This window comes from Janthinobacterium sp. MP5059B (assembly GCF_001758645.1).
Taxonomy (GTDB): domain Bacteria; phylum Pseudomonadota; class Gammaproteobacteria; order Burkholderiales; family Burkholderiaceae_D; genus Janthinobacterium; species Janthinobacterium lividum.
Map to the genome: position 1 here is coordinate 281,471 of NZ_LRHX01000006.1, position 57,671 is coordinate 339,141.

Annotated in this window: 43 protein-coding genes and 2 pseudogenes (1 of these 45 cut by a window edge); 30 read left to right on the forward strand and 15 right to left on the reverse strand. The window is 64.3% G+C overall.

Annotation, left to right across the window (positions count from 1 at the left end; genetic code table 11):
• Nucleotides 1-37: 37 nt before the first annotated feature.
• The 4 genes from JAB1_RS06020 (at nucleotide 38) to ugpC (JAB1_RS06035) (ending at nucleotide 4,276) form a co-directional block, all read left to right on the forward strand.
• On the forward strand, nucleotides 38-1,291 hold the full coding sequence (locus JAB1_RS06020; protein WP_034777937.1) for an ABC transporter substrate-binding protein: 1,254 nt from the start codon (nucleotides 38-40) through the stop codon (nucleotides 1,289-1,291).
• 115 nt (nucleotides 1,292-1,406) lie between these two features.
• Complete coding sequence (locus JAB1_RS06025; RefSeq protein ID WP_034777935.1) at nucleotides 1,407-2,291, forward strand: sugar ABC transporter permease; 885 nt, start codon at nucleotides 1,407-1,409, stop codon at nucleotides 2,289-2,291.
• Nucleotides 2,288-3,157 (forward strand): carbohydrate ABC transporter permease, encoded by an 870-nt coding sequence (locus JAB1_RS06030; RefSeq protein WP_034777933.1) that lies wholly within the window; start codon nucleotides 2,288-2,290, stop codon nucleotides 3,155-3,157. Before JAB1_RS06025 ends, JAB1_RS06030 begins: the two co-directional genes overlap by 4 nt.
• A 9-nt stretch (nucleotides 3,158-3,166) precedes the next feature.
• Nucleotides 3,167-4,276, forward strand: a complete 1,110-nt coding sequence (gene ugpC, locus JAB1_RS06035; protein ID WP_070279178.1) for a sn-glycerol-3-phosphate ABC transporter ATP-binding protein UgpC — start codon at nucleotides 3,167-3,169, stop codon at nucleotides 4,274-4,276.
• Between the two features lie 70 nt (nucleotides 4,277-4,346).
• Here the strand turns inward: ugpC (JAB1_RS06035) and JAB1_RS06040 are convergent, their stop codons facing one another.
• The 7 genes from JAB1_RS06040 to JAB1_RS06070 form a co-directional block, all read right to left on the reverse strand.
• Nucleotides 4,347-6,014: a ParB-like protein gene (locus JAB1_RS06040; protein WP_070279179.1), complete on the reverse strand. Its 1,668-nt coding sequence runs from the start codon at nucleotides 6,012-6,014 to the stop codon at nucleotides 4,347-4,349.
• 77 nt (nucleotides 6,015-6,091) lie between these two features.
• The gene (locus tag JAB1_RS06045) at nucleotides 6,092-7,123 is read right to left on the reverse strand and encodes a ParB/Srx family N-terminal domain-containing protein (protein WP_175445025.1); all 1,032 of its coding nucleotides are present in this window, start codon (nucleotides 7,121-7,123) and stop codon (nucleotides 6,092-6,094) included.
• A 112-nt stretch (nucleotides 7,124-7,235) separates the two neighbouring features.
• Entirely contained in the window at nucleotides 7,236-8,471 is a 1,236-nt protein-coding gene (locus JAB1_RS06050; RefSeq protein WP_070279180.1) for a carbohydrate porin, read from the reverse strand.
• A 90-nt stretch (nucleotides 8,472-8,561) separates the two neighbouring features.
• On the reverse strand, nucleotides 8,562-9,695 hold the full coding sequence (gene ugpC, locus JAB1_RS06055; RefSeq protein ID WP_070279181.1) for a sn-glycerol-3-phosphate ABC transporter ATP-binding protein UgpC: 1,134 nt from the start codon (nucleotides 9,693-9,695) through the stop codon (nucleotides 8,562-8,564).
• A 10-nt stretch (nucleotides 9,696-9,705) separates the two neighbouring features.
• Complete coding sequence (locus tag JAB1_RS06060) at nucleotides 9,706-10,545, reverse strand: carbohydrate ABC transporter permease (protein ID WP_034777925.1); 840 nt, start codon at nucleotides 10,543-10,545, stop codon at nucleotides 9,706-9,708.
• Nucleotides 10,546-10,553: 8 nt separating this feature from the next.
• A complete protein-coding gene (locus tag JAB1_RS06065) occupies nucleotides 10,554-11,468 on the reverse strand; it encodes a sugar ABC transporter permease (protein ID WP_070279812.1) in 915 nt (304 codons plus the stop codon).
• A 111-nt stretch (nucleotides 11,469-11,579) separates the two neighbouring features.
• Nucleotides 11,580-12,845 carry an ABC transporter substrate-binding protein gene (locus JAB1_RS06070; protein WP_034777923.1) on the reverse strand — a complete coding sequence of 422 codons (1,266 nt, stop codon included), beginning with the start codon at nucleotides 12,843-12,845 and terminating at the stop codon, nucleotides 11,580-11,582.
• Nucleotides 12,846-13,200: 355 nt separating this feature from the next.
• On the opposite strand from JAB1_RS06070, the gene JAB1_RS06075 reads away from it, so the two are divergent.
• From JAB1_RS06075 to JAB1_RS06085, 3 genes are read left to right on the forward strand one after another with little or no spacing between them, the layout of a single operon-like run.
• Nucleotides 13,201-14,529: an ABC transporter substrate-binding protein gene (locus JAB1_RS06075; RefSeq protein ID WP_254671988.1), complete on the forward strand. Its 1,329-nt coding sequence runs from the start codon at nucleotides 13,201-13,203 to the stop codon at nucleotides 14,527-14,529.
• Entirely contained in the window at nucleotides 14,504-15,217 is a 714-nt protein-coding gene (locus JAB1_RS06080) for a response regulator transcription factor (protein WP_034777921.1), read from the forward strand. The genes JAB1_RS06075 and JAB1_RS06080 overlap by 26 nt, the downstream gene beginning before the upstream one ends.
• Nucleotides 15,210-16,673 carry an ATP-binding protein gene (locus JAB1_RS06085; protein ID WP_034777919.1) on the forward strand — a complete coding sequence of 488 codons (1,464 nt, stop codon included), beginning with the start codon at nucleotides 15,210-15,212 and terminating at the stop codon, nucleotides 16,671-16,673. The genes JAB1_RS06080 and JAB1_RS06085 overlap by 8 nt, the downstream gene beginning before the upstream one ends.
• Before the next feature lie 21 nt (nucleotides 16,674-16,694).
• Here the strand turns inward: JAB1_RS06085 and JAB1_RS06090 are convergent, their stop codons facing one another.
• A complete protein-coding gene (locus JAB1_RS06090) occupies nucleotides 16,695-17,345 on the reverse strand; it encodes a TetR/AcrR family transcriptional regulator (protein WP_254671989.1) in 651 nt (216 codons plus the stop codon).
• 122 nt (nucleotides 17,346-17,467) lie between these two features.
• On the opposite strand from JAB1_RS06090, the gene JAB1_RS06095 reads away from it, so the two are divergent.
• A complete protein-coding gene (locus JAB1_RS06095) occupies nucleotides 17,468-18,847 on the forward strand; it encodes an MFS transporter (RefSeq protein ID WP_070279183.1) in 1,380 nt (459 codons plus the stop codon).
• 3 nt (nucleotides 18,848-18,850) lie between these two features.
• On the opposite strand, the gene JAB1_RS06100 is transcribed toward JAB1_RS06095, so the two are convergent.
• Nucleotides 18,851-20,068: a hypothetical protein gene (locus JAB1_RS06100; protein WP_070279184.1), complete on the reverse strand. Its 1,218-nt coding sequence runs from the start codon at nucleotides 20,066-20,068 to the stop codon at nucleotides 18,851-18,853.
• Nucleotides 20,069-20,305: 237 nt separating this feature from the next.
• On the opposite strand from JAB1_RS06100, the pseudogene JAB1_RS06105 reads away from it, so the two are divergent.
• Together JAB1_RS06105 and JAB1_RS06110 are read left to right on the forward strand one after the other, a co-directional pair.
• Nucleotides 20,306-20,696 (forward strand): annotated as a pseudogene (locus JAB1_RS06105) (type II toxin-antitoxin system RelE/ParE family toxin).
• Nucleotides 20,641-21,000 carry an addiction module antidote protein gene (locus JAB1_RS06110; RefSeq protein WP_254671990.1) on the forward strand — a complete coding sequence of 120 codons (360 nt, stop codon included), beginning with the start codon at nucleotides 20,641-20,643 and terminating at the stop codon, nucleotides 20,998-21,000. Before JAB1_RS06105 ends, JAB1_RS06110 begins: the two are co-directional and overlap by 56 nt.
• A gap of 13 nt (nucleotides 21,001-21,013) precedes the next feature.
• Here the strand turns inward: JAB1_RS06110 and JAB1_RS06115 are convergent, their stop codons facing one another.
• The 3 genes and pseudogenes from JAB1_RS06115 to JAB1_RS06125 all read right to left on the reverse strand — a co-directional run bounded on the left by JAB1_RS06115 (nucleotide 21,014) and on the right by JAB1_RS06125 (nucleotide 23,911).
• Entirely contained in the window at nucleotides 21,014-22,036 is a 1,023-nt protein-coding gene (locus tag JAB1_RS06115) for a Gfo/Idh/MocA family oxidoreductase (RefSeq protein ID WP_070279185.1), read from the reverse strand.
• 28 nt (nucleotides 22,037-22,064) lie between these two features.
• Nucleotides 22,065-23,052 (reverse strand): annotated as a pseudogene (gene iolG, locus JAB1_RS06120) (inositol 2-dehydrogenase).
• Nucleotides 23,045-23,911, reverse strand: coding sequence for a MurR/RpiR family transcriptional regulator (locus JAB1_RS06125; RefSeq protein WP_034757651.1), 867 nt, complete (start codon nucleotides 23,909-23,911; stop codon nucleotides 23,045-23,047). Before JAB1_RS06125 ends, iolG begins: the two are co-directional and overlap by 8 nt.
• Nucleotides 23,912-24,185: 274 nt before the next feature.
• Between JAB1_RS06125 and JAB1_RS06130 the strand changes: the two genes are divergently transcribed.
• The 11 genes from JAB1_RS06130 to cobA all read left to right on the forward strand — a co-directional run bounded on the left by JAB1_RS06130 (nucleotide 24,186) and on the right by cobA (nucleotide 37,153).
• A complete protein-coding gene (locus JAB1_RS06130) occupies nucleotides 24,186-25,208 on the forward strand; it encodes a sugar ABC transporter substrate-binding protein (RefSeq protein ID WP_223279159.1) in 1,023 nt (340 codons plus the stop codon).
• A 139-nt stretch (nucleotides 25,209-25,347) separates the two neighbouring features.
• Nucleotides 25,348-26,517, forward strand: coding sequence for an ABC transporter permease (locus JAB1_RS06135; RefSeq protein ID WP_034777904.1), 1,170 nt, complete (start codon nucleotides 25,348-25,350; stop codon nucleotides 26,515-26,517).
• Nucleotides 26,518-26,520: 3 nt separating this feature from the next.
• Nucleotides 26,521-27,306, forward strand: a complete 786-nt coding sequence (locus JAB1_RS06140) for an ATP-binding cassette domain-containing protein (RefSeq protein ID WP_070279186.1) — start codon at nucleotides 26,521-26,523, stop codon at nucleotides 27,304-27,306.
• Between the two features lie 8 nt (nucleotides 27,307-27,314).
• On the forward strand, nucleotides 27,315-29,261 hold the full coding sequence (gene iolC, locus JAB1_RS06145; RefSeq protein WP_070279187.1) for a 5-dehydro-2-deoxygluconokinase: 1,947 nt from the start codon (nucleotides 27,315-27,317) through the stop codon (nucleotides 29,259-29,261).
• On the forward strand, nucleotides 29,258-31,087 hold the full coding sequence (iolD, locus tag JAB1_RS06150) for a 3D-(3,5/4)-trihydroxycyclohexane-1,2-dione acylhydrolase (decyclizing) (RefSeq protein ID WP_070279188.1): 1,830 nt from the start codon (nucleotides 29,258-29,260) through the stop codon (nucleotides 31,085-31,087). The genes iolC and iolD overlap by 4 nt, the downstream gene beginning before the upstream one ends.
• Complete coding sequence (iolE, locus tag JAB1_RS06155) at nucleotides 31,084-32,004, forward strand: myo-inosose-2 dehydratase (protein WP_070279189.1); 921 nt, start codon at nucleotides 31,084-31,086, stop codon at nucleotides 32,002-32,004. Before iolD ends, iolE begins: the two co-directional genes overlap by 4 nt.
• Nucleotides 32,001-32,798, forward strand: coding sequence for a 5-deoxy-glucuronate isomerase (iolB, locus tag JAB1_RS06160; RefSeq protein ID WP_070253652.1), 798 nt, complete (start codon nucleotides 32,001-32,003; stop codon nucleotides 32,796-32,798). Before iolE ends, iolB begins: the two co-directional genes overlap by 4 nt.
• 10 nt (nucleotides 32,799-32,808) lie before the next feature.
• Nucleotides 32,809-34,308 carry a CoA-acylating methylmalonate-semialdehyde dehydrogenase gene (locus JAB1_RS06165; protein ID WP_070279190.1) on the forward strand — a complete coding sequence of 500 codons (1,500 nt, stop codon included), beginning with the start codon at nucleotides 32,809-32,811 and terminating at the stop codon, nucleotides 34,306-34,308.
• A gap of 73 nt (nucleotides 34,309-34,381) precedes the next feature.
• Nucleotides 34,382-35,020 carry an ANTAR domain-containing protein gene (locus JAB1_RS06170; protein ID WP_034777888.1) on the forward strand — a complete coding sequence of 213 codons (639 nt, stop codon included), beginning with the start codon at nucleotides 34,382-34,384 and terminating at the stop codon, nucleotides 35,018-35,020.
• A gap of 157 nt (nucleotides 35,021-35,177) precedes the next feature.
• Entirely contained in the window at nucleotides 35,178-36,368 is a 1,191-nt protein-coding gene (locus JAB1_RS06175; protein WP_070279191.1) for a CmpA/NrtA family ABC transporter substrate-binding protein, read from the forward strand.
• Between the two features lie 14 nt (nucleotides 36,369-36,382).
• Nucleotides 36,383-37,153 (forward strand): uroporphyrinogen-III C-methyltransferase, encoded by a 771-nt coding sequence (gene cobA, locus JAB1_RS06180; RefSeq protein ID WP_070279814.1) that lies wholly within the window; start codon nucleotides 36,383-36,385, stop codon nucleotides 37,151-37,153.
• 1 nt (nucleotide 37,154) lies between these two features.
• On the opposite strand, the gene JAB1_RS06185 is transcribed toward cobA, so the two are convergent.
• Entirely contained in the window at nucleotides 37,155-38,147 is a 993-nt protein-coding gene (locus tag JAB1_RS06185; protein WP_070279192.1) for a cyclase family protein, read from the reverse strand.
• A 108-nt stretch (nucleotides 38,148-38,255) separates the two neighbouring features.
• Here JAB1_RS06185 and JAB1_RS06190 point away from each other — a divergent pair, with 108 nt between their 5' ends.
• From JAB1_RS06190 to JAB1_RS06215, 7 genes are all read left to right on the forward strand, one after another.
• On the forward strand, nucleotides 38,256-39,146 hold the full coding sequence (locus tag JAB1_RS06190; protein WP_070279193.1) for a LysR family transcriptional regulator: 891 nt from the start codon (nucleotides 38,256-38,258) through the stop codon (nucleotides 39,144-39,146).
• A 142-nt stretch (nucleotides 39,147-39,288) separates the two neighbouring features.
• A complete protein-coding gene (locus tag JAB1_RS06195; RefSeq protein WP_070279194.1) occupies nucleotides 39,289-42,327 on the forward strand; it encodes a CHASE domain-containing protein in 3,039 nt (1,012 codons plus the stop codon).
• 75 nt (nucleotides 42,328-42,402) lie between these two features.
• Nucleotides 42,403-45,822, forward strand: a complete 3,420-nt coding sequence (gene recC / locus JAB1_RS06200) for an exodeoxyribonuclease V subunit gamma (protein WP_070279195.1) — start codon at nucleotides 42,403-42,405, stop codon at nucleotides 45,820-45,822.
• Nucleotides 45,819-49,490, forward strand: coding sequence for an exodeoxyribonuclease V subunit beta (gene recB / locus JAB1_RS06205; protein ID WP_070279196.1), 3,672 nt, complete (start codon nucleotides 45,819-45,821; stop codon nucleotides 49,488-49,490). The genes recC and recB overlap by 4 nt, the downstream gene beginning before the upstream one ends.
• Nucleotides 49,480-50,406: an AAA family ATPase gene (locus JAB1_RS30205; protein WP_254671991.1), complete on the forward strand. Its 927-nt coding sequence runs from the start codon at nucleotides 49,480-49,482 to the stop codon at nucleotides 50,404-50,406. The genes recB and JAB1_RS30205 overlap by 11 nt, the downstream gene beginning before the upstream one ends.
• Nucleotides 50,321-51,451: an exodeoxyribonuclease V subunit alpha gene (recD, locus tag JAB1_RS30210; protein WP_254671993.1), complete on the forward strand. Its 1,131-nt coding sequence runs from the start codon at nucleotides 50,321-50,323 to the stop codon at nucleotides 51,449-51,451. Before JAB1_RS30205 ends, recD begins: the two co-directional genes overlap by 86 nt.
• A 159-nt stretch (nucleotides 51,452-51,610) precedes the next feature.
• Complete coding sequence (locus JAB1_RS06215) at nucleotides 51,611-53,542, forward strand: methyl-accepting chemotaxis protein (protein ID WP_071653304.1); 1,932 nt, start codon at nucleotides 51,611-51,613, stop codon at nucleotides 53,540-53,542.
• Here the strand turns inward: JAB1_RS06215 and JAB1_RS06220 are convergent.
• A complete protein-coding gene (locus tag JAB1_RS06220) occupies nucleotides 53,539-54,438 on the reverse strand; it encodes a LysR substrate-binding domain-containing protein (protein ID WP_070279197.1) in 900 nt (299 codons plus the stop codon). The two genes, JAB1_RS06215 and JAB1_RS06220, sit on opposite strands and share 4 nt — an antisense overlap.
• 109 nt (nucleotides 54,439-54,547) lie before the next feature.
• On the opposite strand from JAB1_RS06220, the gene JAB1_RS06225 reads away from it, so the two are divergent.
• Nucleotides 54,548-55,480, forward strand: coding sequence for a DMT family transporter (locus JAB1_RS06225; protein WP_070279198.1), 933 nt, complete (start codon nucleotides 54,548-54,550; stop codon nucleotides 55,478-55,480).
• Nucleotides 55,481-55,600: 120 nt separating this feature from the next.
• Here JAB1_RS06225 and JAB1_RS06230 read toward each other — a convergent pair whose 3' ends face one another.
• Entirely contained in the window at nucleotides 55,601-56,479 is an 879-nt protein-coding gene (locus JAB1_RS06230; RefSeq protein WP_034778183.1) for a serine hydrolase, read from the reverse strand.
• 416 nt (nucleotides 56,480-56,895) lie between these two features.
• Here JAB1_RS06230 and JAB1_RS06235 point away from each other — a divergent pair, with 416 nt between their 5' ends.
• Nucleotides 56,896-57,671 carry the 5' portion of a histidine kinase gene (locus tag JAB1_RS06235; protein WP_070279199.1) on the forward strand. It continues 484 nt past the right edge of the window, so the window shows 776 of its 1,260 coding nt (coding positions 1-776); it begins with the start codon at nucleotides 56,896-56,898; its stop codon lies beyond the right edge, outside the window.

The window sequence follows — 57,671 nt, forward strand, 5'->3', positions numbered from 1 at the left end:
AGCCCCCTAAAAGCTTGATCAAAAAAGGAATGTGGAGATGAAACTGAAATTCAAGATTACCCAACTGGCCGCATTGACCACCCTGGCATTCGCTGGCAGCGCCTTTGCGACCGACGTGGAAGTGTTGCACTACTGGACCTCCGGCGGCGAAGCGAAGTCCGTGGGCCAGTTGCAGCAAATCGTGAAAGAAAGCGGCTTTGGCTGGAAAGACTTCGCCGTGGCCGGTGGCGCTGGCGAAAACGCCGCGACCGCGCTGAAAACCCGCGTCATTTCCGGCAACCCGCCAACGGCTGCCCAGCTCAAGGGCCCATCGATCCAGGAATGGGGCGCAGAAGGCGTGCTGGCGAATATCGATGATGCCGCCATTCCAGGCAAATGGGATGCCGTGCTGCCGAAAGTCGTCGCCGACATCATGAAATACAAGGGCCACTACGTCGCCGCTCCCGTCAACGTCCACCGCGTCAACTGGATGTGGGTCAACCCGGAAGTGCTGAAAAAAGCCGGCGTGGCCACCACCCCGACCACCTGGGATGCGTTCTTCGACGCGGCCGAGAAAATCAAGAAATCGGGCGGCATCGCGATCGCCCACGGCGGCCAGCCATGGCAGGATGCCACCGTGTTTGAATCCGTCGCGCTGGGCGTGGGCGGCACGGAATTCTACAAAAAGGCCATCCTCAAGCTGGACCAGAAGGAATTGACCGGCCCGACCATGCTCAAGGTGTTCGACACCCTGGGCAAGGTGAAGACCTACATCGACAAGGATGCGGCAGGCCGCGACTGGAACCTGGCCACCGCCATGGTCATCAACAACAAGGCCGGCTTCCAATTCATGGGCGACTGGGCCAAGGGCGAGTTCACGGCCGCAGGCAAGGTGCCGGGCAAGGACTACCTGTGCGTGGCAGCTCCTGGCACGGACAAGGCCTACACCTTCAATATCGATTCGTTTGCCATGTTCACGCAAAAGGATGCGAATGCGAAGAAGGGGCAGATCGCCCTGGCCAACGCCATCATGAATCCGAAGTTCCAGTCGATCTTCAACCTGAACAAGGGTTCCATCCCTGTGCGTTCCGGCGTTTCCAAGGACAAGTTTGACGCTTGCGCCCTGAAATCGATGGAAGACATGGACGCCACCAACAAGACCGGCGGCCTGGTGCCATCGTTCGCCCACGGCATGGCGCTGCCATCGGCCACGCAAGGCGCCGTGACCGACGTCATCGCCAAGTTCATGAACACCAACATGAGCTCGAAAGACGCGGTTGCAGCATTGGCCAAAGCGGCAAAAGTGAAGTAATCACGACGGCGCCGGCACTCCCGCCGGCGCCCGCTGCATCGCATGCATCGCAGGCGTCCGCCCTGGCGCTCGACCAGGCCGGCGCCACACGCAGTTCTACTTCTACGGCTGTCCTATGTCCATACGCAAGCAATTCGACCGATGGATACCGCAGATGGTGTTGGGCCCCACGCTCATCGCCAGCTTGGTATTCGTCTATGGTTTTATCTTTTTGACCGGTTGGCTGTCGCTGACCGAATCGCGGCTGATGCCGAACTACGAGTTCGCCGGCCTGGTGCAATACTACGAGCTGTTCGATAATGAGCGCTGGTGGACCTCGCTCAAGAACCTCGGCATCTTTGGTGTCCTGTTCATCGGTTGCAGCATCGCCATCGGCCTGTTCCTGGCCATCCTGCTGGACCAGAAAATCCGCGCCGAAGGCGCGCTGCGCGCCATCTACCTGTATCCGATGGCGCTGTCCTTCATCGTCACCGGTACGGCCTGGAAATGGATGCTCAATCCCAGCCTGGGCCTGGAAAAGGTCATGCACGACTGGGGCTGGACCTCATTTACCTTCGACTGGCTGGTGAACTCCGACATGGCCATCTACACGGTGGTGATCGCCGGCGTGTGGCAGTCGTCGGGCTTTGTCATGGCCCTGTTCCTGGCCGGCCTGCGCGGCATCGATGATGAAATCATCAAGGCGGCGCAAGTCGATGGCGCATCCCTGCCGACGATCTACTGGCGCATCGTGATTCCCGCCATGCGTCCCGTGTTCTTCAGCGTGCTGCTGATCCTCGCGCATATCGCGATCAAGAGCTTCGACCTGGTCATCGCATTGACGGCTGGCGGACCTGGCAACTCGTCGTCCGTGCCGGCCATCTTCATGTACCAGTTTTCCTTCACCCGCGGCCAGCTGGGCCTGGGCTCGGCATCGGCAATGATGATGCTGGCCACCATCGTGGCCGTGCTCGTGCCGCTGATGTACCTGGAAACGCGCAGCGCAAAGGCGATGAGATGACACCTACCCGCAATAATCGCCTCACCCTCGGACGGGTGGTCGTATACCTGCTGCTGATTCTGTTTGCGGTGTACTACATCGTGCCCCTGTACGTGACCCTGTCGACGTCGTTCAAGTCGCTCGACGAGATCCGCAGCGGCAACCTGCTGGCCTTGCCGCACGTGTGGCAGTTCGATTCCTGGTCCAAGGCCTGGTCATCGGCCTGCACGGGCGTCACCTGCGACGGCATGCAGCCGTTCTTCTGGAACTCGATCAAGATGGTGATTCCCGCCGTGCTGATCTCGACCTTCCTGGGCGCCTTCAACGGCTATGTGTTCGCACACTGGCGCTTCCGCGGTTCGGAAATCCTGTTTGCCGCCTTGCTGGTGGGCTGCTTCATTCCGTTCCAGGTGGTGATCCTGCCGATGGCGCGCCTGCTGGGCGAATTCGGCCTGGCCAATACGACTACCGGCCTGGTCTTCGTCCACGTGGTGTATGGCACGGCGTTCACGACCCTGTTCTTCCGTAACTACTATATCGGCGTGCCGGAAGAATTGATCAAGGCGGCGCGCATCGACGGCGCCGGCTTCTTCCTGATCTTCCGCAAGATCGTGCTGCCGATTTCGGGTCCGATTTTCGTCGTCTGCATCATCTGGCAATTCACGCAGATCTGGAACGACTTCCTGTTCGGCATCGTCTTCGCCAGCGGCGATTCGCAGCCGATCACGGTGGGCTTGAACAACCTGGTCAACACGTCCACGGGCGTGAAGGAATACAACGTCAACATGGCGGCCGCGGTGATTGCCGCGCTGCCGACCCTGCTGGTCTATCTGGTCGCAGGCCGTTATTTTGTGCGCGGTCTGACCGCAGGCGCAGTCAAAGGTTAAGGAAAGAATATGTCCAGTTTATCGATACGCAGCATCCGCAAGGTGTACACGAATGGCGTCGAAGTCCTCAAGGGTATCGACATCGAGATCAAGGATGGCCAGTTCCTGATCCTCGTCGGCGGCTCCGGCTCCGGCAAGTCGACCTTGCTCAACATGGTGGCCGGCCTGGAAAGCGTCACGTCGGGCGAAATCCTCATCGACGGCAAGGTCGTCAACGACCTGCCGCCGAAGGACCGCGACATCGCCATGGTGTTCCAGTCCTACGCGCTGTACCCGTCGATGACGGTGCGCGAAAACATCGCGTTTGGCTTGAACGTGAAAAAAGTGCCGAAGGCGGAGCAGGAAGAAATCGTCGCCCGCGTCGCCGAAACCCTGCAGATCACGCATTTGCTCGACCGTCGTCCGGCGCAGCTGTCGGGCGGACAGCGCCAGAGGGTCGCCATGGGCCGCGCCATTTCGCGCAAGCCGTCGCTGTTCCTGTTCGACGAACCGCTGTCGAACCTGGACGCCAAGCTGCGCGTGGAAATGCGCGCCGAGATCAAGCTGCTGCACCAGCGCCTGAAGGCCACCATCGTCTACGTCACGCATGACCAGATCGAGGCGATGACCATGGGCGACCTGATCGCCGTCATGAAGGATGGGGTGGTGCAGCAGCTGGGCACGCCGCAGGAAATCTACGACAACCCGGCCAACCTGTTCGTGGCCGGCTTCATCGGTTCGCCATCGATGAACTTCATCACCGTCAAGCCTGTCATCGAAGGCAACGAGGTGTTTGTCGCCATCGAGAACGCGGGCAAGAGCATGCGCCTGGCCTTGCCGTTCGCGGCCGACAAGCTGCGCAGCTATGCGGGCCGCGACGTGATCCTGGGCGTGCGCCCGGAGCAGATCACGGACATGAGCAGCGCGCACGGCGACGTGGGCCAGGAACTCGGTTGCCTGATCGATCTGGTCGAGCCGACCGGCCCGGATACCTTGCTGACGACGCGCCTGAACGGCGCCGCCGTGACTTGCCGCACGCACCCGCGCGAAGCCGTGCTGCCGGGGCAGACCATGCAGCTGTCGTTCAACCTGTCGAAAGCGGCCCTGTTCGATCCGGAGAATGGTGAACGCATCGCGTAAGCGTCGTTACCCATGAAAACGGCCCGCCTGTCAGCTGACAGGCGGGCCGTTGTTGTTTACGCCGGTGCGCTTACTTTGCCAGCGATTTCTTGTAGGTGATGGAGTAGGTCAATTTGCCCGTTGGCGTGACCAGGTCGTCCAGCGCCGCCTGGCTGAAGACGCCCGTCCAGCCCAGGGTTTGCGCCGTCACGCCGCGGCTGACGATATCGTTCGCCTTCAGGCCGGCCATCGCCGTCGATGCGCTCTTGATGGTGGCCATGTAGCTGGCGGCGTCGCGTGTATCCGTCTTGGCCAGGTCGATGCCGGCCTGTGTGCGCAGCCAGTCGGCCCAGTAGAATTCGAGGAATTCCGTGGCCGTCGACGGCACCACGTAGCCGGCGTCGCGCGTGAAGTAGACGAGCGAGCGGTACGGGTCGTTGCCCAGCGACTTCAAGCCGATGGACGCGGGCAGCTGGCTGGTGGCGATCGCCTTGTTGCCGCCGTCTTTCAGCCAGACCTTGTTGACCTTTTTCATCTGCGCCCAGAAATCGTATTCATTGAGCTTGCTGAAATTGTCCGTCACCTTGACCCAGACCTTCAGCTGATGGTTCTGGCCATTGTCGGCGTCGCGGAAGGCGGAAAACGTGTGGTGGCCGTCCGTCAGGTACAGGGTGCCGTTCGGGCCGATGACGACGGTCTTCATGTCGCCCGGCTTGGTGCCCACGGCGGCCTTGCACTGGAACGTCGCCGGTGGATTGGTCAGGGTGGCGCCGGCCACGTTGGCCGTCTTGCTCACCACGTCGTCCTGGCCGTTGGCTTCGCACAGTTCGGCGAATTTCTTCGGCTTGTTGGTCTTGGCCATGACCAGGTCTTCCGCGCCATAGCGGCCCAGCTTGTAGTACACCTGGTCGTAGCCGATGGCCGGTTGCGTGGGGTGCAGTTCGTCGAGCGACACTTGCAGGAAGACGGGCGCCACATCGGTGCCGGCAGCCGTGGCTGCCAGGACTTGCTGGCGCGCGCTGAGCACGGGCGGCGTTTCCAGCACGCTCTTGCCGGTGGCGAGCGGCGCGCCGCCGTCGATGATCTGCGCGACGATGCTGCCGCTGGCATTGACGATGTCGATATCCGTGCCGTTCTGTTTTACCTGCAGGTTGTCGAGCAGGACGTCGGCAGGGTCCTTGCTGTTCGGCGTCAGGGGGCCATTGACGAAATCATAGCTGGCCGCCATGCCCAGGGTTTGCAGGGGCGCCGCCAGGGCCGTGCCCAGCTGCGTCTGCGCCGTTTGCAGGCGTGCCGCATCGATGGCGGCCAGGCTGGCGGGGGATGCGCTCGACGGGATGCTGCCCAGCAGTTGCATGGCGATGACGGAGGTGAGCGGCGTCAGGTTGACGGCGCTTTCCTTCAGCGACAGTGCGTACAGCGTGGTGCCGCCTGCCGGCGTGACGGAGACGAGGAAGGGCGCCTTCGCCGCGGCAGCCAGGGTGATGGCCACTTTGCCTGTCGCGTCCGTGGTGCCGCTGCCGACGACATTCTTGCCGGCGTCGAGCACGGTGACGGAGGCATTCGCCACGGCCTTGCCGGTGGCCGCTACCACGTTCAGGATGCGTGCGGGGGCGACGGGCTCCACTGGGGCGACGGGCGCCGTGCTGGTGTCGCGATAGTCGTTGCCGCCACAGGCGGCCAGGCTGGCGCCCAGTGCGAGGGCGATGGCAATGGCCAAGGTGCTGCGGGTGCTGCGGCGGATATTGTGCTTGTACATGGTGTCCCGTGATGTCGGCCTGAAAAGTGCCGACATGCTAGCGGGCGCAGATGTCAGGATGATGACACGCCGGGAGGTTACTGGCGCGGCAGCGACTTGCGGTAGCCGATGGCGTAGCCCAGCTTGCCCTTGTCTTCGGTCAGTTCGTCGAATGCTGCGTGGTCGATTTCGCGCAGCGCGCCAAGGTCCGCCGCGCGCTTGCCGCCGCTGACGATCTCCGCCGGTTGCAGCGCCACCATCGCCTGCGCGGCCAGCAGGATGGCGCTGGCATACGCGGCGGGATCAAGCAGATTGGCACGTTCCAGGTTGAGCGCCGGTTTGCGGCGCAGCCAGTCGGCCCAGTAGAATTCGAGGAATTCCGTGGCCTTGTCGGGCGGCTTGTAGCCGATCCCGCGCGTAAAGTAGACGAGCGAGCGGTACGGATCGTCGCCCAGGGCCTTCAGGCCGATGGCGGACGGCAGCTGCTGCGGCGTGATGGCCTGGTTCTGGCCGTTTTTCAGCCACACCTTGTTCTCTTCGCGCATGCGCGTCCAGAAGGCCGCTTCGCCCAGCGCGCTGAAATTGTCGCTGACCTTGACCCAGACCTTCAATCGATGATTGCGCCCGCCATCGGCATCCCGGAAAGTGGAAAACGTGTGGTGGCCATCGGTCAGGTACACGGTGCCGCGCGGGCCGATGACGACAGTCTTCATGTCGTCGGGACGGCTGCCCACGGCCGCCTTGCAGCGGTAGCCGGCCGGTGGCGCGGCCAGGGTGGCGCCTGCCACATTGGCCGTGCCGGGCAAGACGTCGCCCTGGCCATTGGCCTCGCACAGGTCGGCGAATTTCTTTGGCTTGGCGATGTCGGCGATGTGTTTTTCCTCGGCCGCATAGCGTCCCAGCTTGTAGTACACCTGGTCGTAGCCGATGGCCGGCTGGGTCGGATGCAGTTCATCGAGGCTTACCTGCAGGATGCGCGGCTGGGCGGCGCTGCCCACGACGGTGGCCATCAGCGCCTGCTGGCGCGCGCTCAGGACGGGGGCCGGCGCGACGGCGGCATCGCGGGCCCAGGCCATGCTGGCGAAAGACAGGGCCAGCGCGGCGGCGACCCGGGGAAATGCGGTGTGCATGCGACCTCCGAAGTGAGCGGTATGGCGTGCAGCATAGCGCGGCACGCGATTTCGCGCAGTCCGACAGGCGCATGCACTGCGCCATATCAAGATGGGTAATGAAAACCAGCGCTTAGAACCACGTTTCCACCTGCAGGCCGAACGAGGTGCCGCTGGTGGCGTTGCCGTAGACGGGGCCCGATTCATTGGCCTTGTTGACGGCGGCCGTGGCGGCGTCGTTCCATTTGCCGTAGGTGACAAAGGCGCGCAGCTCGGGACGCGACCAGTAACCTTTGCCCGCTGTCAGGGTGGGCGCGAAGGTCAGCTTGGTCAGGCGCTGCGCGGCGCCGCCCGTGGGCGAGGTCACGCGGTCCGTACCCAGCTCGAATTGCAGCTTGAAGTTGTCGTTGACGGCATACACGGGGCGCACGCCCAGGGTGGTCCAGGTCGAACTGCCGCCCGTGGCGTCGGACTTGTCGCGCTGCACGATGGCGATCATTTCCGCGCTCCATTCCGGCGTCGGCTGTATCCACAGCGAATTGAAGATGCGCAGGCGCGTGACGTCGCTGCCGTTGCGGATCGAACCCGTCGTGCCCATGCGGTCGCAGCACTGGCCGCCGGCGCCCGTGCCCGGCCCCACGCCGTACTGGATGCCGAAGGTGTTGGCGCCGCCCCACACTTTATCCTGCTTGTGCAGCACGGTGGCCTGCCAGCCGCTGTGCGAGGTGCTGTCCTTCTTGTCGGGCGTGATGAGGGTGGTCAGCACTTCCAGCGTGCCATCCTGGTTGATGGGGATGCCCTGGTAGACGAGATTTTGCCGGATGGCCGAGTTGCCGGGCTTGTCGTTATCCTTGAAGAAGCCATAGCTGATGCGGCCCGGTCCCAGCTTGTACTGGTCGATGCCGCCGCCCGTGCCGTTCATATTGATGTATTGCAAGTCCAGCATGTGGATGTCGGGACGCATGTAGTAGCGCTTGCCGATCCAGGCCGTGCCGCCGTTGAGCATGGCGATGTTTTTCGCTTCCACGTACATCTTCGACATGCTCAGTTCCGAATCGCTGACGGCGGAGCTGGGCGTGTAGGCGGCCACCATGATATGGCCGACGAAGCTGACGCCATTGGGCGACTTGGCCATTTCCTTCTGGTATTCGAACTCGCCATAGGTGTCGCATTCGTTGCCGAGCCGGTAGCGCATGGTGTTGCCACCCAGGCCGTAGCAGCTTTGCGGGCCGCGGCTGTCCGAGCTCGAGCCGAGGCCGGCGCGGAAGTAGCCGTGGTATTCGCCTTCGGCATCGCTGGCGTGGGCGGCGCCGCAGGCCAGCAGCATAGTGCAGGCCAGGGTCAGCGAGGTCTTGATCGGGTGTTGCATGGAATCTCCTTGTCGTTATCAAAATGCGTGCTTGGGCACGTCGTACCGGATCGCTGCCGATCCAATCGGGGGACTGCCTGGGCGGAAAGCTCAGGCGGCCAAAATCTGTTTCGATGAAATCAGGTTGCCGGGTTCGCGCCGCGTGCGCGCCACGCCTTGCGCGTCGAACAGATGGAAGGCGTTGCTGGCGGCCGAGACCGTGAATGGCTGGCCCAGCGGCACGCGGTTGTTGCCATCGCCGCGTATCACCAGTTCCTGGCCGTTGTCCAGTGCCAGGTAGATGAAGTTGGCTTCGCCCAGGTGTTCCACCAGGCTGACGACGCCCTGGAACTGGGCGCTGCCATCGCCGTTTTCCAGGATATGTTCGGCGCGCAGACCGACCGTGACGGCATCGCCCGGCAGCAAGCCGGCCGGATCGACGAGGGCCGTGATTTCCTGGCCGCTGGCCAGCGCCACGCGCACGCCATCGTCCTGCGCGGCGATGACCTTGCCCTCGAAGAAATTCATCATCGGCGCGCCGATGAAGCCGGCCACGAAGCGGTTGGCCGGCTGCTGGTACAGCTCGAGCGGCGTGCCGGCCTGCTGGATATGGCCGCCATGCATGACGACGATCTTGTCGCCCAGGGTCATCGCCTCGACCTGGTCGTGCGTCACATACACGATGGTGGCGTTCAACTGGCGATGCAGCTTGGCAATTTCCAGCCGCGTCTGCACGCGCAGGGCCGCGTCGAGGTTGGACAGCGGCTCGTCGAACAGGAACAGCTGCGGTTCGCGCACGATGGCGCGGCCGATGGCCACGCGCTGGCGCTGGCCGCCCGACAGTTCGCGCGGCAGCCGTTCCAGCAGGTGGTCGATCTTCAGGATGGCGGCCGCGTGGCGCACGCGCTGGGCGATGGCTTCCTTGCTGGCGCCGGCGATCTTCAGGCCGAACGCCATGTTGCGGTACACGCTCATGTGCGGATACAGGGCATAGCTCTGGAAGACCATGGCGATGCCCCGTTCGGCCGGCGGCAAGTCGTTGACAACCTTGCCGCCGATGGACAAGGTGCCCTGCGAAATGCTTTCCAGGCCGCACAGCATGCGCAGCAAGGTCGACTTTCCGCAGCCGGAAGGGCCTACCAGCACGACGAATTCACCGTCGCGGATGTCGAGGTCGATGCCGGCCAGCACATTGTGGCGGCCGTCGTAGGATTTGGTCAGTTGTTGCAGGCTTACATGGGCCATGGCGCACCTATTATTTGACCGCGCCGGACGTCAGGCCGCGGATCAGTTGACGAGAGAAAATGACGTACATGACGAGCACGGGAATGACGGCCAGCGACAGCGCCGCCAGCACGGAGTTCCAGTCCGTCACGTATTGGCCGATGAATTGCTGCACGCCCAGAGTGACGGTCTTGGTGCGGTCCGATGGCGCCAGGATCAGCGGGAACCACAGGTCGTTCCAGGCGGGAATCATGGTGAACACGGCCACCGTGGCGATGGCGGGGCGGATCAGGGGCAGGATCACCTGGAAGAAGATGGCGAATTCGCCCACCCCGTCGCAGCGCGCCGCATCCTTCAGCTCGCGCGGCACCTGGCGCACGAATTCGGACAGAATCATCACGGCCAGCGGCAAGCCCTGCGCCGTGTACACGAGCACCAGCGCGCTCAGGGTGTTGATCAGGTCGAGCCGCACCACCAGTTCCAGGATGGAGACCGTGCCGAGGCGGATGGGGATCATGATGCCCAGCGCCAGGTACAGGGTCAGCAGGCGGTTGCCCGTAAACGTGTATTCCGACAAGGCCCAGGCCGCCATGGCGCCGAACAGCACGATCAGCAGCAGCGACAGCAGAGTGACGAACAGGCTGTTGCCGAAGTACAGCAGGAAGTCGGAATTGGCCAGCACCTTGTGAAAGCCCACGAGCGAAAAGGTGGAGGGCGTGGGCAGGGCCAGCGGATTGTCGAAGATGGCGGCCCGCGTCTTGACCGAGTTGATCAAGATCAAGACGATGGGGAACAGGGCGATGATGGTGTAGCCGGCCAGGATCGCATGCACGGCGGCGCGGCCCAGGGGGCGGGTGGAAACGTTGCGCATGGCGGCCCTTACAGTTCGTAGCGTGTCAGCTTGCGCTGCACGAAAAAGAAATACACGCCCACGCCCACGAGGATCACGAGGAACATCATGGTGGCCACGGCGGCGCCCATGGTGGGGCTGCCCAGCTGGGCCTGGTAGCCGAAGAAGGTGCGGTAAAAGAAGGTGCCGAGGATGTCGGTGGCGTAGTTCGGTCCCGCCAGCGCGCCTTTCACGGAATACACGAGGTCGAAGGCGTTGAAATTGGCGACAAAGGTGAGGATGGTCACCAGTCCCAGGGTGGGCCAGATCAGCGGCAGCTTGATTTGCCAGAAGATGCGCATGGCGCTGGCCCCTTCCGCGTGGGCCGCCTCGATGATTTCCTCGGGCACGGCCAGCAGGGCCGCATAGATCAGCATCATGGGAATGCCGATATATTGCCAAACCGAAATGAGGGCGATGGTCAGCAGGGCCGTCGATTCCTGGCCCAGCCACGGCGCGAAGTAACTGCCGATGCCGACGCCATCCATCAGCGACTGGCCCACGCCCCACAGCGGCGACAAGATCAGCTGCCAGATGAAGCCGATGATGACGACGGACAGCAGGGTCGGCAGGAAGATCAGGGTGCGGTAGCTGCGCTCGCCCTTCAACCCCTTGAGGCTGAAGAGGGTGGCCAGCAGCAGGCCGATGGGATTTTGCAGCAGCATGTGAATGAGGAAGAACTTGCAGTTGTTCCACATCGCATTCCAGAAACTTTGCGACCATTGCGGGTCGAACAGGATGGTGGCGTAGTTGGCCAGGCCGGCAAAATGGTGCTGGCCGCTCTCGTCGGTCTTGTACAGGCCGAGACGCAGGGTATCGGCCAGGGGCAGGGCGCTGAACAGCGAGTAAATGACCAGCGCCGGTGCCAGGAACACGAGCACGTGCCATGGGAAAGCTTTTTTCACGGCGAAACTCCAGACGAAGAAAAGCACCGGCGGCGGGGCCGCCGGCAAAACCGTGCCACCGGCTGCCGCATCGCTTTGCTCAGGCCGGTTGCGCGGGGAGGAGGGAGGGATTTATTGCTGCTGCGGCTTGTACCACTTGGCAAAGCCGGACTGGATCTGGCGCGCCGCGTCCTTCGGCGCCAGCTTGCCGTTCAAGACCTGGGCGTTGACGTTCCACAGCTCGTTTTCCATGCTCGGTTCGCCACGGTTGAGGATTTGCGCGTTCAGGCGGATGGTCGAGGCGCAGCTGGCGCGCCAGCCGTTCATTTGCTTGGCCAGCGGGTCCTTGATGGAGATCAAATGGTTCGACAGAGAGAAGAAGCCCGTCACCTTGTTGGTGTAGATGTCGGCGAATTCCTGCGAACCGAGCCAGGCGAGGAATTTGTAGGCGTCTTCCTTGTTCTTCGACTTTTTGTTGACGCTCATGCCGATGTCCGTGTGGTCCGAGATATAGCACTTGTCGCCGGCCTTGCGCACGGGCGGGTTGAAGGCGCCCAGTTCCAGTTCCGGGTCTTGCTTGAAGTAGGCGATGTCCCAGGAGCCGGACGGGTAGATGGCGGCCTTGCCCAGCGCAAACTGGTTCTGGCTGTCGCCATAGGTTTGCGCGCTGGCCCCCTTGGACAGGTAGCTGCCCAGGCGGGCCTCGTATTCCCAGGCGGCGACGAATTGCGGGTCGGTAAATTTGGCCTTGCCGGCGATCAGCGCCTTGCGGCCTTCTTCACCCTTCCAGTAATTGGCGCCGATGCTGGTGAAGACCACCTGGTTCGCTTCCCACTGGTCGGCCGTGCCCAGCGCCAAGGGTGCATATTTGCCGCTTTTCTTGACCGTTTCCAGTACCTTGAAGAATTCCTCTTCCGTGGCGGGTGGCTGCAGTTTCAGTTCGCGGAAGATTTTTTTGTTGTACAGGAAACCATGCATGACGGAGGCGATCGGCATGCAGAAGGTGTCCTTGCCATCGTCCGTCTGCCACGCCACCTTGGCCGAGGCGGGGAAGTTATCCATGCCGGCCTTGCCGTCGAGCTTTTCCAGCTGGCCCCGCTTGTACAGGGCCAGCGAGACGTCGAACGGGCGGCAGGCCAGCAAGTCGCCTGCCGTGCCGCCGCTCAGGCGCGCGTTCAGGGTGGAATCGTATTCGGTGGGGGCCGTGGGCGAGAACTTGATCTCGATGCCAGGGTGCTTTTTCTGGAAGGCGGGAATGAGTACCGTTTCCCACAGGGTCTTGTCATCCACGCGCCAGCTTTCGATGGTGAGCGTGCCAGCCTGTGCCGTGCCGCTGGCCAGCAGCAGGGCCAGCAATGTGTTGCGCGCGGCTACGCCGCCTTTTGCATGCAGTTGCATGTCGTCTCCTTGTTGGTGTTGGTCTTGTTTTACTGCCGGTTACGCTGCAGTTGGCGGACAGTAGCATCGGAGAAAATGTGACGCCAGCGCCCGGCATTGGACCGATGTATTTTTCTTATCCTGTTGATTTAAAAGGGTAATTTTCAAATGTGCAGGTGCGCTTGCTTACCTTTCCTTACCGTCATCCGCTGCCGTGGCGCGCCGCGCGGGGCGTCGGGTGGCTGGCCCGGTTTATCCTCCGCGCAAGATAGGGCAACAAAAGCTCACATTTCTTTACAAATCAAGGTACTAAATTACCAACATGCTGTTTTGTAGTTGGGCTATAGTTTGTCGCGACAAGAAAAAGGGGACAGGATTGAAGACGCCACCGCGCAGCACCGCCGACCACCATGCCGGGGCCGCCCGCCGTCGCGGCGTGGCGGCGCTGGCGCTGCTGGCCGCCCTGTTCTGCAGCGTGCCCGTGCGGGCCGAGCCGCTGCAAGTGCTGCACTGGTGGACGTCCACCGGCGAACGCCGCGCCGCCGACGTGCTGGTGGCACGCCTGGCGCAGGAAGGCATCGAATGGCGCGACGCGGGCATTGCGGGCGGCGCCGGGGTCGGCGCGGGCAAGGTCTTGAAGAGCCGCGTGCTGGCCGGCAATTCGCCGGAAGTCATGCAGCTGATCGGCTATACCCTGGGCGAGTGGAGCGACCTGGGCTTGCTGCTGCAGCTCGACAGCGTCGCCGCCAGCAACAACTGGCGCGCGACCATGTATCCCACCGTGTGGGGATTGCTGCAAAACCGGGGCCATACGATGGGCGTGCCGGCCGGCATTCACCGCATCAATACCCTGTTTTACAACCGCAAGATCTTCCAGCGCCTGGGCCTGGCCGTGCCGCGCAGCTGGAGCGACTTCGAGCGCGTGGCCGGCAAGCTGCGCCAGGCCGGCATCACGCCGCTGGCGCAAAGCAGCGAAGCGTGGCAGGTGGCGACCTTGTTTGAAACGCTGGTGCTGGCCGAATCGGGGCCCGCGTATTACCGCGCCCTGTTTGTCGACAAGAAAGCCGAGGCGTATGCCGACCCGCGCCTGCGCCACGCCTTGCAGCGGCTGAGGTCGCTGAAGCAGTGGATGGGCGCGCCGCTGCGCGAACAGGGCTGGCCCGAAATGGCGCGCCAGGTGGGCGATGGCGAGGCGGCCATGTACATCATGGGTGACTGGGCGAAGGGCGAGCTGAACGCCTGGGGCCGCGCCACGGACGAGGTGTTCGGCTGCGCCGCCGCACCGGACACGGGCGACTACCACCTGTACAGCATCGATACGCTGGCCATGTTCGCGTCCGACTACACGCACCAGGGCGCGCAGGAAAAGCTGGCGCAGGTGGTCGCTTCGCTGCCCGTGCAGCTCGAATACAGCCAGGTGAAGGGCTCGATTCCCGCCTTGCGCCAGGCCGACCTGTCGCGTTTGGACAGCTGTGCACGCGCCTCGGCGCAGGCGTTCGCGCGCGGCGCCGCGTTCCAGGCGCCCAGCCTCGTGCACCGCATGGCCACCGATGAAACCAGCAAGGACGCCATCATCGCCGAAGTGCACCGCTACTTCCTGGACGAGACGATCAGCGCGGCCGACGCTCAGCGCCGTATCGGCAGCATGTTGCAGGCGCTGAATAAAAAAGGACGAGACCATGTCACGCAAAATCCTGGTCGTTGACGACGATCAAAAGACCCGTATGCTGTTGAAGGCCTACCTGGAAAAGAACCAGTACGAGGTGGGCCTGGCGCACGATGGCGCCACCTTCCTGGCCGAATTCCACCGCCACGTCGACAGCCTGTCGCTGGTGATCCTCGACGTGATGCTGCCCGACACGGATGGCTTTGCCCTGTGCAAGGTGGTGCGCGCCCGCTCGAACGTGCCCATCATCATGCTGACGGCCAGCTCCGACGAGACGGACCGGGTGGTGGGGCTGGAACTGGGCGCCGACGACTACATCGCCAAGCCCTACAGTCCACGCGAATTGCTGGCGCGCATCAAGGCCATCCACCGCCGCACGGGCATCGACGCGGCCGCGCCGCCCCGCTATTACCGCTTCGTCGGTTTCACCCTCGACACGCTGGAGCGCACGGTGACGGATGCCGATGGCGAAGCGCTGCAGCTGACGGGCCTCGATTTCCAGCTGCTGCGCTACTTTGTCGAGCATCCGGGCGATATCCTCGACCGCAGCGTGCTGTGCGAGCAGACGCGGGGGCGCGACGCGGGGCCGCTCGACCGTTCGCTCGACGTGCAGGTAAGCCGGCTGCGCCTGCGCCTGAAGGACGATGGCAAGCAGCCCATGCTGATCAAGACGGTGCGCGGCGCCGGCTATGTCTTTTCTGCCGACGTGAGCAGTGCGCATGCCTGAGCGGGGCGCGCGCCGGCTGCTCGAGCGCCTGTTGCCGCCGTCGCTGCTGGGGCGCTTGTCCGTGGTGATGGTCGCCGGCGTGCTGGCCACGCAACTGGTGGGTAACCTGATCTGGGCCACGCAGCTGCGCCGCGACTCGGCGGTGGAGGCGCGCATGGCTTCGCAGCACCTGGCCCGCAGCGCCGCCAGCACCATCCGTTTCTTCCTCAGCCTGCCGGCGAACTACCGTCCCATCCTGATCCAGCAATTTCGCGAGATGGGCGGCACGCGCTTCTTTGTCAACGTCAACCAGGGGCCGCTGGCCATCCGCGAAATCGCCCCGCACGCGCTGGCCGATACGGTGGTGGCCACAGTGGGCGCGGCGCTGAAGAACGACTTGCCGCAGCTGGCCGGCTACCGCGTGGGCTTCGCCTGGCCGGGCGACCTGGTGGTGGCCGACAGCGGCGCGCACATCGGCGACTTGCCGGAAAACTGGGTGCAGCACATCTTGCTGCTGAAACCGAATCCCGCGCCCGTCCTCGTGATCCAGGCCGAGCTGGAGCCTGGCAACTGGCTGTACCTGGCGGCACTGATGCCCAACCCGTATTTCTTGCAAAGCAGTAATCCGTGGACACTGGACCGGGTATTGCTGCAAGCGTTGTCGCTGGCGGCCGTGCTGCTGCTGTCCATCCTCGTCGTACGCTGGACAACACGGCCGCTGGCCGCCTTGTCGGACGCGGCCGAAGCGTTTGGCCGTGGCGAGACGCCGCCGCCCCTGCCGCAGACGGGCAGCCGCGAGTTCGTGCAGACGGCGCGCGCCTTCAGCGGCATGCGCGAACGCATCCAGCGCTACCTGGAAGACCGCGAACGGCTGTTCGTCTCGATTTCGCACGACTTGCGCACGCCCATCACGCGCCTGAAATTGCGCACGGAATTGCTCGACGACGATGTGCAGCGCAACGAATTCCACGATGACCTCGATGAGCTGGACATGATGGTCAAGGGCGCGCTGCAATGCGTGAAGGATAGCGATATCCATGAAAACGCCACCGAGGTGCGGCTGGACCCCTTGCTGCAGCGCATGGTGCGCGGGACCCAGCTGGCTGGTCATGAAGTGCATTACGCGGAGACGGGCCTGAGCGTGAAGGCCAAGCCCCTGGCCCTGAAGCGCGCCATCGGTAATCTGCTCGACAATGCCCTGTTTTATGGCAAGACGGCCCACCTGTCGGCGTGCCGCGAAGGCGTCAACGTGGTGATCCGCATCCGTGATGACGGCCCCGGCGTGGCCGAAGAGGCGTTCGCCAGCCTGTTCCAGCCCTATGTGCGCCTGGAGCATGGCCGCGAGCAAAACGCGCATGGCATGGGATTGGGGCTCGGTATCGCGCGCAGCATCATCCAGGCCCATGGCGGCGAGCTGACCCTGGCCAACCATCGCGACGGCGGCCTGGAAGCGACCATCCGCCTGCCGGCACACTGAAGTGCCGCCATGCCTGCCGCGTCAGTGCGGCGTGCCCAGCATGCGCAGGCAGGCGTCGGCCACGTCAGCGGCGAAGGCGCTGCTGTCCTGCAGTTGGGCGGCGATGGCGTCATCCGTCACGCCGTGCACGGCCGAGTAAATCATCAGGGCCGCCAGGCGCGGCTGTGGCAGGGGCCATGCGCCCGCCGCCGCGCCGCCCGCCAGGATGGCGCCGAGCTGGGCCAGGATGGCGTTCTTGTCGGGATTGTCCGCAGGGTCGATGCCGATGCTGCGCCGGTGGCTCGTGTAGACGATGTCGTGCAATTGCCAGGTGCCCAGGTAAGTGGCGACATTCGCCTGCACCCACGCGCGCAGCCGGCCTTCCCAGTCGTTGGGCATGCACAGGTCGATGGCCGCTTCCAGGCTGGCCAGGAAATGCTGCGTATAGCGTTCGGCCAGCGCCGCCAGCATCTCGTGCTTGGACGGAAAATAATGATAGAACGTGCCTTTTGCCACGCCGGCCAGGGTGGTGATGTCGCTGACGGTGGTCGCGTCAACACCCTTGTCGAGGAAAAGGCGCTCGGCGGCGGTCATCAATTCATCGAGGCGCACTTCGGCTGGTTTGGTGCGGGGGCGTGCGGGCGCGTCCGTGGCAGGGGCGGCGTCGTGCATGGCGCGTAGGAAAGTAGTCATGCTTCTAGTATAAGTGAAGCGCTGGCGCTGCCAAAGCTCACCGGTGCACACGATTGGTTTTTAATTGACCGACGGTCAGTCGATGGTTATGATGAAGGCAAACTCATACATCGGAACCACTCATGCAACGTTATCGCCGGGCGGCTCTGGTAGCCGCCGCCTACCTTGGAACCTTTCTTGCTTCGCTCGATATCAGCATCGTCAACGTGGCCTTGCCCACCTTGCAAACGGCGCTGGCGACGGATATGGCGGGCTTGCAGTGGGTGGTCAACGCTTATGCGCTGTGCCTGTCGGCCTGCATGCTGTCCGCCGGACCGCTGGGCGACCGGCATGGGCACAAGCGCATCTGGCTGCTGGGCGTGGCGCTATTTACAGTGGGCTCGCTGCTGTGTGCGCTGGCCGCCAGCCTGCCGCTATTGCTGGCGGGCCGGGCCGTGCAGGGCATCGCGGGGGCCTTGCTGATCCCCGGCGCGATGCCGATACTGAGCCACGCGTTTCCCGACCCGCGCGAACGGGCGCACGTGATCGGCGGCTGGTCGGCTTTCAGCGCGCTGGCGCTGATCCTGGGGCCGCTGCTGGGCGGCATGCTGCTGGAGACCACGGGCTGGCAAAGCATCTTCCTGATCAACCTGCCGCTGGGCTTGCTGGCCATGCTGCTGGGGGCCTGGGGCATCACGGAGCGCCATTACCGTGAACAGGCGGCGCTGGACCGGACGGGGCAGGTACTCAGCATCGTCTGGCTCGGCGCGCTCACCTACGGCTTGATCGCACTGGGCGAGGCGGGCGGACCGGGCGGCATGGCTGCCTGGCCATCGCTGGGGGGGGCGCTGCTGGCCTTTATCGCCTTCCTGGCCGTCGAAGCGCGCGCGCCGCGCCCCCTGTTGCCGCTGCGTCTGTTTCGCGACCGGACCTTTGCGGTGATCAACCTGGCCTCGCTGGTGCTGGGGTTTGCCTGCTACAGCAGCCTGTTCTTTTTCTCGCTGTACCTGCAGCAAATCCAGGGCTGGCCGGCGGGCGCCAGCGGCTGGCGCATGTTGCCGCAGTTCGCGGCCATGGGCATCGTTTCCCTGTGCTTCGGCCGCCTCAGCCGCCACGTGTCCCTGCGGCGATTGATGCTGGCGGGCTATGTGCTGGCGGGGCTGGTGCTGTTGGCGGCAGCGACCTTGGCGCCGCGGACGCCCTACGCCATCGTCGGCAGCCTGTTCGGCCTGCTGGGCCTGGCCATGGGATTGGCCGTGCCAGCCACGGGCTTGCTGGCGATGGCAGCCGTGGAAGGCGAGCGGGCCGCCATGGCATCGGCCATCATGAATGCCTTGCGCCAGGCGGGCATGACCATGGGCGTGGCCGTGCTGGGCAGCGTGATGAGCTTGCGCGCCGCCACCCTGCTGGAGCGGGCCGGGCAGGTTGCCGCCCTGGCCGCCGGCTTTCAGCTGGCGATGCTGCTGGCAGGGCTGGCGTGCCTGGCCGTGGCCTTGCCGCTGTACTACTTGCCGCCGAAGTAAGGCTCAGGCACGCAAGGCGCTGGGCACGCGTGGCGACGACATCAGGTCGCGGAACGCGGCCCAGTGTTCCGCGCGCGTCGCGCCCTGGCGCTCGACATAGGCTTTCGCCATGTCCTGGCCCAGGTTGTAATTGATGACGTACGCGCCCATGGCGTCGTAGAACTGCAGGCGCTGCGCGGATTTCTCGGCCGGGTACAGGCGCACGTTGACCAGCCATTCCAGTGCCTCTTCGCGGTTCAGGCTGCCTTCGAGGTACTGGCGCGCGATATCGTTGTCGGCATAGCTCAGTTTGGCCAGCAGCCCATTGAGTTGCGCATAGCGGGGCGCCAGCGCTGGATCGAGGCCGGCCAGCGGGTACAGCACCTGCTGTTCGAAAACCAGCCGCTCTGCATCCGTGAAACTCAGTTCGATGCCGTAATTGGCCGTGCCTTCTGCAATCAGGGATTGCGGAGAATATAGCGGATAGATGCAGTATTCCATCCAGCCCTTGCCACGCACCAGGTCGCGCTCGAGCAGCACGTTGTAGACGTGGTGGCCCGGATACGCTTCGTGGCAGCCGAGGTCGACGGCGCGGTCTATGTACACGGGCAAGTCGGTATTGATCTGGATCACGCTCTGGTAGTTGCCCTTGTACCAGTTGTAGCCGCTCCACGGCTTGTCGGTGACGAATTCCAGCACGAAATCTTCGCCTTCGGGCAGAGCGATGTGCTGCAAGGTGCGTTCGCGGCCCGCGCGGATGGCCGCATCCATGACGGCGCGTAGTTTGTCGGCGGGAATGACAAGTTGCGCGCGCAAGGCATTGACCCGGTCGCTGACCGTGCCGTCGCCAGGCAGCAGGGCATCGATCTGCGCCACCAGTTCTGCATAGTATGCGCGGCTGTGGTGGGGCGAGACGGCGTCGTACAGGCGCGCGCTTTCCGTATCGAAATCCAGGCGCGATCCCTGCAGCATGTCCGCCTTGGCCAGCACGGCCTGCAACTGCTTGCGCAGGTTGAGGGTGCGCAAGCAGGCGGCGTCGCCCAGCAGGGCCAGCGCCGCGTTTGCGCCACCCTTGATGCCGCTCAAAGTCAGTTGCTGTTCTACCGCTTCTTGTTGCCATGCGGGCGGGCCGTAATACGCGTCCACATACGAGGCATCGTGCTGGCCCATGGCCAGGACCAGTTTGACGTAGCGTTCGGCCACGTTGGTGAGGAGGGGAGAGTGGCTGTCGTGCTGCGTCATGGCGGCATGCTTCCTGGCGGTTGAACAGGTGCTTATTGTATAGCGCATCTGCATGCAGATGCGATGTACACACGCGACATCATTTCCCTATAACAATTAGAAAAACGCATCTTGATGTAGCTCAGTGAACCCGGCATTCGCGGCCTGTGCGCGCGGGTTTGGTAGCAAGATGGGCGGCCTACTTTTTTACATGTACACGTGATTTTCCCCTTGATCTTTCTTCGTTTATGGACGAATATGATATACGAGATACGGCACTACCTGACATCATCGGGTAGGGATTTGTATACGGAATGGCTGAAGCGCCAGCGCGACAATACGGCCAGGGTGGCCATCGTGCGCCGCGTGCTGCGTATGATTGCCGGCAATTTTGGCGACCATAAATTTTGCCACGACGGCGTGTGGGAGTTGCGCATCGATGTGGGACCCGGCTACCGCGTGTATTACGCCATCGCTGACGGCCAGATCATTTTATTATTGTGTGGCGGCGCAAGCGCGTGGAGACAAGCGCACGCAGTCGAAAGATATCGAATACGCCTGTGCCTGCTGGCATGACTGGAAGGAGAGAGGACATGAAAGAGGACGTGAAAGAGGTCATGAGCAAACCAGCAAGAGACCGCTCGCATGACGAGGCGATGGCCGAACTGTACCGCGACGATCCCGCTTTCGCCCTTGCATTGATCAACGATATTCTCGTCGATGGCGACCGCGGCGAACTGCTGGCCGTGCTGCGCCAGCTGACGCGCGCCTTTGGCGGCGTGCCCGCCGTGGCGCAGGCGGCCAAGCTCAATCCTACCCAGCTGTACCGCACCTTGTCGCCCGATGGCAATCCGTCCTTGAGCACCTTGACGGCCATCCTCGATGCCATGGGCTTGCGCCTGGCCGTGGAACCCAGGCAGCCCGAGCGTCCATTTCCCGCGCCGGCTGCCTGAATCCCCTGGCGGCTTAAAACTCCACGGGCCGTGCCTCGCGCATCGCTTGCGTCATGGCCAGGCCGATGCGCGTCGCTTCCGTCGCGTCGTGCAAGGTCAGCGACAAGGTGCGCCGGCCCAGTGCCGCATCCGTGAACTCCTGCGCCTCGATCAGAAAGGCGTCGGCGAAGCGGGCATAGAAGTCCGGCGTGCATTCATTGCGCACGCCATGCGCATCCGAAATTTCCACCCGGTTCAGGCGCGGATTGCTGCCCACGGCCAGGCGGCCGCCCGTGCCGAACACTTCCGTCAGGGTTTCGTGGCCGTGCGCCATGGTGCGCGAAGCCATGAAGCTGGCCATGCTGCCATCGGAAAATTCGACCGTCGCCAGGCCATTGTCCACGTCGCCGAACGCCTGCAAGCCCGTGTGGATGGCGTTGGTGCCGCTCGCATACACGCGTTTGGGCACGGGATTGCCCAGCAGCCAGCGCGCCAGGTCGATATCGTGCACGCTGCAATCGAGGAAGATGCCGCCGCTGGTGGGGGCGAAGCGCATGAAGGCGCCGCTGGGGTCGTTCTGGTCGCAGGTTTGCGAACGCACCAGATACGGCTTGCCGATGATACCTTGGGCGATCTTTTGCTGCGCGTCATGGTAGCTGGCATCGAAGCGGCGCACGAAGCCGATCATGATGGTCAGCTGCGGGTGTCGCGCCGCTTCCGCTTCCACCTTCAGGCAGTCGGCCAGGTCCAGCGACAGCGGCTTTTCGCAAAACACGTGCTTGCCGGCGCGCAGGGCGGCGATGATCTGGTCCGCATGCAGCGAGGTGGGCGTGACGAGGAAGACGGCGTCCAGGCCCGGGTGGGCCAGCAGGGCGTCGTAGTCGGCATAACCGGTGGTGATGCCGAGCGTGCTGGCTGCCCAGTCCAGTTCGGCTGGTACGGGGCTGCAGGCGGCCACGACTTCGGCATTCGGCACGCGCTGCGCCAGGTTGATGGCGTGGCGCTGGCCCAGCCGGCCCAGGCCGACGATGCCGACTTTTAATGTTGGGGATGACATGGTGTCTCCAGGTATTTTTATTATTGGTTTATAAAGTGACCACGCGCTGTTCGCGCCACGACAAGGTGGCCGCCTCGGCCAGTTCCAGTGCCTTCAAGCCATCGTGAACGGTGGTGCGCAGCGGCGTGCCGTGGGTGAGGGCGTCAAAGAAATGCGCCATTTCCTGCGCGTAGGCCACGCGATAACGTTCCAGGAAGAAGTCTTCTGGCTTGTCCACGCTGACATTCACCGAACCATAGGCCGTCACTTCCGTCGGCTTGTGGTTGCCCGCCTGCAGCATGCCGGCGCTGCCCAGCACTTCGAAGCGCTGGTCGTAGCCGTAGGCGGCGCGGCGCGAGGCATTGATCTGGCACAAGCGTCCCTTGGCCGTGCGGATGGTGACGACGGCCGTGTCCAGGTCGCCCGCCTCGCCGATGGCGGGGTCGACGAGGCAGCTGCCCGTGGCGTGCACGCTGACGGCTTCATCGTCGAGTATCCAGCGGAAGATGTCGAAATCGTGGATCAGCATATCCTTGAAGATGCCGCCCGACACCTTGATGTAGCTGACGGGCGGAGGACCAGGGTCGCGGCTGGTGACGACCAGCAATTCGGGCGTGCCGATTTCGCCCGCTTCGATGCGTGTCTTGACGGCATTGAAAGTGGGGTCGTAGCGGCGCTGGAAGCCCAGCATGCACAGTACCTTGGCTTCCTTGACGGCGGCGGCGCAGGCGCGCGCGCGGTCGATGGTCAGGTCGACGGGTTTTTCGCAAAAGATGGCCTTGCCGGCGGCGGCCGAGCGCAGGATCAGGTCCGCATGCGTGTCCGTGCTGGAAGCGATGACGACGGCCTTGATGGCGGGGTCGGCCAGCGCCGTTTCCACCGAGGCACTGCTGCCGCCATGCAGGCCGGCCAGCGCGGCGGCCGCCTCCTGGTTGACGTCGACCACGTACTTGAACTGCACGCCGGGTTGGGCAGCCAGGTTGGCCGCGTGGATTTTTGCCGATGCGTCCGGCGCCGAACAACGCTACTTCAATCATCATGTTCTCCTGGGGTGTGGATTTCTTCGATGTCGAGCTCTAATTTGTATGCCAGCGCGATGAACAGCGCCTGGCACAGGCAGATGGTGCTGGTCAGCGAACGGAAGGCGAAGGCGCTGCCCTCGGTGACGGTGAGCAGCGCGTCGGCGGCCCGCGCGAGCGGGGCCAGTTTGCTGTCGGTAATCACGAGGACCTTGGCGCCCTTGTCTTGCGCCGCCTTGATGCACTGCTGGGTTTCCTTGCCGTAAGGCGAGAAACTGATGGCGATCGCCACATCGCGTTCGCGCACGCTGCGCATCTGTTCGCGGTGCATGCCGCCCAGTCCGCTGATCAGGTGCACGCGCTTGTCCGTGTGTTCCAGCGCATAGGCGATGTAGGAGGCGATCGGAAAGGACCGGCGCACGCCGATCACATAGATATTTTCCGCTTTCAGCAGCAGGTTGACGGCCGCTTCCAGCTGCGCGTCGTCGAGGCCGGCCGCCAGGTCGTCGAGGCCGGCGCGGCTGGCGCCGACGAATTCGCGCGTCAGGTCGCCTGCGCTGAGAGCGGCGTCGCGCGTGGAAATGAGCTTGCGGATGCGCTGCTGATAGTCGGGCGTGGCGCCGGCCTGGTCCGTGTAAGCCTGGCGGAACACATCCTGCATTTCGGAAAAGCCCGTATAGCCGAAGCGCTGCGCGAAACGCACGATGGCAGACGGCTGCACGTCGCAGGCGGCAGCGATATCGCTGATGCGCTCGAGCATCAGGCTGGCCCGGTGCTTTTCAATGTATTGGGCGATGACTTTCAGCTGGCGCGACAGGTTGTCGTACTCGGCGGCAATGTGCTGCATCAACTGTTCGATGGGGGCGGTGGCTGCCATGGTGTTTTCCTCTGTGTGTTGCTGGGCCGTGGGATTGCTGCGGCTGGTTCTGGCGAGAATTATAGGAGGGAAATCCAAAAATAGAAATGAATTTCTATTTAAATTTATTTTGAAAATTTTATTGCATTTGTCTTTTTTGTGGCCTAAGCTGTGCGCAGTGCATCGGTTCGTGCGCCGCAAGGCCAGGCCGGTGACACCCTTCATAAAAGCTCGCAACTATAAAAATTAATCCGTCTAGGAGACATTCATGCATAGCAATAAAAGCAAGGGTTTGATGAAGTGCCTGGCCATCGCCAGCCTGGGCCTGAGCCTGGGTTTGAGCACGGGCGCCAGCCATGCTGCCGGCGAGAAATTCGTCATGGTCAGCCACGCGCCGGACTCCGATTCCTGGTGGAATACCATCAAGAACGCCATCAAGCAAGCCGGTGAAGACTTCAACGTGTCCGTCGACTACCGCAATCCGCCGAATGGCGACCTGGCCGACATGGCGCGCCTGATCGAGCAGTCGGCCGCGCGCAATTACGATGGCTTGATCGCCGATATCGCTGACTTCAGCGTGCTGCAAAAACCGCTGGGTACGGTAGTGGCCAAGAAAATCATGCTCGTGACCATCAATTCGGGCACCATCGCGCAAAGCGAGCAGTTGAAAGCCATCATGCACGTGGGCCAGCCCGAATATGACGCGGGCCTGGGCGCCGGCAAGCGCGCCAAGGAGGCGGGCATCAAGTCCTTCGTGTGCGTGAATCACTATGCGATGAATGCCTCGTCGTTCGAACGCTGCCGCGGTTTTGCCGATGCGCTCGGCGTCGACTTCAAATCGTCCACGCTCGACACCAATGGCGTCGACCCTGGCGTGATCGAAAGCAAGGTCAGCGCTTATCTGCGCAGCAATCCGAAGACCCAGGCCGTGCTGGCGCTGGGGCCGGATTCGGCGCCGGCCGCCATGCGCGCCGTCGAGAAGCTGGGCCTGAAAGGCAAGATGTATTTCGCCAGCTTCGACTTGTCGGAAGAAATCGCCAAGGGCATCAAGGATGGCAGCATCCAGTTCGCCATCGACCAGCAGCCCTACTTGCAAGGTTACATTCCTGTCGCCGTGATGGCCATCATGAAACAGCAAAAGATCACTGACCTGGCCAAGGTCAAGGAAATCCTGATCGCCAATCCGAAATACCAGGCGCGCCTGGCGGAATACGGCCTGACGCCCATCTACGGCCCACGCCACATCAGCTCAGGCCCCGGTTTCGTGACCAAGGAAAATATCTCCAAGGTCGAAAAATACGCCGGCCAATACCGCTAATCCGCACAGTCGCCACCGGGAGTTGCCCAGCGCCGCACCGCCTCCCGCGGGCGGCGCATGGGAGGAACACGCCTGGCGCCAGCGATGCTGGCAGGAAAGTAATTGGAATTGGTAACAAGTATCACTGAAAGGACATCGTATGACTGCGCTCAAATCCAGCCTGGCTAGCCCCGGCAAGTATCCTCCTCCGCCTCCCGGCGCCTCCAGCAAGCCAGTTGCCGCCGCCGACGAGCGCGTGGGCACGACCAGCTGGGTCAAACGGTTTTTTGGCCGCCCCGAGTTCGCCTCGATTTCCGGCGCGGTGCTCGTGTTTGCCTTCTTCGTCATCACGGCCGGCGATTCCGGCATGTTCAATCTCGATGGCGTCGTCAACTGGATGCAAGTGGCGTCCTACCTGGGCATCATCGCCATCGGCGCCTGCCTGTTGATGATCGCCGGTGAATTCGACCTGTCGATCGGTTCCATGATCGGCTTTGCCGGCATGATGATCGCCATTCCGACGATCTATTTCCACTGGCCATTGTGGGCCGCCATCCTGTTCGCCTTTGCCGGTTCCATGGCGCTGGGCTGGCTCAACGGCTACATCGTCATCAAGACGCGCTTGCCATCGTTCATCGTTACCCTGGCGTTCCTGTTCATCCTGCGTGGCCTGACGCTGGCCCTGTCGATCATGTTTGCCAACCGCACCATCGTCAGCGGCGTGGGCGACCTGGCGGCGCAGGACTGGCTGGCCAGCCTGCTGTTCCACGGCAATGTGGCGACGGGCCTGTTCCAATGGATGGGCGCGCATGGCTGGATCGCCGTGCTCGACGACGGCTCGCCGCTGGTGAAAGGCATTCCGAAAGTCATCGCCTGGTGGCTGGTGCTGGCTGCCGGCGCCGCATTCGTGTTGTCGCGTACCCGCTTCGGCAACTGGATGTTTGCCGTGGGCGGCGACGCCAACGCGGCCAAGAACGTGGGCGTGCCGGTGCGCAAGGTCAAGATCTCGCTGTTCGTCTTCACGGCCTTCTGTGCCTGCCTGTTTGCCACCTTGCAAGTATGCGACGTGGGTTCGGCCGCCGCCGACCGCGGCATGCAAAAGGAATTTGAAGCCATCATCGCGGCCGTGATCGGTGGCGCCTTGCTGACGGGCGGCTACGGTTCCGTGGTCGGCGCCTGCTTCGGCGCGCTGATCTTCGGCGTGGTGCAGATCGGCATCACTTATACCAACATCAATTCGGACTGGTTCCGCGTGTTCCTCGGCGTGATGCTGCTGATCGCGGTGCTGTTCAATAACTTTGTACGCTCACGCGTCACGGAAGCGAGATAAATCATGAGCGAGCATATTCTTGCCTTGGAAAATGTCAGCAAGCGTTTCGGCTCCGTGCTGGCCCTGCAAAACATCACCATGCGCTTGCGCGAGGGGGAGGTGCATTGTTTGCTGGGCGACAACGGCGCCGGCAAGTCGACTTTGATCAAGACCCTGGCCGGTGTGCACAAACCGACCGATGGCCAATACCTGGTCGATGGCAAGCCCGTCGTCTTCAATTCGCCCAGCGAAGCGCTGGACATGGGCGTGGCCACCGTCTACCAGGACCTGGCGCTGGTGCCGCTGCTGTCCGTGGCGCGCAATTTCTTCATGGGCCGCGAGCCGATGAAAAAGCTGCTGGGCCTGGTGCCCGTGATGGATATCGACTATGCGGCCGAGACGGCGCGCGACAAGCTGGCCGAGATGGGCATCATGGTGCGCGACCCGCACCAGGCCATCGGCACCATGTCGGGCGGCGAAAAGCAGTGCCTGGCCATCGCCCGCGCCATCCATTTCGGCGCCCGCGTGCTGATCCTCGACGAGCCGACGGCGGCCCTGGGCGTCAAGCAATCGTTCAATGTATTGAAACTGATTTACAAGGCGCGCGAGCGGGGCATTTCCGTGATCTTTATTACGCATAATGTGCACCATGCGTATCCGGTCGGCGACTCGTTCACTTTATTGAACCGGGGCAAGTCGCTGGGCACCTTCACCAAGGATACGGTGACCAAGGATGCCTTGCTGGACATGATGGCGGGCGGTGCGGAAATGCAAACGCTGATGGGTGAACTCGACGGTGTCACGATTTAAGGATAGCCATGAATAATTCCACACAATTTGCCCAGGGGCGGGCGCTGGACGTGATCTGCCTGGGCCGCCTGGCGGTGGACCTGTACGCGCAGCAGATCGGCAGCACCCTGGAAGACGCGACCAGCTTTGCCAAATACCTGGGCGGCTCGTCGGCGAACATCGCCTTCGGCACGGCGCGCCTGGGCTTGAAGTCCGCCATGCTGTCGAAGGTGGGCGACGATCACATGGGGCGTTTCCTCACCGACACCTTGTCGAAGGAGGGTTGCGACGTCAGCCATGTGGGCATCGACCGCGACCGCCTGACGGCCCTGGTGATGCTGGGCATCAAGGATAAAAACACGTTTCCATTGATTTTTTACCGTGAAAATTGCGCCGACATGGCCATCGAAGCATCTTCGGTGGATGCGGCCTTCATTGGATCGAGCAAGGCGCTGTTGATCACTGGCACGCATTTCTCCACGGCCGCCATGCACGCCGTCAGCACGCAGGCCCTTACATTGGCCCGCGCCAGCAACGTGCGCACCGTGCTCGACATCGATTACCGGCCCGTGCTGTGGGGCTTGTCGGGCAAGGCGGACGGCGAAACGCGTTTCGTCTCGAACGAAGGCGTCACCAAACATCTGCAAAGCATCCTGCCGCAGTTCGACTTGATCGTCGGCACGGAAGAGGAATTCATGATCGCCGGTGGCGGCGCCGACATCATGGCGTCCCTGCGCGCCGTGCGGGCCGCCACCCTGGCGACCCTCGTCGTCAAGCGCGGGCCGCTGGGCAGCGCCGTCATCGACAATATGGTGCCGCACAGCCTCGATGACGCGTATAACTACCGGGGCGTGCGCGTGGAAGTATTGAACGTGCTGGGCGCGGGCGACGCGTTTCTCTCGGGCTTTTTGAAAGGCTGGCTGCGCGGCGAGGATTACGAAGCGTGCTGCCGCTACGCGAATGGCTGCGGCGCCCTGGTCGTGTCGCGCCACAGCTGCGCGCCGGCCATGCCTTCGTCCGTCGAGCTAGACTATTTCCTGGCCAACGCGGCCAAACTGACGCAGCCGGACCAGGACGCGACCTTGTCCCGTCTGCACCGCACGACGGTAGCGCGCAAGGAGTGGAATGAGCTGTGCGTGTTTGCCTTTGACCACCGCACGCAATTCTTTGAGCTGGCGCAACAGACGGGCGCACCCGAGTCCGCCATTGCGGCCCTGAAGCAATTGATGGTGCAAGCCGTGGCGCAGACGGAAACGGCCTTGCAGCTGGCCGGCAAGACTGGCGTGCTGATCGATGGTCGCTATGGCGTCGATGCCCTCAATGATGCGACGGGACGTGGCTGGTGGATCGGCCGTCCCGTGGAATTGCCGGGATCAAACCCGCTGCAATTCGACTGGGGCCGTTCCATCGGCTCGCACCTGCTCAGCTGGCCCAAGGAGCATGTGATCAAGTGCCTGGTGCAGCTGCACCCGGACGACGCCGTGGAAAATCGCCTGGAACAGGAAGCGCAGATCAAGGCCCTGTACGACGCGGCGCAAGTGAGCGGTCACGAACTGTTGCTGGAAGTGATACCGTCGGAAGCCTTGCCGCACGGCGACGACACGGTCTTGCGTGCCGTCAAGCGCCTGTACAACCTGGGTATTTACCCGGAATGGTGGAAGCTGGAAAGCATGTCTGCCCAACAATGGCAAGCCATCGATGCCCTCGTGCATGAGCGCGATCCGTATTGCCGTGGCGTCGTCCTGCTGGGTTTGAACGCGCCGATTGCCGCCCTGGCCGACAGTTTTGAGCAAGCCAGTGCCAGCACGACGTGCCGCGGCTTCATGGTGGGCCGCACCATCTTCCAGGAACCGAGCCGCCGCTGGCTGGCGGGCGAACTCGACGATGCGGGCCTGATCGCCGCAGTGCGCGCCAACTTCGAGCAGCTTATCGCCCTGTGGCAGCGTACGCGCAACCGCCTGGAGCGTGCAGCATGAGCGCCACGATCAGATTGACCATGGCGCAGGCGCTGGTGCGCTATCTGGCCGCCTTGCGGGTGGAAGGGGGCGAACCTTTGTTCGGCGGCGCCTTCGCCATCTTTGGCCACGGCAACGTGGCGGGACTGGGCGAGGCGCTGTACCAGTACCGTGACAGTTTCCCGACTTATCGCGCCCACAACGAGCAGGCGATGGCGCACGCGGCCATCGCTTACGCAAAAGCGCACATGCGCCGGCGCATGATGGCGGTGACCAGTTCCATCGGTCCCGGCGCCACCAACTTGCTGACGGCCGCCGCCCTGGCGCACGTGAACCGCTTGCCCGTGCTCTTGCTGCCCGGCGATGTGTTCGTCTCGCGCGCACCCGATCCCGTGCTGCAGCAGCTGGAAGACGGCACGGATGGCAGCGTTTCCGTCAACGATGCGTTCAAACCTTTATCGCGTTATTTCGACCGCATCGTGTATCCGGAGCAATTGCTCACCGCCTTGCCGCGTGCCATCGCCGCCTTGACGGACCCGGCCGCCTGCGGCCCCGTCACTTTATCTTTGCCGCAAGACGTGCAAACGATGGCGTATGACTATCCTGCCAGCTTTTTCGAACCGAGAGTCGTGCGTTTCCGTGCCTTGCCGCCTGTCGAGCAGGAGCTGGAAGAAGCGGTGTCGCTGTTGAAAAACGCCAGGCAACCACTGATCGTGGCTGGCGGCGGCGTGCTGTACGGCCAGGCCAGCGCCGCCTTGCAGGCGTTTGCCGAGCGCCACGGCATTCCCGTGGCGGAAACCCAGGCGGGCAAGAGTGCCTTGCCGTGGGACCATCCGCTGCAGCTGGGCGCCATCGGCGTGACGGGTTCGCCCGCCGCCAACAGCCTGGCGGCGGATGCGGACGTGGTGCTGGCCATCGGCACGCGCCTACAGGATTTCACCACCGGCTCGAATTCCCTGTTTGCACAGGCGCAGCTGGTCAGCTTGAACGTCAACAGTTTTGACGTGCTGAAACGTCGTGGCCTGGGCTTGCAGGCGGACGCGACGCTGGGCTTGCAAGGCCTGTCGCGGCTGCTTGGCAGCTGGAACAGCGCAGGGCAATGGATGGACCGCGCGCAGCAGGCGGGCAACGCCTGGCGCGCGACGGTGGCCGCCATCACCGGCAAGCGCGAGGTGGCTGGCTTGCCGTACGACGGCGAAGTCATCGGCGCCGTGCAGCGTTCCGCTCCCGATTCCACCAGCCGCGACATCGTCGTTTGCGCGGCGGGGACTCTGCCGGCCGAACTGCACAAACTGTGGCGCACGTCGACGCCAGGCGGCTACCACATGGAATACGGCTATTCGTGCATGGGCTATGAAATCGCCGGCGGCCTCGGCGTCAAGATGGCGAAACCGGAAGCGGAGGTCGTCGTCATGGTGGGCGACGGCAGCTATCTGATGATGAATTCGGAAATTGCCACTTCCGTCATGCTCGATAAAAAACTCATCATCGTCGTGCTCGACAACCGGGGCTATGGCTGCATCAACCGCCTGCAGCAGGCGTGCGGCAATGCTTCGTTCAATAATATGTTGCCCGATAGCGCGCCGCATATCGACTTTGCCCTGCATGCGCAATCGCTGGGCGCGCTGTCCGAACATGTAGGCTCGATTGCCGAACTGGAACAGGCGATGCTGCGCGCCCGCGCCGCTACGCGTACATATCTGATCTGCATCGATACGGACGACACGCGCACGACCGAAGAGGGTGGTTGCTGGTGGGAAGTGGCCGTGCCCGAGGTCTCCACCCAGCCCGGCGTGCAGCTTGCGCGCGCCCGTTATGAACTTGACCGCCAAGGACAACAAAAATGAACGCACCGACATGGAATGTGAAGATCGGCATCAACCCGATCTCGTGGATGAACGACGATTTGCCGTCGCTGGGGGGAGAAACCCCGCTGGAAACGGCCCTCAAGGAAGGCGCCGAGATCGGCTACGTGGGCTTTGAGCTGGGCAACAAGTTTCCGAAAGATGCCCCGGCCTTGAACGCCGTGCTGGGCAAGTATGGCCTGGCGTGTGTTTCCGGCTGGTATTCGGGCCGCCTGGCGCACCGCTCTGTCGAGGAAGAGATCGCCGCCGTGGCATCGCATCTGCGTTTGCTGGCGGACAGCGGCGCCACCGTGATGGTCTACGGCGAAGTGGCCGACGCCATCCAGGGCGAAGCGCGCGCCCTGTATAAGCGCCCCCGTTTCCAGTCGCAGCAGCAATGGCAGGAATATGCAAACAAATTGACGGCCTTTGCCGCCCACCTGCTGGCGCATGGAGTACGCCTGGCCTATCACCATCACATGGGCGCTTACGTGGAAACGCCGGCCGATGTGGACCAATTGATGGCCTTGACGGGACCCGAGGTCGGCTTGCTGTTCGACACGGGCCACATCACCTTTGCAGGCGGCGATGCGCTGGCAGTGCTGAATAAACATATCGATCGCATTTGCCACGTGCATTGCAAGGACGTGCGCCCCAACGTGGTGAAACTGGCCCGCAATGGCCACTGGAGTTTCCTGCAGGCCGTCATCAATGGCGCCTTCAGCGTGCCCGGCGACGGCAGCATCGACTTCCCGGCCATCCTCACGCGTTTATATTTGCATGGCTACGAGGGCTGGCTGGTGGTGGAAGCGGAGCAAGACCCGGCCGTAGCGCCCAGCTACGAATACGCGAAGATGGGCCACGATTACCTGGCAAGCCTGGTCGATGCCATTCCCCGCCTGGGCCGGGAGGCGGCATGAGCCCGCTGCTGGTGAAGGCCCGGCCGGGTTCCGCCATCGTCGAGGTGACGCCCGAGTCGGCCGGCTGGACGCATGTGGGCTTTGCCGCGCACCGGCTTCAAGCGGGCGAGTCATTGAACCTGGAGACAGGCAGCCGCGAACTGTGCATCGTCGTGCTGACGGGCACGGTCACCGTCAAGGCGGACGGGCAGGAATGGCGCGAGATCGGCAAGCGCCAAAGCGTCTTCGAGGACCGCTCGCCGTATGCCGTGTATGTCCCATTGGAAACCAAGGTCAGCATCACGGCGGTGAGCAACGCGGAAGTGGCCCTGTGCAGCGCACCGGCCACGACCCAGCGTCCGGCACGCCTGATCGAGCCATCGTCCATGACGCGCTCCGTACGCGGCAAGGGTGCCAACACGCGTTATGTGTGCGACATCCTGCCGCAGACGGCCGAGGCCGACGGCTTGCTGGTGGTGGAGGTGGTGACGCCATCCGGCCATTCGTCGAGCTATCCGCCGCACAAGCACGACAGCGACAATGTGCCGCTGGAAAGTTCGCTCGAGGAAACGTATTACCACCGCCTGAACCCGGAACAGGGCTTTGCCTTCCAGCGGGTCTACACGGATGACCGTTCCATCGATGAAGCCATGGCCGTGGAAAACCACGACGTGGTGATGGTGCCCAGGGGCTACCACCCCGTGACCGTGCCGTATGGCTACGATGGGTATTACCTGAACGTGATGGCCGGCCCGAAACGCGTGTGGCACTTTAAAAATGACCCGGCCCATGAGTGGCTGATGAATAGCAAATAAAGGAACTCCAATGACAACGCAACAGATCGGCCACTTTATTGGTGGCAACCTCATGGCTTCGCGCTCCGAGCGCACGAGCGACGTCTTCAATCCCGCCACGGGCGCCGTGACGGCCAAGGTGGCGCTGGCCACGCCAAGCGAGCTGAACGCGGCCGTGGCCGCCGCCCATGCGGCGTTTCCCGCCTGGTCGCAAACCTCGCCCCTGCGCCGCGCCCGCGTCATGTTCAAGTTCAAGGAATTGCTGGAAGAGCATTCGGATCAACTGGCGGCCCTGATCACGGCCGAGCACGGCAAAGTGTTTACGGATGCGAAAGGGGAAGTGACGCGCGGCATCGAAGTGGTGGAGTTTGCCTGCGGCATCCCGCAAATGATGAAGGGGGAGTATTCGGAACAGGTCGCCGGCGGCATCGACGCCTGGTCCATCCGCCAGGCGCTCGGCGTGTGCGTCGGCATCACGCCCTTCAATTTTCCCGTGATGGTGCCGATGTGGATGTTCCCGATGGCGATTGCCTGCGGCAATACCTTCGTCTTGAAGCCGTCGGAACGCGACCCGTCGGCCAGCCTGTTGCTGGCGCAGCTGTTGACGGACGCGGGCTTGCCGGACGGCGTCTTCAACGTGGTGCAGGGAGACAAGGAAGCCGTCGACGGGCTATTGCACCACCCGGACGTGCGCGCCGTCAGCTTTGTCGGTTCCACGCCGATCGCCGAGTATATCTACGCCACCGGCTGCGCGCAGGGCAAGCGCGTGCAGGCGCTGGGCGGCGCGAAAAACCACATGGTGGTCATGCCGGACGCGGATATTCCGCAAACCGTCGATGCCCTGATGGGCGCCGCCTTCGGTTCGGCGGGCGAGCGCTGCATGGCTATTTCCGTCGTCGTGGCGGTGGGCAATGTGGCCGACCAACTGGTCGAGGCGCTGGTGCCGCGCATTGCCGCCCTGAAAATCACGCAAGGCATGGATTTAGCAGCGGAAATGGGTCCTGTGGTGACGCAAGTGCACAAGGAGAAGATTGCCGGCTATATCGCCACCGGCGTCAAGGAAGGTGCCAAGTTGGTCAGTGACGGGCGCGGTTTCGTGTTGCCAGGCCACGAAAACGGCTTTTTCCTCGGCGGCAGCCTGTTCGACCATGTCACGCCCGAGATGACGATCTACAAGGAGGAAATCTTTGGCCCCGTGCTGTGCATCGTGCGCGTGCCCGATTTCGCCACGGCGCTGGACCTGGTCAATGCGCATGAATATGGCAATGGCACGGCGATCTACACGCGCGATGGGAATACGGCGCGCGAATACACGCACCGGGTGCAGGTGGGGATGGTGGGCGTCAATGTGCCGATCCCCGTGCCGATGGCTTTCCACAGCTTCGGCGGCTGGAAGCGCAGCCTGTTCGGCGACCACCACGCGCATGGTCCGGAATCCGTGCGGTTCTACACGAAGCAGAAGGCCGTGACGCAGCGCTGGCCCGCTTCCACGGCTGCCGGCGCCGAATTTGCCATGCCGACCCTGAAGTAAGGGGCGCTAGCGTTATCTGGTTCGCTTCTTGCTTACTGCAATGGTTGTGTTTAGCCATTGCAGATAGCCCTCCATGACGTCCAGCCGTACCCAGCCATTGCGCATTGTTGTCGTCAACACTATTGTCGAGCACGGCGTGCACGAGAATGCGGCATTGGCGGCCCAGGTGCAGCGCGGCAACGCCTTGCGCATCGGTTTGCTTGAATCGGGGTATGACATCGTCGCCTCCCTGCCAGCCGACCTCTACCTTCCCGAACGTATCGCCCAGCTGCAGCCCGACCTCATCATCATTGACGCCGAATCGGATGCGCGCGACGTACTCGAACACATCGTCATTGCCACGCGTGATGAGCGCCGCCCCATCGTGTTGTTTACCGAAGACGGCGCCACGGCCAGCATTGACGCGGCCATGGCGGCCGGCGTGTCCGCCTATATCGTGGCCGGCTTGCAGGCCGAGCGCATTCAACCCGTGCTGAACGTGGCTCTGGCGCGCTTTCGGCAGGAAGAAAAATTGCGCGCCGAATTGCTCGACACGCGGCACAAGCTGCTCGAGCGCAAAGTGATCGAGCGGGCCAAGGGCCTGTTGATGACGCATCACGGCTTGACGGAAGAGCAGGCTTACCAGCGCTTGCGCAGCATGGCCATGAACAAGAAACTCAAACTGGCGGAAATTGCCCAGCGTATCCTCGACGTGGAGGACTTGCTGGGATGAATCGTCCATTTCCTGATACATGCTGGTGCAGCGCACCATTCCGGTGCGTTTCCAGCCTCCCTGGACGGGACGTGTACAGGCACGGTCCTTGCTGCTGGAAGGGGAGAGCCTTGCCCACGGTGGCGCGGAAAAACAGTACTTATCAGCAAGGAATGGTATGACAGAGCAAGCGGGCAAAGAGGAGGGACGTGGTGCCCAGGTGATGCGGTCCCTGCAGCCGGAAAAACAGACGATACGCATCGGCTACCTGCCGCTGGCCGATTGCGCCTCGCTGGTGATGGCGTCAAAGCTGGGCCTGGATGAAAAATACGGCATCAAGATCGAACTGAGCCGCGAGATGTCGTGGGCAGGCGTGCGCGACAAATTGAATAGCGGCGAACTCGACGTTGCCCACGTGTTGTATGGCCTCGTGTATGGCGTGCAGATGGGCATCGGCGGACAACAGCACGACATGGCCGTGCTGATGAACCTCAATCACAGCGGCCAGGCCGTCACCCTGTCGGCGGCGCTGGCGCGCGAGGGCGCCCACGATGGCGCCACACTGGCGCGGCATATGCGCGGCGCGGCGCGGCCATTTGCGTTTGCGCATACTTTTCCGACCGGCAACCACGCGATGCTGCTGCAATACTGGCTGGCTGCGCATGGAATCGACCCGCTGCGCGACGCGCGCGTGATGACGGTGCCGCCGTCGCAGATGGTGGCCGCCTTGCGCGCGGGCCAGATGGATGGCTTTTGCGCCGGGGAACCGTGGGGCTACAAGGCCATCGTCGATGGCGTCGGCGTGACAGCCACCACCAGCGGCGCCATCTGGCCCGACCATCCGGGCAAGGTGCTGGGCACCAGCGCCGCGTTTGCGCAGCAGCATCCGAACAGCTGCCGCGCCCTGATCGCCGCCGTGCTCGAGGCGGGGCGCTGGATCGACGCCACCGATGCCAACCGGCTGGCCATGGCGGCCATTCTGGCCGAGCCCGCTTACTTGAATACGCCGCAGGAAACGCTGGCGCCGCGCATTCTCGGCCATTATCAGGATGGCCTGGGCAAGACCTGGGACGAGGCGCACGGCTTGAAGTTTTATGGCGCCGGCGCCGTCAATTTTCCCTATCTGTCCGACGGCATGTGGTTCATGACCCAGCACCGGCGCTGGGGCCTGCTGCGCGACGAACCCGATTACCTGGCGGTGGCAAGGCAAGTCAACCGCATCGACCTGTACCGCCAGGCGGCGGAAATGACGGCCACGCCCTTGCCCGCTTCACCGCTGCGCAGCTCGACCCTGTGCGACGGCGTCGTGTGGGACGGCAGCGCGCCGGAAGCGTACGCGGCATCGTTTGCCATCGGCCACTTTTTTTAATGGGAGATTTCATCATGGCACAACAAGGAAGCGTGACTTTGGTCGGCGCCGGTCCCGGCGACCCGGACCTGTTGACCATCAAAGCGGTGAAGGCCATCGCGCGGGCCGACGTGGTGCTGATCGACGACCTCGTCAACCCGGCCATCCTCGCGCATGCGGCGCCCGGCGTGCGCGTGGTCGAGGTGGGCAAGCGGGGCGGCTGCGCTTCCACGCCGCAAGCCTTCATCGAACGCCTGATGCTGGCCGAAGCCCGCGCCGGCCTGCACGTGGTGCGCTTGAAAGGGGGCGACCCCTATCTGTTCGGGCGCGGCGGCGAAGAGCGCGCCTACCTGCGCAGCCACGGCGTGGCCGTCGAAGTGATCCCTGGCATCAGCAGCGGCCTGGCCGCGCCGTCCAGCATCGGCGTGCCGCTGACGCATCGCGGCTGGAGCCAGGGCGCCATCTTCGTCACAGGCCATGGCAAGGATAGCGCGTCCGAGCCGAACTGGGCGGCACTGGCGCAGAGCAAGCTCACCCTCGTCATCTACATGGGCGTGGCCAGGGTGGCGGCCATCCAGGCCGGCTTGCTGGCCGGCGGCATGGCGCCAGGCACGCCCGCGGCCGTGGTGCAATCGGCCAGCTTGCCGGCGCAGCGCCAGCTGCTGAGTACCTTGCAAGCCTTGCCTGCCGACTTGCTGGCCAGCGGCCTGGGCAGCCCCAGCATTATCGTCGTGGGCGAGGTGGTGCGCTGCGCCGATGCCTGGGATGACCATGGCGCCGGCGCCTTGCTGGCCGCGACCGTGTGATTTAGCGGATCGGCAGCGCCACGGGACGGATGGGCGCCGCGTCGCCGCCACGGAATTTCAATGAAGCGCCGATGAAGGCAAACTGGTAGACCCTGTCGCGCGACAGCGCTTCCAGGTCGACCAGTTCCAGGATGGGCGTGCCCTGCTGCGCCAGCAGATAGGTGTGCACGGGCAGGTAATTGCCTGCCACTTCGGACGGAAATGCTTCGAAACTGAGGTTGTCCGCACCGACCACCATGGCGCCGCCATCTTCCACGAGGAATTTTGCCGCGTCCAGCGACAGGCCGGGGGGATTGGCCATGTACGCTTGCGCCTGCTCATAGTGCTGCATGCGGCCCGTGCGTATCAGCACCACGTCGCCTTTTTCCAGCGTGACCTTCTGTTTTGCCAGCGCCGCGCGCAAGTCTTGCCGCGTGACCCGGTAATTGTCGGGCAACTGTTGTAATCCCTTGGCCACGGCCACGTCGATCAGCACGCCGCGCGCGACGATGGGCGGCAGCTTTTCAGCGCCCGTCACGGTCCAGCCCCGGTCGCCCAGGTATTGCTCTTCCGTAAAACCATTCCAGATCTTGCCGTTCAAGCCAAAGTGATTGAGGGCGTCGATATGCGTGCCCATGTGCGCATACATGGACACGGCCGAGCCCGTATAACTGACGTGGCGGTTCATCTGTTCGCCCACGTTCATCGAGTCGGCCACCACGTTGCCCTTCGGCGTGTGCGTCATCCACATTTGGTAGGGCGGATCGCCGGCCGCCTGCCAGCTGGGCATGCCGACATAGAAATCGACGGCCAGGTCGTAGCTCTTGCCGCCGTCGATGCGCGCCAGGATGGCGGCGCGCGAGGCCGGTGTCATCAGGTTCAGGCGGCCGATCTCGTCTTTCGGCCCCCAGGGGCTGATGCCCACTTCCGGCAGGGCGGCGGCCGGGGCGGCCTGCACTGTGCCGGCCAGCAGCGCCAGCAGCACGGTGGTCAGGGTGGCGGATGGTTTGAACATGGGGTACTCCTTGCGTGACATGAATGAAGAAGCCGCCATCATATTATTTTCTGGTTCATTGATAATCAGCGATAAAATAATAAGATATTCAACTGGAAGGAAAGAATCATGGATGTCCTGGCGCACATGCGCGTGTTTCGCAAGGTGGTCGAGCGCGACAGCTTCAGCAAGGCGGCGCTGGACCTCAATCAGTCGGCGGCAGCCATCAGCAAGCAGGTGCGCCAGCTGGAGGCGCATCTGGCGACCGTGCTGCTGGTGCGCACGACGCGGCGCATGAGTTTATCGGACGGCGGGCGCGCCTATTATCTGGAATGCTGCCGCCTGCTCGATGAAATCGATGCGCTGGAACTGGCCACGCGCGGCTGCGCCGGCAAGGTGGCGGGGCGGCTGCGCGTGAATGCACCGCTGTCGTTTGGCCTGAAGGTGCTGTCGCCGCTGCTGCCGGTGTTCATGGCCCGCTATCCGGAAGTCAAAATCGAAATGACCCTGGACGACCGCCTGCGCGACGTGGTGGGCGAGGGTTATGACGTGTCGCTGCGCATCCGCGCCGCGCTGGCCGATTCGACCCTGGTGGCGCGCCGCCTGGGCGACGTCGAACAGGTGATTTGCGCGGCGCCCGCATACCTGGCGCGGCGTGGCACGCCCCGTCAGGCGCAGGATTTGCACGGCCACGATTGCCTGGCTTACCGCCTGGCCGACAGCCCCGGCATCTGGCAGCTGGCCGGCCCGGAAGGGAGCAGCAGCATCGTCCTGCCTGTGCGCTTTTCCGCCGACAGCAGCCTGCTGCTGGCCGACATGCTGGTGGCGGGCATCGGCGTGGGCGCGCTGCCGTCGTTCGTCGCCGCGCCGCTGCTGGCCAGCGGCGCCCTGGTGCGCGTGCTGCCGTCGCACGGCATGGCCAGGCGCGGCGTGTATGCCTTGATGCCTGATGGACGCCATGTGCAGGAAAAGGTGCGCGCCTTTTGCGACTTCCTGGCCGGTGAGCTGCGGGAGGCTTAAGCGCGCGTTATTTTCCAGTGCAACCATCATGCGCGCTTTTTTTCTTGCACAAGCGCGTCTGGCAGGAGCTTTGATAGTATCCTCGTACTTGCTGGCTGGCCGGAGCGCCGCACATTCGAGGAACCGGAATAAGCGATTGACAATGCACACTTTGAGCAAGGGCGGGGCGGGATCAGGCATCAGGATCTGGGCGGGTGGCTTGCTGCTGGCATTGGCGGTGGGCGGCGCCCTGTATGCGGGTGCGGCGCGCACGGTCAATGACGACGCCGAACAGCGTTTCGACAATCTCACGCATGGCGCCCAGCATAGCCTGGCCACGCGCGTAAAAAGCTATTCCGACCTGCTGCGCGGCCTCGAAGCCCTGTTCCGCACCAGCGAGCACCTGACGCGCCGCCAGTTCCACGATTACGTGGCCGGCCTCGATATCGCGCGCCAGTTCCCTGCCATCGAATCGGTCAATTACGCGGTGGCCGTCCCGTCGGCGCAGCGCGCCGCCTTCATCGAGGCCGTGCGCAAAGACACCAGCCTGGCGCCGCGCGGCTATCCCGCATTCACCATCCGACCGCCCGGCGAGCGGCCGGAATATGCGGTGCTCACTTACCTGGAACCCGACTCCCTGCTGGCCGAGCGCATGGGCGTCGATATCGGCGCCAACCCGCTGGTGGCGCAGGCCCTGGCGCAGGCGCGCGACAGCGGCGAGGTCGGCGCGTCGGGCCAGGTGATCATGATCAAGGGGCCTCCCGCGCACGTGGGCCTGGGCATGCGCCTGCCCGTGTACCGCAATGGCATGCCGCAAGGCAGCGTGGCCGAGCGCCGCGCCGCCTATCAGGGATCCGTCGGCATCGGCTTTGGCGTGGCGCAGCTGGTGCACAGCGCACTCGAACGCAGCGCCCTGGAACCGCTGCACCTGACTCTGTACAGCGCCGCCGAGGCGCCGTCTGCCGACGGCGTCTGGCGCATCACGCCGCAGGACCGCCTGCTGTTCAACGACGGTGGCGACCTGACGGCCCCGCCGCCGCAGCCGGGCAGCGATGCCGACTATTTCGACCAGGTGCTGCCGGTGGCGTATCAGGGCGGCCTGTGGAAAGCCCATTTCCGCGTGCGCAAGGCGGAGCTGTACAGCCCCTTCGACCGCTATTTTCCATGGCTGGCGCTGGCCGTCGGCGTGGCCGGCACCCTGCTCATTTATGGCTATATCTTTACCTTGTACCGTTCGCGCCGCAACGCGGTGGCGCAGCGCACCTTGCTCGATACGGTGCTCGACAGCGTCGACGCCTACGTCTACATGAAGGATGCCGACCTGCGTTACCGCTACGTGAATGCGCGCACGGCGAAGATACTGGGCCGTTCGGCGGAGCAGCTGATCGGCCGCCAGGATGGCGAATTGATGCTCGGCGATGCGGCGGCATCCGCGCAGCGCACGGAGCGCCAGGTGTTCGACAGCGGCGCCAAGTTCGTCGGCGAGGAGCGCTTCGTCGATGCGCAAGGGCAGGTGCATCACCTGTGGAGCGTGAAGGTGCCGCTGGGCTTGCCCGGTCCCGTCACGGGCCTGATCGGTCTGTCCACCGACGTGACGGAGCTGCACCGGCTGAAGGAGCAGGCCGACGCGGCCAGCCAGGCCAAGAGCGACTTCCTGTCGAACATGAGCCATGAAATCCGCACGCCGATGAACAGCATCATCGGCATGGCGCATCTGGCGCTGAAATCCGTGGCCGACGCGCGCCAGCGCGACTATCTGCAGAAAATCTTCCATTCGGGCCAGCATTTGCTGGGCCTGATCAACGATATCCTCGATTTTTCCAAGATCGAGGCGGGCAAGCTGGAACTGGAAGTGCTGGATTTCCGCCTCGATACCCTGCTGGCGAACATCGCCAGCCAGCTCGGCGATGCGGCCGCCGTCAAGGGCCTGGCACTGCAGTTCGATATCGCGCCGGAACTGACGCAGCGCTGGCGTGGCGACCCGCTGCGCCTGGAGCAGGTCTTGCTGAACCTGGCCAGCAACGCCATCAAGTTTTCCGACAATGGCAGCATCTTCGTGCGCGTGCGCCAGTCCGAGGAGCGGGGCAGCCACAGCATGCTGCGCTTCGAAGTGCAGGACCGGGGCATCGGCATGAACCAGGAAGAGGTGGCGCAGCTGTTCCGCTCCTTCCACCAGGCGGACCCGTCGACCACGCGCAAGTATGGCGGCAGCGGCCTGGGACTGGTGATCAGCAAGCAGCTGGTGGAGCTCATGGGCGGCAAGGTGGGCGTGTACAGCCAGCCTGGCCTGGGCAGCACCTTCTGGTTCACGGCGCGCCTGGAGAAAAGCACGCAGGCCAGCGACGAGCGCATCGCCGAAGTGGAGCCGGAAGTGCTGGGAGTGATACGCGGTGCGTCCATCCTGCTGGTGGAAGATAACGTCTTCAGCCAGCAGGTGGGCTGCGAACTGCTGGAAGATGCCGGCGCCACCGTCTGCGTCGCCTGCAATGGCCGCGAGGCGCTGGAATTGCTGGCCCACCAGCGCTATGACTGCGTGCTGATGGACGTGCAGATGCCGGAAATGGACGGCTTCGAGGCGACGCGCCGCATCCGCGCCGATCCGCAGCTTGCCGGCCTGCTGGTGATCGCCATGACGGCCAATGCGGGCAGCGAAGACCGCGCCCGCTGCCTGGCGGCGGGCATGGACGAATTCGTGACCAAGCCTATCGCCCCGAATCTGCTGTTTCACCTGCTGGCGAAATGGTTCCGCCTGCGTGGAGGCATTGGCGGCATCGGCCATGCGCGCGCGGGCGAGAGGCCGGCGGCAGCGCCGAAAGCGCCGCCATCGGCCGCTTCGCCGGAATTGCGCGACACGGCCATCCTCGACCTGGCCACGCTGGCGCTCACGTTCAGCAATGACGCCGTGAAGATGCGCAAGTACACCCAGCTGTTTCTCGATACGGCGCGCGACGGCATCGCCGAAATGGAGCAGGCCATGGCGCTGGAAGACCTGGGGCGCCTGGCCGACCTGGGCCACCGCAGCAAATCGTCGGCGCTGGCCGTGGGCGCGCATGCCTTTGCGGGCCTGTGCACGTCGATCGAAGGCTTGCGCCTGGGCGGCGACCTGCAGCAGGCGCGCGCCTTGCTGACGGCGCTCGGGCCGGCGCTGGCGCAGGTGGCAGAACAAATTTCAGTGGAATTTGCCGCCAGCGACGCCCCCTGACGCAAGCAGCGGCGATAATATGCCTTTGACGTCTCTGGCCACCCGGCCGGAGGCGCGGCAACCCATCGGATCAGCATGCATACTCCCGTTACGCCCGGCCTCCTCATCCTGCATGGCAACCAGCTGGAACAGCTGCGCGCCGCCGTCTTCCAGTGGCTGCGCCAGCATCCGCTGGCGCCCCTGGAAACGGATATTTTCCTGGTGCAGTCAAACGGCGTGGCCGAGTGGCTGAAGATCGCCCTGGCCGAGGAGATGGGCGTGTGCGCCGCCACGCGCATCGCGCTGCCGGCGCGCCTGCTGTGGGAAAGCTACAGGGGCATGCTGGGGCGCGAAAGAGTCCCGCGCGTGTCGCCGTTCGACAAGTCCCCGCTGACGTGGCGTTTGATGCGCCTGTTGCCGTCCTTGCTGGCCGACCCGGTCTTCGCGCCGCTGCGCTACTTCCTTGCCGATGGTGACAGCGAGCGCCGGCTGCAGCTGGCCGAGCGGCTGGCCGACTTGTTCGACCAGTACCAGGTCTACCGCGCCGACTGGCTGGCCGATTGGGCGGCGGGGCGCGACCAGTTGCGCACGGCGCGCGGTGTATCCATCGCATTGAAGGAAGACCAGCGCTGGCAGGCGCAGTTGTGGCGCGCCGTGGCGGCCGACGTCGAGGCGTTCGAGCGCGACACGGGCCGCGCCGACATCCACGACGCCTTCCTGGCAGCGATCGCCGCCGGCGATGCGCCTGCCGGCAAGCTGCCGCGCCGTGTCGTGCTGTTTGGCGTGTCGGCCTTGCCGTACCAGACCTTGCAGGCGCTGGCCGCGCTGGCGCGCCACACGCAGGTGGTGCTGGCCGTGCCCAATCCGTGCCAGTTTTACTGGGGCGACATCATCGACGGGCGCGACTTGCTGCGCGCGCAAAACAAGCGCCAGCGGCAGCGCAACGGCACCGACCTGGCGCAAATTCCGCTGGAAGAACTGCATGCGCACAGCCACCCGCTGCTGGCCAGCTGGGGCAGGCAAGGGCGCGATTTCATCCGCATGCTCGATGAATTCGACGAACACGCGCAAGCCGAGGGGCGCGACGACAGCCTGCGCATCGACCTGTTTGGCGAGGAAACGGGCGAGACCCTGCTGCAGCAGGTGCAGGTGGCCATCCGCGAACTGCGCCCGCTGGCCGAGCATGAGCAGGTGCCGCCCGAGCCAGGCGACCGCTCGATCGAATTCCACGTGGCGCACAGCGTGCAGCGCGAAGTGGAAGTGCTGCACGACCAGCTGCTGGCCATGTTCGCGCACAGCGCCCAGACGGGCTTGCGCCCGCGCGACGTGGTGGTGATGGTGCCCGACATCGACACTTTTACGGCTGCCATCCACGCAGTCTTCGGCCAGTACCGGCGCAATGACGAGCGCTTCATCCCGTTCGAGATCGGCGACGTGAAGGACCGCAGCGTCAACCCGCTGCTCGTCGCGCTCGAGTGGCTGCTGCAGCTGCCGCAGCAGCGCTGCCGCCAGAGCGAAGTGCGCGACTTGCTCGACGTGCCGGCGCTGGCGGCCCGCTTTGGCCTGCAGCCGGACGACCTGGCCACCCTGGGCGCGTGGATCGAAGGGGCCGGCGTGCGCTGGGGCCTGGACCAGGAACACCGCGCCGGCCTGGGACTGGGTGCGGCCGGCGAGCAGAATGCGTGGATCTTCGGCGTGCGGCGCATGCTGCTCGGCTATGCCAGCGGCAGTGGCGCCAGCTTTGGCGGCATCGAGCCGTATGCGGAAGTGGGCGGCCTCGATGCGGCGCTGGCGGGGTCCCTTGCGCAGCTGGTCGAGGCGCTGCTGCACTGGCGCACCGTGCTTGCCGGTGCCTGCACGCCAGCCGAGTGGGGCGTGCAGGCGCGCGCGCTGCTGGCCGCCTTCTTTGATGCTGACGACGAGGGCGACCGTTTGACCCTGGCGCAGCTGGAAGGCGCATTGCAGGGCTGGCTGGAAACCTGCGAGCACGCGGGCTTTGTCGAGCAGGTACCGCTGTCCGTGCTGCGCGTGGCGTGGCTGGGCGCGCTGGACGAGCCGACCCTGAACCATCAATTTGTCTCCGGCGGCGTCACGTTTTGCACCCTGATGCCGATGCGCGCCGTGCCGTTCCGCGTCGTCTGCCTGCTGGGCATGAACGATGGCGACTTCCCGCGCCGCGCGCAGAAGGCCGATTTCGACTTGCTGGCGCTGCCCGGCATGGCGCGCCCGGGCGACCGCTCGCGCCGCGACGATGACCGCTACCTGATGCTCGAAGCCTTGCTGGCCGCGCGCGACAAGCTGTACGTGAGCTGGGTGGGGCGCAATGTGCGCGACAATTCCGAGCAGCCGCCGTCCGTGCTGGTGTCGCAGCTGCGCGATTACCTTGCCGCCGGCTGGTCGCTGGACCGGCACCTTGTATCGCTGACCACCGAGCATGCGCTGCAGCCGTTCAGCCGCCGCTATTTCGAGGCCGATGGCTTGCTGACCTACGCGCGCGAATGGCGCGTGGCGCATGCCGATGCGGATGCGCAGGCCGAGGAACTGGCGCTGGGCCCTTACGAGCTCGATCCCGGCACGCGGCTGAAACTGGGCGAGCTTGCCAGCTTTTTGCGCCAGCCCGTCAAATACTTTTTCCGCCGCCGCTTGAGCGTGTATTTCGCCGATGCGGCCATGCTGGGCGAGGATGAAGAGCCGTTCGGCCTGAATGCGCTCGAGCGCTATCTGCTGGAAGACACCATGCTGGACGACGGCGGCGCCGTCGAAGCGCTCGATGACGTGCGCGCCAGCCTGGAAGCGCGCGCGGAAAAGCTGGCGCGCGAAGGCGTGCTGCCCATCGGTCTGATCGGCCGGCAAGTGCAGGCGCAATTGGTCGAGGCGCTGGTGCCCGTGCGCAGCGCGTGGCTGTCCCTGCGCGCCTCGTTCCCGTACGCGGCCGAGAAGCGCGCCATCAATTTGCCGTTTGGCGAGCTGCAGATCGACGACTGGCTCGACAAATTGTGCAGCAACGGGCGGGACACGGCCTGGCTGATGCAGATTTCCTCGAAGGTGACGGACAAGGGCGGCCTGGCGCGCGGCGACAAGCTGATGCTGATGTGGCTGCGCCAGCTGGCCGCCGCCGCCCTCGGTTTCCCCGTCACCGGCTACCTGGTGGCGCGCGACGCCATCGTCAGCATGGCGCCGCTCGATCCGGCTACGTCGCGCGATGCGCTGGCCACCTTGCTGGCGCTGTGGCGCGAAGGCATGAACCATCCGCTGCCGACGGCGTGCAAGACGGGCCTCGCGCTGGTGCAGCAGGGCGACCCGCGCGCCGTCTACGACGGCGGCTTTGAAGTCTCCGGCGAGCGCGAAGAGCTGTGCCTGGCGCGCCTGTGGCCCGAGTTTTCCGCATTGGCCGCGGAAGAAGCCTGGGAAGACTGCACGCGCGAGCTGTATGGCCCGCTGGCCGACTGGCTGCAAGAACACATCACGATCGACCCTATCAGCGCGCCCGCAGACGGCGCGGGAGAAGAACCATGACGAGCCATCTGCTCAACCCGCTGGCGTTCCCGCTGCACGGCTCGCGCCTGATCGAAGCCTCGGCCGGCACGGGCAAGACCTGGACCATCGCCGCGCTGTACGTGCGGCTCGTGCTGGGCCATGGCGACGACGACAGCCGTTTTACGCGTCCCTTGCTGCCGGCCGACATCCTCGTGATGACGTTTACCCGCGCCGCCACGCGCGAATTGTCGAACCGCGTGCGCGAGCGCCTGATCGAAGCGGCCGCCTATTTTCGCCACGAATTTGGCATTGAGTCCGGCGGCAGCGACCCCTTTCTCGACGCCTTGCTGGAGTCCTATCCGGACGAAAGCGAACGGCAAAAGGCCGCGCACCGGCTGATGCTGGCCGCCGAGACGATGGATGAAGCGGCCATTTTCACCATCGACGCCTGGTGCCAGCGCATGCTGCGCGAGCACGCGTTCGACAGCGGCAGCCTGTTCGATGAAGAACTGGTCAGCGACGAGCAAGCCCTGTTCGAGGATGCGGCCCACGATTACTGGCGCCAGCAAGTCTATCCCTTGCCGCCGCAGGCGCTCGACGTGCTGCTGGCCTGCTGGCCCGACGTGGGGGCGCTGAAGAAGGGTGCGCGCGAGCTGGCGCGCCGCGCGGACATCATGGGCATGGCGGACGAGGAACCGTTGTCCGCGCTGATCGCGCGCGAACAGCGGGCGCTGGCCGCGCAGCTGGCCACCCTGAAGGCGGGCTGGGTCGAACGCGTGGACCAGATGGCCGCCTGGATCAACGACCACCGCGCCGCCAATCCCAAGTGTTTTAACGGCGTCAAGATGAAGCCGGAGAACCTCGCGAAGTGGTTCGATGGCTTGCGCCGCTGGGCGCAAGACCCGCTGCTGCTGCAGCCGGCCATCACGGCCAAGGCGTGGGAGAGATTGACGCCGTTCGGCATCGAGGATGCGTTTGCCAAGAGTTTCACGGCCCAGGTGCCCGAGTGCTTCGAGCATACGGAAGGGCTGGGCATCGCGCTGGCGGGCCTCACGCCGCTGGCGCACAAGCTGCACCTGCATGCGGCGGCGGCCATCGCGCGGCGCATGGACCAGTTAAAACGCCAGTCGCGCCAGTTCGGCTTTGCCGACATGCTGCAGCGCCTGCACGACGCGCTGGCCGGCGAAAATGGCACGGCCCTGCGCCAGCGTATCATCGACCAGTATCCGCTGGCCATGGTCGATGAATTTCAGGATACGGCGCCCGCCCAGTACCAGATTTTCAATCTGCTGTACCGCATTGCCGACAACGACCCGGCCCTGGGCCTGTTCCTGATCGGCGACCCGAAACAATCGATCTACGGCTTTCGCGGTGCCGACATTCAGAGCTACCTGGCGGCGCGGCGCGCGACGACGGGACGCCATTACCAGCTGGGCACCAACTACCGTTCGACGGCGCCGCTGGTCGCTGCCGTCAACCAGCTGTTCCTGCACGCCGAGCGCGCCGAAGTGCCGCTTGGTGCCTTCCGCTACCGGAAAAATGGCGAGAACCCGCTGCCGTTCGAAGCCGTCGATGCCAAGGGCCGCGCCGAATACCTGGTGAACGCCAGCGGCCCGTTGCCGGCCCTGCTGGCCGCCTGCGCCAGCGATGAAGGGCTGCGCGGCGACAGCTACCGCGAGTATTTCGCGCAGCACTGCGCCGAACATATCGTCGCCATGCTGGGCGACCCGCAGGCGGGCTTCGATGGTCCCGACGGTTTTACGCGCTTGCAGCCGGCCGACGTCGCCATCCTCGTGCGCGACCGCAAGGAAGCGGCCGCCATCCGCCGCGCGCTGGCGCGCCGCCGGGTCGCCAGCGTGTACCTGTCCGACAAGGATTCCGTCGTCGACAGCGAGGAAGCGCAAGACGTGCTGCGCTGGCTGGCGGCGCTGGCCAATCCCCTCGACGGGGGACTGGCGCGCGCCGCCTTTGCCACGCGCACCATCGGCCTGTCGCTGGGCGAGCTGGCGCGTCTGTCCAGCGATGAACTGGAATGGGAACGCCGCGTCGAACAACTGAAGGCCCTGCACCTGATCTGGCAGCGCCAGGGCGTGCTGGCCATGCTGCGCCGCTTCATCCACGAACTGCAATTGCCCGCCATGCTGCTGCAGCAGACGGGCGGCGAGCGGCGGCTGACGAATCTGCTGCACCTGGCCGAACTGCTGCAATCGGCCAGCCGCCAGCTCGATGGCGAGCAGGCGCTGATACGCTGGCTGGCCGAGCAGATCGCCGGCGAAGGCGAGGGCGGCGACGAGCGCGTGCTGCGCCTGGAAAGCGATGCGGAGCTGGTCAAGGTCATCACCGTGCACAAATCCAAGGGACTCGAATACCCGCTCGTGTATCTGCCGTTCGCCGTGACGGCGCGCAAGGTGGACAAACGCAACCGCAGCTTCTTCGACTATGCGGGCGAGGATGGCGAACGCCGCCTCGACCTGTCCTTGTCCGACGAGGCCATGGCGGCGGTCGAAGAGGCGCGCATCGAGGAAGACTTGCGCCTGCTGTATGTGGCGCTGACGCGCGCGCGCCACTTCCTGTGGCTGGGCGTGGCCGCCCAGGCGGCGCGCAAGGCGGGCGAGAACACCTTGCACGAATCGGCGCTCGGCTACCTGCTGACGGGCGGCGACAAGCTGCCGGCGGAGCAATTGCTGTTGCGCTGGCAGCAGGTGGCGGGCAGCTGCGACGCCATCTACGTGGCTTCTTTGGCGCAGCCCGATGCCTGCACGGTGCTGGACCGGGTCGAGCGGCGCCCCGAGCTGTGTCCCGCGCCCGTGTTCGTGGGCGAGTTCGAGCGCGACTGGTCGGTGGGCAGCTTTACGTCGCTGACGCGCCAGATCGGCGCCGTGGCGGCCGCGCACGTGCCGCAACGGGCGCTGGAGGAAACCCTGCTGGAAGATGGCACGGCTGTCGCCGTGAATTCGCCGATGCACATGGGCGACGCGCCATGGCACCGCTTCCCGCGTGGCTCCGTGCCCGGCAATTTCCTGCACGAGCAGCTCGAATGGATGGGCAGCGAAGGTTTTGACAGCGTCCACGAGGCGCACTTCGACACGCGCCTTGCCGCGCGCTGCGAGCGGGCCGGCTGGGGGCACCGCCAGGAAGACGCCATCGCCTGGCTCAGGGAAATCGCCCTCACGCCGTTACCGCTGCTCGATGCGTCGTTGTCACAGCTCGATAGCACCCTGTCCGAGATGGAGTTCTGGTTCCCCAGCGAGCATTTGTCCACGGGGGCGCTCGATCAGCTGTGCACGCGCTTGCTGCTCGATGGCGCGCCGCGTCCCGTGCTGCCGCGGCGCCAGTTGCACGGCATGCTGAAAGGCTTTGCCGACCTGGTCATCGAACAGGATGGCCGCTACTGGGTGCTCGACTACAAGTCGAATGCGCTGGGTGCCAACGACGGTGCGTATCACACGGCCGCGCTGGCGGCCGGCATGGCGCAGCACCGCTACGATATCCAGGGCGCCATCTACATGCTGGCCCTGCACCGGCTGCTGAAAAGCCGCCTCGGTGACGCCTACGACCCGGCCGAACACCTGGGTGGCGCCATCTTCCTGTTCTTGCGTGGCATAGCGAATGCGGATACGCATGGCTGCTACTGGCTGGCGCCGCAGCTGGAACTGCTGGACGGCCTCGATCAACTGTTAGAAGAAACGGAACACCATGCAGCATGACGCACAGATGAACGATTTGTTTGCCCATGTCGACGGCGTCGCCGAGGATGGCCATCTGCGCCGCCTGAGCGCCGCCTTTGCCCGCTTCATCGCCAGCCTGGACGAGAATGCGCCGCATGCGCCGGCCGTGGCCGTGGCGTGCGTGGTGCTGTCCGAGCTGGAAGGGCGGGGGCACAGCTGTTTGATGCTGTTTGAGCTGGCCAGCGAACCGTCGCAGTTGCTGGGCTGGAGCGAGGAGCTGTGGCATGCCGTGCTGGCCGTCTCCGGTCCGCTGCCGGACAGCGTCGATGGCTGGCGCGCGCTGCTGGCCGGCGCGCCGCAAGTGTGGCAGGTCGGTGCGGCCGACGCGCGCCAGCCGCTGGTGCTCGATGGCGACCGTTTGTATCTGCGCCGCTACTGGCGCGACGAAAGCCTGGTGGGCGAGAAAATCGCCCTCCGCGCGCAGGATTTGACTAATCCCCCGCTGGCGCAGGTGCGGCAATGGCTCGACATCCTGTTCGACCAGCCCGCGCAGGATGGTGGCCCGGACTGGCAAAAAGTGGCGTGCGCGATCGCCCTGCGCGGCAAGGTGGCCATCATCACGGGCGGGCCGGGGACGGGCAAGACGTACACGGTGGCGAGCCTTTTGACCTTGCTGTTTGCCGTCTCGCCGCAGCCGGAGCAGCTGCGCATCGCACTGGCCGCGCCGACGGGCAAGGCGGCCGCTCGCCTGAAACAGTCGATCGACAAGGCCTTGAGCGGCCTGGCGGAAAAAAGGTTTTTGGGGAAAAGCCTTTGCCCCTGCTGGAAACTGGCGCGGCGCATGGGCGCGGCCCGCACCCTGCACAGTTTTGCTGGGTGCGCGGGCCCGAGACGCGCGCCCCTTTGCGCATCACGCGGGCAATCCGCTCGACGTCGACGTGCTGATCGTCGATGAAGCGTCGATGGTGCACCTGGAGATGATGGCCAGCGTGCTCGATGCCTTGCCGTCCACGGCGATCCTGATACTGCTCGGCGACAAGGACCAACTGGCGTCCGTGGAAGCGGGCGCCGTGCTGGGCGACTTGTGCCACGATGCGCAGGCGGGCGGCTACACGGACGCCACCATCGCGTATGCGCAGGCGGCTAGCGGCGTGGCCATTCCGCCTGATTTTGCCGGTGCGGCCGGCGCGCTGGCGCAGCAGACGGTGATGCTGCGCCACAGCCACCGCTTCAGCGGTCCGATCGGCGAACTGGCGCTGGCCGTGAATGGCGGCAGGCCCGATCTGGCCAAAGCGTGCTTCGCCGACGACAGCGGCGGCCAGCTGGCGTGGAGCGTGCCGGCGCAGCAGGAAGACGTGCTGCGCCTGGCCTTGCGCGGACGCGCCGACGCGCCGGGCGGCTACCAGCCTTACCTGGCGCTGGTGAATGCGGGCGGCGAAGGCTACGCGCAGCATGACGACTGGGTGCGCGCCGTGCTGCACAGTTTTGAATCGTTCCGCATCCTATGCGCCGTGCGCGAAGGCGAGTGGGGCGTGGCGGGCCTGAACACGGCCATCGAACTGCGGCTGGAAAAGGATGGCTTGATACGCCGCAGCGAATGGTATGTGGGCCGTCCCGTGATGGTCACGCGCAACGACTACGGCACGGGCGTGTTCAATGGCGATATCGGCTTGACCTTGCGCGATCCTGCGCGGCCCGGCTCCCTGCGCGTGTATTTTTTGGAGGGCGAGAATGTGCGCAGCGTGCTGGCCACGCGCCTGCGCCACGTGGAGACGGCGTTCGCCATGACGGTGCATAAATCGCAGGGCTCGGAATTTCGCCACACGGTGCTGGTGCTGCCGCAGGAAGGCGGCGCCATGCTGGCGCGTGAACTGGTCTACACGGGCATCACGCGCGCGCGCGCCTTCTTTACCCTCGTCTCGCCCACGCAGGCCGTGCTGTTCGACGCGATCCTGCGCCGCACGCAGCGGGCCAGCGGCTTGAGGGGGCTGATCCGCTGATAGGTTGACAGGGTTCGATAGGTTTCTGCACGGAAATATATGTGTTGTATTCCGAATATTGATGAAAATTGTTCCGATTTTTGTGTGAAAATGCTTGCGTAGAGAAAGCGGTGCAACAGCACTGTTTCACGCCATTAAAATCGAAACGAGGAGTCCATCATGTTGTCTTCCCTTCGCACGCGGCTGGTGCTCATTTGCGTGGCCATTGTCGTACTGTCCATGCTGGCCCTGTCGGTTGCCAATTACGTGACGACGCGCAGCAGCATGCTGGCGTCGTCGGATCAGCAGATGCAGCAACTGCTGCAAAGCCAGTCGGCCGTGCTGGCGCAATGGGTCGATGGCAAGAAAAAGGTCATGGCATCCATCGTCATGTCGGCCGAGACGCCCGATCCGCTGCGCGCCTTCCAGATCGCGGAAAAGGCCGGCGATTTCGCGGAAGTGTTCATCGGCTATGCGGACAAGCGTTCCGTGTTTACCCATCCGGGCCGCCCGGCCGATTTCGATCCCACGGCGCGCGCCTGGTACACGGACACCGTCAAGGCGGGCGTGCCGATGCTGACGCCGCCATACGTGGACGCGGCCAGCCACAAGCTGGTGGTGTCGTTTACGGCGCCCGTCGGCCCGAAAGAGGCGCTGCTGGGCGTGGCGGGGGCGGACGTGCTGCTCGATACGGTGATCGCCAACGTGGTGGCGATCAAGCCGACCCCGCACAGCTTTGCCTTCCTCGTCGACCAGAGCGGCACCATCATCGCCCATGCGAACAAGGACCTGAGCCTGCAGCCGGTGGCGAAACTCGATGCGGCGCTGTCGGCCGCGCAGGTCAACCGGCTGGAAAGCACGCGCACGAGCGAGGCCGTGCGCCTCGATGAGCGCGACGGCATGCTGTACGTCACGCGCGTGGCGGGCACCGACTGGCTGCTGGCCGTGGTGCTGGACCAGCAGGAAGCCATGCAAGCCTTGCAGACGATGCTGACGACGGCCACCGTCACTGCCGCGCTGCTGACCGGGCTGGCGGCGCTGCTGCTGTCGCTGCTGGTCTTCAAAATGCTCAAGCGCCTGGAACTGGTGCGCGACGCGCTCGACGACATCGCCTCGGGCGAAGGCGATTTGACGCGCCGCCTCGACGCTTCCGGCGTGGATGAACTGGCGCAGATCGCCGGCGCCTTCAACCGCTTCATCGACAAGATCGCCGCCGTTCTCGTGAAAATCCGCACGGCCAGCGAATCGGTCAAGGTTTCCTCGTCGGAAATCGCCGCAGGCAACCAGGACCTGTCGTCGCGCACGGAACAGCAAGCCAGTTCGCTGGAAGAAACGGCCGCCTCGATGGAAGAGCTGACCAGCACGGTGAAACAGAATGCGGACAATGCGCGCCAGGCCAACCAGATGGCGCAATCGGCGTCCGGCGTGGCCAGCAAGGGCGGGCAAGTGGTGGCGCAGGTGGTCGATACCATGGCCTCGATCAACGATTCGTCGAAGAAGATCGTCGACATCATCAGCGTCATCGACGGCATCGCCTTCCAGACGAATATCCTCGCGCTCAATGCGGCCGTGGAGGCGGCGCGCGCGGGAGAGCAGGGGCGCGGCTTTGCCGTGGTGGCGACCGAGGTGCGCAGCCTGGCGCAACGCTCCGCCGGCGCGGCGAAGGAAATCAAGCTGCTGATCGACGATTCGGTGGGCAAGGTCGATTCGGGCGCGCGCCTCGTCGACGAGGCTGGCGCGACGATGCAGGAAATCGTCGACAGCGTGCGCCGCGTGACGGACATCATGGGCGAGATCACGGCCGCCAGCGCCGAGCAGAGTTCGGGCATCGAGCAGGTGAACCAGGCGATCGCGCAAATGGACCAGGTGACGCAGCAGAATGCGGCCCTGGTGGAAGAGGCGGCGGCTGCGGCGGAAAGCCTGCAAGACCAGGCCAGCACGCTGGCGCAGGTGGTGGGCGTGTTCAAGCTCGACGAGGGGCAGGCGCCGCCGCAGCAGCAGCAACCCGTTCGGCCCGTGGTGCGCGCAGCGATGGCGCCGCGCCTCGCCAGCAGTCCGGCAAAGGCGGCGGCCGTCAAGCCGGAACGCAGCGAGGAGTGGGAGACGTTCTAGGCGCGCTGGGGCGCCAGGGTCGGCGCCATCTGCCTGGCCACCTCGAAAAAGGCGTTGGTGGCGGGCGTGTTCTGGCGCCGGTCGCGCACGGCCAGGCCCACCTTGCGGCTGACGGGCGGATTGAGCGGCAGGGCGACCAGTTCCGGATATTGCTCCCGCAGCCGCTGCGGCAGGGCCAGTTCGGCCACGATGGACAGGCCGTCGCCGCGGCTGACCATGTCGAGGATGGTGATCACCTGGCTGATGCGATAGGGCACGTTCGGCTGCAAGCCCGCGTTGGCGAACAGCGGTTCGATCAGGCAGGCGCAGCCCGCCTCGGACATGATGAACGGCCCTTCGCACAGCTGCGCCAGGGTGATGGCGGTTTCGCTGGCCAGCGCATGGCTGCGCGGCACCAGCGCCATCATCTGGTCTTCCACCAGCGGCGCTGTATCGAAGCGCTCGTCCGGCAGCACGACGAAGCCGACATCGACCCTGCGTTCGCGTATCCACTGCACCACTTCATGGTCTGCACCCTCGTCGATGCGCAGGTCGATGCCGGGATAGCGCAGGCGGAACTGGGCCGTGATGGCCGGCAGCAGGTTCAGCGATGACGTGGGACCGAAGGAACCGATGCGCAGGGTGCCCTGGCGCTGGCCCAGCACGTCGGCCGCTTCCTGGCGCATGGCCTCGGACAAGCCGAGGATTTCGCGCGCGCGCACGAGCAGCTGGCGGCCTACGTCCGTCAGTTCGGCCGAGGCCTGGTGGCGCACGATCAGGTCCACGCCCATCTCCTTTTCCAGCGCCTTCAAGGCGTGCGAGACGGCCGACTGGCTGATGCCCAGCTGCGCGGCGGCGGCGGAAAAGCCGTGCAATTCGGCCACGAGGGTAAAAATTTCCAGTTGCGTGAAGGTCATGGTGTGGTTTTGTTGAGTTATGAGTATTTACTCATTATTTCATGAGTTGATATTAGTATTAATATATATGGACACCACCCGCCGCGCAAGCGGCCATACAGGATATTCCATGTCTTCTTCCGCCATACCATCAGCCGCCTTGCCTTCCGTGCAATCGCCGCTCGTCTACATCAAACTGATCTTTGTCGCCCTGTTCTGGGGCGGCACCTTTATCGCGGGGCGCGTGCTGGCGCAGCAGATGCCGCCCATGACAGCCGCCAGCGGGCGCTTCGGCGTGGCCGTGCTGTTGCTGGTCATGTTGGCCTGGAAACTGGAAGGGGGCTTGCCGCGTCTGGACCGCAAGCAGCTGGCAACGACGGCCGCGCTGGGCCTGACGGGCATCTTTTTGTACAACCTGTGCTTCCTGGCGGCCCTGTCGCGCATGCCGGCGGGGCGCACGGCCCTGTTCGTGGCCCTGAACCCTATCGTCACGGCGCTGGCCTCGGCCATGCTGTTCCGCGAACGGCTCGGTTCCTTCAAGTGGCTGGGCATCATGCTGGCGTTTTGCGGCACGGCCATCGTCATCACGCGCGGCGATCTCGCCGGCGTGCTGCACGGCACGGGCGGCGGCATCGGCATGGGCGAGGTGTTCATGTTTTGCGGCATTTCCAGCTGGGCCGCCTACACCCTGATCGGCCGGGTCGCGCTGAAGGGCTTGAGCCCGATTGCCGCCACCACGTATGCGTCGATGTGGGGCCTGGCTTTCCTGCTGGTGGGGGCGGTGGTGGAATTCCCGACGGTGCCATGGCACAGCTTTGGCTGGCAAGTGTGGGCCGCCATCGGCTACCTGGGCGTGTTCGGCACGGTGATCGGCTTTGTCTGGTATTACGAGGGCGTGAAGGCGCTGGGTCCGTCGCGCACGGCCGTCTTCAACAACCTCGTGCCCGTGTTCGGCATCGTGCTGGCGGCGGTGCTGCTGGGCGAGCCGGTGCTGGCCTCGATGCTGGTGGGCGGCGCGGTGACGATTGCCGGCGTGGTGATGACCAACCGGCAAGCGAAATAAGTATTTTTCTGGTATGAAAGCACGCCTGAAAAACGTTCAGGGCAAGGCGCAGTGCCGCAGGCAGTACGACTAGTACGGCCAGGCACTGCAACGCCGCCATGGGCGTTTTCTCAGCCGTGCTTAACGTGCGCGGCGGCGTTTGGATGGCTTCGCCGGCGCTTTCTTGTGCCGGCTGACGGAGGCGCGCATCACTTTCGGTTCTTCGATGCCGTTCTCGGCCGCCAGCATGCGGCGGATGTTGACGGCGTCCATGGCGCGCACGGAATTGGCGCGCGCGTTGAGCAGGATCATGGTGGCGAACTTGCCGGCCGACTTGATGCGCATGATCAGGCAGCGGCCCGCTTCATTCGTGTAGCCCGTTTTTGACAGGCCGATATCCCAGCCCTTGGCACCCACCAGGCGGTTCGTATTGTGGTATTCCACGTCGCGGCCCTTGATCTGGATCACGTCCTTCGAATCCGTCGTGATGCGGCTGATTTCCGGGTAGCGCGAGGCGGCCACGGCCATCTTGACGAGGTCTGCTGCCGTCGACTGGTTGTTCGGCGACAAGCCCGTCGGCTCTTCGATCACGGTCTGGCGCATGCCCAGGGCCTTGATCTTGGCGTTGACGGCCACGGCAAATGCGGTGGGGCCGCCGGGGAAAGTGCGCGCCAGCGAGGCGGCGGCGCGGTTGTCGGACGACATCAGCGCCAGTTGCAGCACGTCGTGACGGCTCAGTGTGGCGCCCACGGGCACGCGCGAAGTGCTGTGTTTCAAGGTGTCGACATCCTCGCGGTCGATGCTGATCTCTTCCTGCATATTCGCCTTGGAGTCGAGCACGACCATGGCCGTCATGAGTTTGGTCAGCGAGGCGATGGGCACCACCACGTTGGAATTTTTTTCAAGCAAGACTTTGCCTGTGCCGTCTTCGACTACCAGTATCGACTGGGAACCGAAGGGCACGGCGATGGCCGCTGTCGAAAGCGTCATCAGCACCGCGGCGAACATTTTTTTGAGCATGGGATTGTATGTGGGAAAGCAGTTTTGGGGCGCCATCGTGGGCGCTGCGCGCAAATCCGGAAACGGGCCGCGCGGGGACGCGGCGTGTATCTCGGAGGCAATATTTGCCAAGCTTAAACAATACCATTAAAGATCAAGCGATGTCTACGGTACAGGCCCGCGACAAGCGGTGTTGCGGCCAATTTGGCGAATAAATGGGGTTAATCTTGCCGTAGTGAAAATTGTTGCGCAATTATTGATTTCGCCTTGGAAACTTCGTATTATTTCAGCAATATTGGCAGCGAGGGTCCGGCAGGCGCCATGTACCTCGTCGTTGATGCGTGTCCCTTCGTGCTTCGTCGCCCCGCGCTATGCCCTGCCACGGGGGCGCCGTAGACTGCGTTCATGCCTGAATCACAGACTAAGGGGAGCGCATCGTGTTAAAAAAATATACGGATTGGTACCGCAGCATCGACGAAGAATCGCTGCTGGTGTTGCAACATCCCGAGATGGCGGACCAGATCCAGGGAAGAGTGCGCCGCTACGTCGCCATGAAGCTGGTCAAGCTGACGCCGATCGAGCGCCAGCAATTGCACGATTTCCTGCTCAAGTACCGCGGCGCCGGTTTTTACATCGCCGCGTTCAAGCTGATGCCGCTGTTCAGCGCCATCGGCGTCACCCTGCACCTGCTGTTGCCGGCCCGGTTCGAATTGCTCAAGGCCCTGGTCTTCAGCAACGGCTTGGGTTTTGCGCTGGCGTGGGGCCTGGTGGGCGTCTGGTTCAATTACCGCAGTTCCGTGCGCTACAAGTTCAAGAAGCTTTTGTTGATCGTGTCGACCTGCGCGGCAGGGGTAGCGGCCGGCGTGCTGCTGGCCGGCTTGAGCGATACGGGTTCCATGGAAATGGCCTTCGAGCGCTTGCTGCGCGTGGGCGGCGTTGCCTTGCTGGTGGCCGGGTTGTTTTATATGGTGCCGCTGGCGGTCGTGAGCACCTGGCGCAACCGCCAGTACGAAGCGCTGGCCCTGCAGCTGCAGCAGGATGCCGAGCGCGACCGCCTGGCGCGCGAACTGAGCGAATCGCAGCTGCGGCTGCTGCGCGCGCAGATCGAGCCGCATTTTCTGTTCAATACCCTGGGCGCCGTGCAGCAGCTGGCCGAGCAGGGAGCGCAAGGCGCCGGCCGGGCCGCGGCATTGACTGCCGACCTGATTGCCTT

Bases quoted from the DNA above. Each gene is read 5' to 3' on its own strand.
- JAB1_RS06020 (WP_034777937.1), top strand. From the start codon at position 38: ATGAAACTGAAATTCAAGATTACCCAACTGGCCGCATTGACCACCCTG.
- JAB1_RS06025 (WP_034777935.1), top strand. From the start codon at position 1,407: ATGTCCATACGCAAGCAATTCGACCGATGGATACCGCAGATGGTGTTG.
- JAB1_RS06030 (WP_034777933.1), top strand. From the start codon at position 2,288: ATGACACCTACCCGCAATAATCGCCTCACCCTCGGACGGGTGGTCGTA.
- ugpC (WP_070279178.1), top strand. From the start codon at position 3,167: ATGTCCAGTTTATCGATACGCAGCATCCGCAAGGTGTACACGAATGGC.
- JAB1_RS06040 (WP_070279179.1), bottom strand. From the start codon at position 6,014: ATGTACAAGCACAATATCCGCCGCAGCACCCGCAGCACCTTGGCCATT.
- JAB1_RS06045 (WP_175445025.1), bottom strand. From the start codon at position 7,123: ATGCACACCGCATTTCCCCGGGTCGCCGCCGCGCTGGCCCTGTCTTTC.
- JAB1_RS06050 (WP_070279180.1), bottom strand. From the start codon at position 8,471: ATGCAACACCCGATCAAGACCTCGCTGACCCTGGCCTGCACTATGCTG.
- ugpC (WP_070279181.1), bottom strand. From the start codon at position 9,695: ATGGCCCATGTAAGCCTGCAACAACTGACCAAATCCTACGACGGCCGC.
- JAB1_RS06060 (WP_034777925.1), bottom strand. From the start codon at position 10,545: ATGCGCAACGTTTCCACCCGCCCCCTGGGCCGCGCCGCCGTGCATGCG.
- JAB1_RS06070 (WP_034777923.1), bottom strand. From the start codon at position 12,845: ATGCAACTGCATGCAAAAGGCGGCGTAGCCGCGCGCAACACATTGCTG.
- JAB1_RS06080 (WP_034777921.1), top strand. From the start codon at position 14,504: ATGTCACGCAAAATCCTGGTCGTTGACGACGATCAAAAGACCCGTATG.
- JAB1_RS06085 (WP_034777919.1), top strand. From the start codon at position 15,210: ATGCCTGAGCGGGGCGCGCGCCGGCTGCTCGAGCGCCTGTTGCCGCCG.
- JAB1_RS06090 (WP_254671989.1), bottom strand. From the start codon at position 17,345: ATGACTACTTTCCTACGCGCCATGCACGACGCCGCCCCTGCCACGGAC.
- JAB1_RS06095 (WP_070279183.1), top strand. From the start codon at position 17,468: ATGCAACGTTATCGCCGGGCGGCTCTGGTAGCCGCCGCCTACCTTGGA.
- JAB1_RS06100 (WP_070279184.1), bottom strand. From the start codon at position 20,068: ATGACGCAGCACGACAGCCACTCTCCCCTCCTCACCAACGTGGCCGAA.
- JAB1_RS06110 (WP_254671990.1), top strand. From the start codon at position 20,641: ATGAAAGAGGACGTGAAAGAGGTCATGAGCAAACCAGCAAGAGACCGC.
- JAB1_RS06115 (WP_070279185.1), bottom strand. From the start codon at position 22,036: ATGTCATCCCCAACATTAAAAGTCGGCATCGTCGGCCTGGGCCGGCTG.
- JAB1_RS06125 (WP_034757651.1), bottom strand. From the start codon at position 23,911: ATGGCAGCCACCGCCCCCATCGAACAGTTGATGCAGCACATTGCCGCC.
- JAB1_RS06130 (WP_223279159.1), top strand. From the start codon at position 24,186: ATGAAGTGCCTGGCCATCGCCAGCCTGGGCCTGAGCCTGGGTTTGAGC.
- JAB1_RS06135 (WP_034777904.1), top strand. From the start codon at position 25,348: ATGACTGCGCTCAAATCCAGCCTGGCTAGCCCCGGCAAGTATCCTCCT.
- JAB1_RS06140 (WP_070279186.1), top strand. From the start codon at position 26,521: ATGAGCGAGCATATTCTTGCCTTGGAAAATGTCAGCAAGCGTTTCGGC.
- iolC (WP_070279187.1), top strand. From the start codon at position 27,315: ATGAATAATTCCACACAATTTGCCCAGGGGCGGGCGCTGGACGTGATC.
- iolD (WP_070279188.1), top strand. From the start codon at position 29,258: ATGAGCGCCACGATCAGATTGACCATGGCGCAGGCGCTGGTGCGCTAT.
- iolE (WP_070279189.1), top strand. From the start codon at position 31,084: ATGAACGCACCGACATGGAATGTGAAGATCGGCATCAACCCGATCTCG.
- iolB (WP_070253652.1), top strand. From the start codon at position 32,001: ATGAGCCCGCTGCTGGTGAAGGCCCGGCCGGGTTCCGCCATCGTCGAG.
- JAB1_RS06165 (WP_070279190.1), top strand. From the start codon at position 32,809: ATGACAACGCAACAGATCGGCCACTTTATTGGTGGCAACCTCATGGCT.
- JAB1_RS06170 (WP_034777888.1), top strand. From the start codon at position 34,382: ATGACGTCCAGCCGTACCCAGCCATTGCGCATTGTTGTCGTCAACACT.
- JAB1_RS06175 (WP_070279191.1), top strand. From the start codon at position 35,178: ATGACAGAGCAAGCGGGCAAAGAGGAGGGACGTGGTGCCCAGGTGATG.
- cobA (WP_070279814.1), top strand. From the start codon at position 36,383: ATGGCACAACAAGGAAGCGTGACTTTGGTCGGCGCCGGTCCCGGCGAC.
- JAB1_RS06185 (WP_070279192.1), bottom strand. From the start codon at position 38,147: ATGTTCAAACCATCCGCCACCCTGACCACCGTGCTGCTGGCGCTGCTG.
- JAB1_RS06190 (WP_070279193.1), top strand. From the start codon at position 38,256: ATGGATGTCCTGGCGCACATGCGCGTGTTTCGCAAGGTGGTCGAGCGC.
- JAB1_RS06195 (WP_070279194.1), top strand. From the start codon at position 39,289: ATGCACACTTTGAGCAAGGGCGGGGCGGGATCAGGCATCAGGATCTGG.
- recC (WP_070279195.1), top strand. From the start codon at position 42,403: ATGCATACTCCCGTTACGCCCGGCCTCCTCATCCTGCATGGCAACCAG.
- recB (WP_070279196.1), top strand. From the start codon at position 45,819: ATGACGAGCCATCTGCTCAACCCGCTGGCGTTCCCGCTGCACGGCTCG.
- JAB1_RS30205 (WP_254671991.1), top strand. From the start codon at position 49,480: ATGCAGCATGACGCACAGATGAACGATTTGTTTGCCCATGTCGACGGC.
- JAB1_RS06215 (WP_071653304.1), top strand. From the start codon at position 51,611: ATGTTGTCTTCCCTTCGCACGCGGCTGGTGCTCATTTGCGTGGCCATT.
- JAB1_RS06220 (WP_070279197.1), bottom strand. From the start codon at position 54,438: ATGACCTTCACGCAACTGGAAATTTTTACCCTCGTGGCCGAATTGCAC.
- JAB1_RS06225 (WP_070279198.1), top strand. From the start codon at position 54,548: ATGTCTTCTTCCGCCATACCATCAGCCGCCTTGCCTTCCGTGCAATCG.
- JAB1_RS06230 (WP_034778183.1), bottom strand. From the start codon at position 56,479: ATGCTCAAAAAAATGTTCGCCGCGGTGCTGATGACGCTTTCGACAGCG.